The sequence below is a fragment of the Vescimonas sanitatis genome, assembly GCF_049060325.1.
Lineage (GTDB): Bacteria > Bacillota > Clostridia > Oscillospirales > Oscillospiraceae > Vescimonas > Vescimonas sanitatis.
The window spans coordinates 1-56961 of the sequence record NZ_JBMGPW010000008.1 but is presented as its reverse complement, the minus strand read 5'-3'; the positions used below and the strand labels follow the sequence as shown (position 1 = coordinate 56961).

Here is a 56961-nt window from a genome sequence, read left to right as displayed (position 1 = left end):
ATCGCCGCAAGGGCGGACGCGGGACAGCTGATCCTGCTGACCGGCAACGCGCCGGACGTGTTTTCCGCCGCCATAGAAAGCGACAGCGCCGACACCATACAGGGGCTGGGCATTCTGCCCGGGCGGGTGCGGTACACCATGATGAAGCGGCACAACAGCTTCTTCCTGGGCACCTTTGACGGTATGGAGGTCGTCGGCTTCAAGAGCCTGTTCGGCTTCCACTACGACGCAGCGGAGGCGGAGGGCTGGTTTGACACCGTGCGGGGCGTGGGCCGCACGCCGGAGTCGAAGCCGGAGGGCTTCCGCCGGGGCGGGCTGTACGCTACGGCGCTGATCGGTCCGCTGCTGATCCTAAATCCTCCGCTGTGCAAGTGGCTGCTGCGGCAGATGGGCGCCGAGGACACGCTGGCCTTCGAGGACGCGGCCTTCGCCAGCTTCAACAAGCGTGTGGCGGAGTTCAAGGAGCCGGGCAGAGGTTTCCAATACTCGTAAGCAAAAAAACATCCCCCGGTTGGGGGATGTTTTTTGTATCAGAGCTTTTCGGACAGTGTCTCGTCCAGGCCCACGCCGTAGAGGTTCTTGGCCGAGCAGCCGGCGCGGCCGCCGCCGGCACAGGCACAGGCGCACGCACAGGCGCAGCTGCTGGCACAGGCACAGTGGCTGCCGCCGCCGAAACCGCCGCCGCCAAAGCCGCCGCCACGGCTTCCGCCGCCGAAGCCGCCGCCACCTCTTCTGGGCGGTCTGGGCTTTGTTTTGGTGCCCACGCTGCCGGGACGGGGCCTGCCGTCCGGCCCGGCGGGGTACCACAGGTGGTTGACGAACACGTACCGGGTGCCGAAGCCGCCGGCGTAGCCGTCGCCCCGGCGGGCGGCGGAGATCAGCACGATCAGGAATATCACCACGAATACCATGATGACCATGCCCACGATCTCCGCACCGGTGTCGTCCTCAAAATGCTCGCACGGCACATACACATAGGGGTCGTAGTCGGAGGGGAGATTGTCGGCGCTGTATTCCTCCGCCAGCTGGGTGGGCCAGTCGGTGTAGCGCACCTGTACGTTCATTTTGTAGCCGTAGTCCAGATCGGAGGCGGTGCAGATCAGCTTGTCCTCGCTCCGGACGAACTCCGCCGACGCGGTGCCGGTGCTCTCCAGCTGGCCGGTAAGCCCGGCCGGGTCGTTCCACACCAGCACCATCTGCCCGATCCTCGCCTCGTCGAACCACCCGGCGGTGTAGTCGTAGTTCACATAGTCGTAGTGAACATTGTCATAGTCCTCGATAACGCCGTTGGTGCTGAGCTGATACATATACTCCTGCACCCACGAGTAGGCGAAGGAAAACGTCTCGTTCGCCTCGTAGGCGCGGTCAAGATAGACATACATATAGCTGTTGTCGAAGTCCAGCCGCTCGATGTTGTCCGTCAGTGCCGCCACGTCCCGGATGGAGCCGTTGGGCACGCCTATTTTCAGCTCCTGCCCGTAGGGCAGCTCCTCCAGCGGCGTCCACTCCAGCTTCACGGTGATGAGCAAGCTCCCGTCCGCCGTGTTGGGCGTCACCATAACGCCGTACTGCTCGATGTAGTCGTAATCTGCCCATGCGGTGGCGGTAAAGCAAACCGCCGCCAGTAAGACAAGCAGCAGAACGTGCAGTTTCTTCAGCATAGGGTGCCCTCCTCCCGGTTGCTTTCACGCAGTTGGCACAGCTGCTCCATTTTGGCGCTCTTGGCCCGGATGGCCGCGCAGCGCTCACTCTGCCAGATCTTGTCCCAGTCGTCGGCGAGGATATTACCCAAGGGTTGGCTGCTGAGCCAGCTCTGGCAGGGGATCACGCCGCCGTCCGGGGCGATGGCCATGTTGCTGAGGCAGGCGCCGCAGCTGGGCACCAGGGTCAGGCCCAGGGCGCGCAGCGTCTCCTCCTTCAGCCAGCCGGGGCTGGTGAAGTCCAGTTCCATTTCCAGCTCCTCCGTCACCGCCACGGCCTTTGTCAGTACGTCGGTGAGCTGCTGCTCGGTCAGCGCCGTGGCCCGGCTCTCATCGCCCACCGCGCCGCCGGAGGGGATCAGCCCGGAGCAGGTCACATAGCGGACGCCCAGACCGTGGACGAAGCGCAGCGTCTCGTCATAGGCGGTATTCAGGCTGCACAGGGGCGTGTTCACGGACACGGACAGCCCCGCCGCCACAGCGGCACGGATGCCCGCCACGGTGTCATCAAAGCCGTCGGCACCCACCAGGGCGTTGTGAATGTCCTTATCATGGCTGTAGAGCGTCACCTGCACACTGTCCAGGCTGGCGTCATACAGCTTTTGGCACAGCATGGGCGTCAGCAGGCGGCCGTTGGTGTTCAGCCGGGTGACGAACCACTGGGCGGCGTCCACCAGCTCCACCAGATCGGCGCGCAGGGTGGGCTCGCCGCCGGTGAACGTCACCTGGGGGATATTGGCCGCGCGCAGTTTCGTCAAAATCTCTTTCCACTGGGCGGTGGTCAGCTCCGGCATATCGGACAGGGGCTGTCCCGCCGCATAGCAGTGCAGACATTTCTGGTTGCAGTGCCACGCGCCGTCACGGGTCATGGCGCTGACCATCAGGTCCATACGGTGGGGCGCGGTCATCTCGGGGGCGTACTCGCCCAGCGTCAGCGGCGCGACCTCCGCCTCCGGCTCCTGCCCCCGGGCGATGGCCACCAGGGACTCTATCATGATTTGCAGGTCCTCCGCCAGACGCTCCTTGGGCGTGAAGGGGTAGACCTTATGGGTCCGGGCCACCGCACCGGCGGCCATGGCGTTCCAGTCGCTCTCGGTGATCTCCAGCCCGGCGAAGGGCTCCAGCCGGTCCATGAAGCAGGAGAGCAGGATGGCCCAGCTCAGGTTCAGGGGCACCAGCTTGCTGCCGTTGAGCAGCAGCAGAAAGGGCGCGTTCTCCGCGTCCTCACGGGGTGGGATCATGTGGATACGCACCACGCCCCGGCCCTTGGGGTCCAGGGTGATGTGCCGCACACAGTTCAGGTGCTGCCGCCGGTAGCGGCGCTCCAACATTGTAGACACAGGCAGTCCTCCTTTATGAAGGCGATGTGGGGATAGATATGTGCAGTATACCACAGCGCGGGGCAAAGCGCAACAGGACGCACAGTGAGGCAGTAGCGGTAATGCTCGGTTTCCACGATGTAGCCGTAGTTCTGTGTCCAGCCGCCGCTGATTTTCCCGCCGTGTTCATAGCAGAAACGCTCCATGGCGAAGCGGTTTTTCAGCACACTCTCCCGCAGCGTGTCCACGACCTCCTGCAGCTCTGCCTTGAACGCGGGGCTGTTCAGCTCCTCCGGGCCGCGGGGCCACCAGGTATGCCAGAACTCGTTTCCGCTGCGCCCGAAGTCCATCCGGACATGGCCAACGGTACCCAGCCGTTTATCTTCTTCGGGGTGCGGGGTATAAAATAAGCCCGCCTCCTCCGGGCGGGCAGGTCGGATATGAAGTTGTGTTGCATCTTTCAAGGTTAAGACTCCTTTCGGTGTGGAATTTGGCTTTACACATTACTGGGGGATATGCTATGATGTGGCTGACAAATCGGAATTTATAAAGGAGAATATTGATGAAATTATTTTTATGTTCGCACTTTTCAAGTGTAGGAAGTCTGATAAAGGAAGAAATTGAAAATAAGAAAGTCGCATTTATTCCAACAGCTTCACTGCGTGAAGGCTACACCGGTTATGTCGGCTCGGCTCGAAAATTATTCAAAAAGTTGGGAGCGATCGTAACTGAAATTGATATTTCAACGGAGGCTTATTCAACGATACAGTCTGTTTTTGAAGAAGCAGATGTGATATATTTTACCGGCGGAAATTCTTTCTTTCTTATGGACCAGCTCCGTAAAACGGGAACTGATGGACTGCTGAAAAAGGAATTGGCAAATGGAAAATTGATGATCGGCGAGTCGGCAGGCGCAATTATATGCGCTCCAAGCATCCAATATATCGAGCAAATGGATGAAAAGCCGGAGGACTACTCACAAGAAGATGATGCAGGGATTGATTTGATTGATTTCTATGTTCTTCCGCATTATCTTACAGCACCATTTAAGAAAGTTACCGAGAAAATAATGACTGAGTTTTCGGATTTGAATCTATGCCCAATTAACAACCGTCAGGGAATTGTAATTGATGGTGAAGATTCAAAGGTTATTTGCAAAGACTAATTTGAAAATTCCAGTTTATCTGCTTATTAAGCGGCTCGTTCCAAATGGATTGAGCCGCTTTTGCTTACATCATCCTCTGCCCCTGCGTCTGCTCCGGGAAGGGCGGGTCCAAGCGACGCAGCAGGCCGAACTCTGTTTTTGTCACACAGTCGTTTTCCATGCAATCCTGACCGTATTTCTCAAAATCCATGTAGCCCTCCATCTCGTAGATGGCTTCATCATCCAGCCCCAGCGTCTCCTGCAATCGCTGCTGACCGTAACCGTAGGCTCCTTCCACGATGCGCTGGTAGTTGTCCAGATTTCGCAGGAGTTCACAGGCTCCGCGCAGCGTATCCGGCCGCTCCGCCTCCAGCACGGCGGCGTAGGTCAGGAGCGCACCGTCCTGCTGCCAGATACCTTCTACGGCCTTCGCAAAATCGTTGTAGTCCTCCACGGCGGGGCAATTAGTATATCGCATAAGACAGGAAATATACCAAACCAAGAAAAATAGAAAAAGCGCCGCCTTGGGATTTCTCCCAAGACGGCGCTTTTCTGTTTTGGATCAGAGCGAACACTTCACGGCGAAGCCGCCGCTGAAGAAATAAGTGTTCGTCCAATACCTATTTGGTGGACCTGAAGGGATTTCCCCCGCAAGGGGGGATAAACTTCGACTCCCGCAGGCCCACGGCAAAATGAAAACCGCCCTTTCGGACGGTTTTCATTTTGGTGGACCTGAAGGGATTCGAACCCTCGACCTCTCGGATGCGAACCGAACGCTCTCCCAAGGCTGACATATTGCATCCACGCGCATTTGATTCGTTGAATTTTTGCGCAATTTTATTAAATTCAGTGTCAGTTTAGCCAGAAAATGTTGCATTCTAATTTCGACACATACCGCTTACTTTATTCAAGAAAATACAAGTGTCAATTATCTTGACTCGTCATAGATGCAATGGACAACCGCACATTATTTGTATTTTTTAGTAACCGATATTTCTACGGTAATCTTTAGTTAACAGAGAAAAACCGGCGGAGGGGATAATGAATTACGCATTCTGCCGTAGGATCAAAGTCTGGATCGCCTTTAAAGTAAAAACGCTTCCATTTTGAATTTGTGCCAATCACCCCTATTCGGTATAAATCTTGCAATATAGTTGCCGGAACATGTTTTTCCGATAGGGCCTTGACTTCAGGGAAAAACTTGGCCTTTTCTTCTATTCTCTCGCAAAACTGAATCAACGAGAATTCAGCAGAACTCCCGACCAGTACTTGCCTAATTGCCTCGACTTCTGTCTGCGAATACTTTGCCGTCAATTCATTGCTAAATTCTTCCCAAGATTCAGTTGAGTATTGTTTTCTCACACTTTCAAATAATGCTTTTTTGATTTGTGTCCGTTCCCCGTATCTACTTTTAATCAAATTAAATAGGCGCACAATATCACGGGGTTTCCCCCAGGTTTGATCTATGATATAGTTTAATGCCGTCTGCCTAGGATAGTCAATATCAACATTATCAGGGAAATAGGCTCGCAAAATTGAGCCGGTTTGTTGTACATCGTCTTGAATATCTTGAGATTGGCTAGATACCAAGCGATTTTCTAGCATTTGGATCAGTGGATGATCTTGAATATTTCCCCCATTTTGATGCCAAGAAATTTCCACGCCAAAATCCTGCATTAACTTGTTCAATTCAAATCCATTTGCTGCGGCACTTCTATAAACTTCATTCCGAATGCATGCAATAATATGTATCGGAAAGCCAAGAGTACGGGTGGACTCATTCAAATAGGCAATAGCTTGAATCAAATCTCTGATTAGCGCGACATCGCGTTCGTACGTTTTCTTTTTTAAATAAATCAGTTCCAACTCATCAAAAAGGATGTAACACTTTTTTGAACACCCCTGTACAACCTTTAGTCCCTCAAATAGTTCTTGTACTTTTTTTGCAAATGCGCGGAAAGACACCATATCCCCATCTTTTCCGCTCCATTCGAACTCTGCATTTAACTCGGCAACACCTACATCAAGTTTAATATTACCTCGTTTCATCGCAGGGACTATTCTCTTTATGGTAGACCTTTGTACACCGTATGCCGTGTCCAAAAGTAGCCGCAACTTTTTAAGTGTGGGTGTATTTTCAAAAATTGCGGTATCTTCACGTAGCAAATCCAACACACTACGAATCATAAATACCTGCCAAGCGGCTACACAATTGATTGTAAAGTCAGACGGAATCTCGCTTTCCACTATAGTTTCAAATGGCTCCGCTGGAATGCCAGCCCGTTTTATTGCATTACGCTCATCTTCATCTATATCCTTTTTGAATCTGATATAATCAACGCGATGTTGATTTTCTTCTGCGATTATTTCGATATACTTCAAAAGGGCTGTTTTCCCGCTCCCCTTTTCGCCGTGAATATAGTAGCAATCACCGTTGAGAAACCCGTCAATATTAAACCCAGGGCAAGCATAAAAAAAGGCTTTGTAAGCGTCTTTGCCAAGCAAAAGATATTCAGAATTCGCATCGAGTTTTCCAAACTGTACCCGGCTTAATGTACAATACTGGCTCATTATTATTGCCCCTTTCAATTTGAAATACGGGTAATATTATACAGTATATGGTCGCATTTTGCAAATTCTTTTTGCGTTTTTGTTATGAGAAACACTTGTATAAAATACTTACTAGCACAGATGTAAACTTATCTATAGTTCCATCCCATTCAGATCCTGTGTCTCGGGGATGTTGAAGTCGATTTAGATGCCGTAGCCGCGAGTCAGTGTAACGGTCTTGATGAGATGGGAGGCTATGAGCTTACGCTCTGCGGAGATGCGGTATCGAACATCTCGGCCCAAGACAGGAGCTGCTGGTGCTGATCCTTCAGTTCCTGTATAAGCCTGTCGCTGTCAGCCAACCGAGCTTCCAATGATTCGATGTTACAGAGGGATTCGTGCGTTTTTGTTGCGTTAAACACACGCACGTGTTATAATGGCTGCATTGGAGGTGAGTTTGTGTCCAATATTGGTTTTAAAGAAAACCTCGTGAATGAGTTTAAAAGTGACAGAACTTGTTTGCCGGATAGTGACATCATTGATGCGGTTGTTGCCTTTGCCAACACCGATGGCGGCGATTTGTATTTAGGCGTTGAAAACGATGGACAAATTACCGGATTGCACAACAGGCATAAGGACATCACGCAGCTTGCGGCGTTTATCGCCAACCGAACAGTTCCTCCAGTTTCTGTTCGATCGGAAATTTTAGAATTCGATCTCCCAGTGTTGAGGATTTCTGTTCCCAAGCGACCCAGTGTGGTAGCTACCTCTGATGGTAAGATTCAACGCCGCAGGCTTAAGCCGAACGGCGAACCCGAAAATGTACCCATGTATCCGTACGAAATAACTGCCCGGCTTTCATCTTTGAGTTTGCTTGATTATTCCGCACAGCCTGTTCCTGATGCTACCTATCAGGACCTTGATCCTGTGGAACGTGAACGGTTGCGGAATATCATTCGTTCCTATCGCGGAGAAGTAGCGCTGCTGGAACTGAATGATGAGGAGTTGGACAAGGCATTGCAGTTGGTTACAATTCAAGACGGGGCGATTGTTCCCACATTTTGTGGTATGTTACTAATTGGCAGAAAAGAAGCACTAAAACGCCATATGCCAACAGCAGAAGCATCCATACAAGTTCTTGTGGGCACAGATATTAAAGCGAACGAGTCCTTCTATCTTCCCATTCTTGCGGCTTTTGAAAAGATATCGGATGCTTTTTCTGCATGGAATCACAGCGAGGAAATGGAACAGGGACTGTTCCGCATCACGATTCCTGACTACGATCCTAGAGCCTTCCGTGAAGCGCTAGTTAACGCATTCTGTCACAGAGACTATTCTGTTCTTGGTCGCGTTCTAGTTCAAATAAATGATGAAGGGATGACCATCAGTAACCCTGGGGGATTTATTGAAGGCATCCGAGTCGATAATTTACTGGATGCGGACCCTCATGGAAGAAATCCGGCTTTGGCTGATGCAATGAAGCATATCGGCCTGGCCGAACGTACAGGAAGAGGAATTGACCGCATTTTTGAAGGTTCCTTGTTGTATGGTCGATTGCTTCCGGACTACTCGAATTCCACACAATCTAATGTGAAACTGTTCATCCCAAAGGGGCCGACCGATAAAGCATTCATTTGTATGGTTTCCGAAGAACAGCAACGCTTGGGACGGTCGCTGCCGATCCATCTACTGCTTGTACTGGATGCGATAAAACAATTGCATCGTGCCTCGGTACAGGATGTGTCAGAAAGAACCCACACCGATGAGAGCCGGGTGCGTGTCGTTCTTGAAAACCTTGTGGAGTCAGGATTAGTAGAGCGCTTGGGCAATGGCCGCGGACGATACTATATTATGAGCTCGAGGTACTCCAAAGAAACAAACAGTACCGTTGGATATGTGCGAAATCGAGATATAGATGCGCTCCGGCATCAGGAATTGGTGATGCAGCTGGCTCAAGCTAAGGAGGAAGTTACTCGTGCAGATGTGGTTGAACTTCTGCATGTGACACCTCCCCAAGCATATAGGATTCTGCAAAAGCTTAAAGACGCAGGAAGACTGTCGCTGGAAGGAAAAGGCGCAGGAGCTAGGTATCACATGAAATAGCGGCAGAAAAACACACGCGTGCGTTTTTAACACACGCGTGTGTTTTTCCTGCCAGCCTTTTGCTTGGTATTCCTCGCGCCATCCTATTCGTTATTCGGACAGTTTGGGGTGTGGGTGTTTAACAAATAATGCTGACATGATTTTTTGTGTCGAGGGAACAATCCGGCGTCTCCATTATGGCAAAGCCGGATTGTGACTTGTGAACCCCATGCGTTGTGCCATTAAAAACATGCTCTTATAGGAAATGTTATAAAATCTGCTATTGCATCTGCCTTTCCTTGCGAAATTTAGCATTAAAATTGCCTCGCCATTTTATCTCTTACAGCTCCATCCCATTCAAATACTGCGCCTCGGAGATGTTGAAGTCGATCTGAATGCCGTAGCCGCGGGTCAGGGTCACGGCTTTGATGAGATGGGAGGCGATGAGCTTGCGCTCTGCGGGGGGAGGCGGTATCGAACATCTCAGCCCAGGACAGAAGCTGCTGGTGCTGATCCTTCAGCTCCTGGGTGAGCCTGTCGCTGTCGGCCAATCGGGCTTCCAACGATTCAATATTGGCGGATAGCGATGTCATGGCCTCCTTTACGGAGTCCAGTCGGCTTTTGACCTGCTCGGGGGTGAACGGGCACTTGCCATCCAGCGAGTCCAGCATCAGGCCTTCCCAGCGGCCCTGCTCGATGTGCTTCTTGGAAAGCTCCAGCTTGGCTTGCCGAATCTGCTGCTGCAGATCAGATGCCGTTGCGCCGATCTGATTATGAACGATGTCGTACTCGCTGACAGTGCCGGCCTTCTGAAAAATATCCCGGATAATCTTGCTGACCACGGCATCCACCTTTTCGGCACGGTAGGTAGTAGGGCCATCGCAGTTTCCTTTGTGCTGGGTACGGTTATAACACTTGTAGATGGCCACACGCCCATTACTGCCATCGGTGGGGTGATGGGTTTTTCGCGCTGTTGACGCAAAAATGCGGCCACCACAGTGACCGCAATACACATTGCCGGACAGCAGAGCACTGCCGGTATTTTTTCGGGGATAACTGCGAAACGGGCGGGAAACCTCTGCTTCGCTGCCATCCTTCAGCGTGATGGTTTCCGTTCCATAGGCCGCAGCGCATTTTGCAAGGTAGTCCGCAGACCGCTGCTTCCGGCCCTTCTGCACACGCTGGAATTGCTCCGGCGTGATAATCTGCAAGTCCGGAAATATCTCAGAGATACTCTCACCGCTTCGGAGTACACCGGTGTAAGCAATATTGATGAGAATGTTCTGGATGGTGGAGTAATGGAATGGCTCACCCGTGCGGAGGTTGAGAAAGCCCTCCTCTTTGAGCGTAGTGGAGGTTTTTCGGCCACCGTAGCCGTACTGGTCGGCCAAATCGAAAATGCGGCGCACAGCCGCGGCTTCCATGGGGTTGACCTCAATATCAAACAGCTCACGGTTCTTCTTGCCTATGCGCCCCTTCTTTACCAACTGATAGCCATAGGGCGCGTAACCGCCACGAAATCTGCCCTCCATAACGATCTGCCCCAAACGGGTCTTGGTACGAATGGAGGTCTTGATGCTTTCGCCGGACGCCTGCCAGTAACGGATGTAGTTCAGCAGCTTGTCCACATGGTTATCAAACCGCTGCTGGCCTTCCTCGGCGCTCCAAACCTCGATGCCGTTGTTGACGAACCATTCCACAATGAAGGGTGTTTCGTCATCGCGCCGGCCAAGGCGGTCAAACATGAAAACAAGAAGGATGTCAAAGGTGTTCAGTGCCGCCTCGCGCTGGATTTCCTGTATGGCGTCGCGCTGCTTGGCGGAGACCTTGAAGCCGGACACGCCTTTCTCGGAAAACTCTCGAACAATGTCCCAACCCATTTGTGCGGCGAACTCATGGCATCGCTGCTTTTGCATGGGGATGTCATCCTTTTCGACCTGCTTCAGCGTGGAAACGCGATACAGGCAGCAAACTCTTTTAGCCAAGGTCACGCCTCCTTACGTCTGGAGCGTCCGAACGTAGCTGTTCTTCAAAATTGCTCGGACGGCGGCCACGGTATCATCCGCAGGAAATGGTGTAAAGGTAAGATGCACATGGAGTCCATTTATCTCCAGCGCTATCATGTTTTTAGAAGCTGCCATAGCTTGTCCCCCTTTCTTCAGTATCCGATTCATTTGCGAAATGTTCGGCGAGGTCATTGACCGCCCGCAGACGGCCAACGACCTCGCTCAATTCATCTTCGGTCAGGGGTGTATCCCCCGTAATGATGATAGCTCCGTCAATGCAGGCGATCTGCACCTCCGCGTTCGAGTCGATGCCTGCTTGCCCCAATAGTTGCTGCGGTATGGCGATCTGCTGGGTGGTATCCAATTCAGAAAGAGATACCGATGAAACTGTGAACTCATGGTATCGGTTTGCGAGGTCATCGTCGGTGATATAAGCCACAAACACGTCCTGCCCCGCAGTCAACCCCATTTCAGTCAAGTCATCCGCCGGGATCACAAGGCGTCCGTCATCGCCAATGGTATAAGAGCTTTCAGAAATTTTAATGAGTACCCCTCCTCTTGCAGTTGCATTGATTCCTGATGGCACAAACACGGGTGCTGCGGAAAGGAGTAATTGGGGGGGTAGGTAGTAAATATGTGAGGGGGAGGGAAAGTGCAGCACCCGCATTTCTGCCATCAGGCAAAGGTCATGGCGGGGCCGCCCCGGTTTCCCGGAACGGCCCACGCCGTTTCTGTCGTTTGTCCAGTCCTATTCGACACTACTTCCCGGACTGATGGGCGGTCAACTGGTCTGCGGTGGGCGCCGCACATGGGAATTGCACCCCTCCGAGGATCTCTCCGAGCTGCACCGATTGCTTGTATCTGTCGCTATGCAGAAGTACCATTGTAGGCAGATGAGGTCATGGCGAGACAGCCTGCCGCGGCTGCTTTTGGATGAACGGGTATCGCTGGGCACCTTCCGATCTGGGACCTGCATTGACACGGGAGACTCCCGTGCAGGTGGTCATGGCGCGTTCTCCGCATCGCTGTCCTCTTTCTTACGGAGGCTCATCTGCTGATGTGATCCAGTTGCCGAATATGGCCGAATGGCGTTTTTCAAGGTACAATAGGCCCTTTGTTTGGCTTGAGTAAATTGTACCTTGAAGGAAAGCCACGGAACAGAAACAGTTTGGAACATTGCATACCCAAAATGGAACATTTTACAGTTCCGCTTGCAATTCAGAGAGGATATCGATTGCCATTCTCAAACACTGCTTTCTGTCCACGCGATAGTTTTCTTTTCCAAGCAAGAGAAAATCCATGGAGACATCGAAGAACATTGCCAGTTCAATGGCAATTTCAATCGGGCCTATCTGTAAGCCGTTCTCAATTTTAACTATGTAGGTTCTACTAACATTTATCTTTTCAGCAAGCTGTTCTTGAGTGAGCTCTCTGCCGGTGCGTAACCGTTTGATTCGCTCCCCGTATGCCATTCGGTCAAAATGCATTTTATTCCCTCCGTTTCGTCATTTGTGAAGAACTCGCAAACGGCAGAAACGGTGGGGCACGGCAATGAAATTGGCATCCGCATAATGAAAAGCGGAGAAAAAGCCAAGGATGGCCGCAAAGGGCCATCCTTGGCTTTTCCTCCGTTTTGTTGTGTTGTCTGGTCGCATGGTTAGGCGGCCTCTCGAATATCTCCAGAGGCCAATGTGTTCCGGGAACTCCGCTTCCTATATCAGCGTTCTCTATATTCTGGCGCCTCCATTATCCTCCCATACCACTGCCGAGATCATAGCCAAGGTCACAGGTATAGCGCCACTCCACGACGTCGCCGTCCTTCACCTGGTAGCGGGAGCAGCCGTAGTTGGGATACCAGCCGTTGACGTTGTACATCCAGCCGGACAAACTGCCCACGTCGAACTCATAGAGGTTATTGATCCCCTCTACATAGGCGCTGTTATATACCGGAGTCCAGTTGGATTCCATGTGGATGGCGTTGTCCCGACATACCCGCTGGAGAACATCGAATACGCTCTCGCCCTCGCTGAACTCCACCTCCGTGGCGGGAAAAACAATGCCGTCCTCCGGCACGAGGAACTTCTTGTTCTCCACGCACTTGTCCATGTTGTCCAGAATGGTCTCGCAAGAGATGGAGAAAGTACAGGTGTGGGTCGTAGTGGTATCCACCGTCGTATCTTGCGGCTCTACCGGCGTAGGTTTGCCCTCCGGCACAGGGTCGGTCATGTACTGATCCTTGTTTTCTGTATCCTCCGGCTGCACAGGAGCAGCGCCGCAGGCGGTACAGAAGAGCAGGAATACCGCCAGCAGCAATGCCGCTGCGCATCTGTGCTTCGTACCCATGTCACTGCTCCCTCTTGATGCGGCGGTAGCGGCGCACCATGGCAAACGCCAGTATGGCCACTACGATAACCGCCAGCAAGATCGCGCCCAGCGGCGTTTCCGTCAGGGCGGCGCCCACCACCTCGAACACGCTGCTGCCCTTGCCGTCGGGGCCGAATGTGCCGTCCTCGGCGGCTTGGAGGTAGGTCAGGGCGGAAACGGCAGCAGAAGCATCCATGACCGGATCGGCGTAGACCGGCAGGCTGCCCAAATCATCCAGCGGCGCTTCCACCTCGAAGCTGGAAAGAAAGCCCACTCCGTCTACATAAAAGGTCTTCATGGCGTCCGCCGCGGTATTTCCGTTTTTCACGAAGCGAGGGTCGTCCAGAGATATTCCCAGCGCTTCCATCATTTCCAGCACGGCGAGCGTTGCCTCGCCGTTTGAAGTACCGGTCATACCCGGAAAGCTGCCATCCGAAAGCTGTACGGAGGACAGGTATTCAATGGCACGGTCTATCGCCTTGGAAATGTACTCCTTGTCCGCGTGGGGAGCAAGGGCGGTGACATTCTCGGCAGTGTACTGCACATAATCCCGGAGTATCGGGGTAACTATCCCGCTATAGCTTGCGTAAGGGTCAAATTGCCCGTCTGCCGTCTGATATTGCAGTATACCGGCGGCGTACTTGTCCACGACCGTATCCGCGTCCACGCCGCGCTTACGCCACATAGACGCATCTACCGAGTCAAAATCCATCAGCGCCTCTCTGTATTCCGCAGTGTCCATGGCAGAGAGATTTGTCAACGGTGCCAAAAAGTCCATGCCGTTTACGTCTGCAGGATCCATATCCAGCGCTTTCATGGCCTGCACCAGAACCGGCGAGTAGGTGTTCGCCTTGCGTCCCATCAGATATTCGCCGCTGGCTCCCGACAGCATCTCAACAAGGCTTTCCAGCTGTGCACGTTGCTCCTCCGGCAGCTTACCGCCGCCGACTTCGGACATGGATAAGATCTCCTTGGCCAAATGGCTTAGAGCACCCTCGGAAACGATCGTGCTGTTTCCATCCCCGTAATACCCCTCTGCCAGCTTCTGTGCATAATCCGCAGACTGCGCCTGTAAAAGTTCACTGTAATCTATGGCATTGTCTTGACGGTTTCCCTTTTCCGGCGTGCTTGCGGACGGTGTTCCCGCCACAGCCACTGCCGGTCTGACACTACAAAGCCCTATAAGTCCCGCTTCGTTTATGTAGGTTCGCCGTTCCACAGCCTTGCCGCGGTCATCCGGGGCATCCGGATCGGACATCAACGATGAGCTGGAGGCGTACCAAGCATCCCCTGATCCGCGGTACCCCCAAAGAATATCATGTCGGTAGAACCCCTGTCCCGGCGCGGGGGCACCGTCAAAATAGCTTTCCTGATACCACCCCATCATGCCGTCCAGCACGGTGTGGCCGTCCTTGGTAAAGCGCTCGTCCGTGAGGGAGATGCCCAGCGCGGCCAGCATTTCCAGCACGGCGGCATCCTCCTCCACGTCCTCCTCGCCAAATCTGAGGAAGCCGCCGCTGTCCAGCTGCTGCATCGAGAGATAGCTTACCGCCTTTTCTATGGCGGCTTTGACCTCCGGACGGCTCTGGTAAGGCGCCAGCGCCTGCGCGGACTTTGCCGTCAGCAGGATGTAGTCGAACCGATCCGGCTCAGCAGCCACGCCCTTTTGCTTCAGCTCGGCAGGCCATTGGGAGGTATAGCGAAATTCACCACTGTCCTGCTGCCGGGCCAGCGCCTCGGTCAGAAGCTGCTCCCGCAGCACGCTGAACTCGTCCGTCTTACCCGCATCACCTGCGGCGTCCAGGTCCAGCAGCATATCCAGCCTGTCCTCGTCCGCCTCCACCATCTCCGGCCGCCGCAGCGGCTCCAGCAGGTCGTGACCGGCGAGATCCGTCACGTCCAGCCCCATGGCCGCCACCGTGCGGAGCGCGCCGGGGATATAGGCGTACCTGCCCCGCTGCTCCGCCAGCGCCAACCAGTCTGCCAGCGCCTGCAAATACTCGTTGTAGAAGCCCTCCGGCACGTCGGCGCCGGAGACCCACAGCGCGTACACCGCCTTGGTGTTGGTTTCCTGCCGTGCGGCGGATAGGTAGTCCCTGCTCTCGCTGACGGAGTCCGCCACCAGTCCGGACACCGTTTGGTACGCCGCCTCCAGCTCCGCTGTCCAGCCGTCCCATGCAGGCACGGCCTGCGCCGTCACCGGCAGCAGCAGGATCACAGCCAGCAACGCGGTCAGCAGCCGCGTCAGTTGTCGTTTCATTTGCTCTCCCTCCTGCGGCGGACGAGGATGCTGCCGCCGATCATCACCACTGCCGCGCCGCCGATGCACAGCAGCAGCGTCCGCTGCGCCGCGTCCGTCTGCGCCTTTACCGCCAGCACCGCATCCCAGCTCTCCACCAGCTCCCTGTCGTGTTCAGACAGCGCGCGGTACCGCTTCACGATACCGTCCACGATGGGCTTTTCCTTCAAGCCGGCGTCGGTCATAGGCAATATCTCTGCGGCGATATCCGCGTTCAGGCTCTCGATCTCCGCGCACAGCGCGTCAATCTTCTCCTGCGCCGCCGTCAGCTTCTCCATGTACCTGTCATAGCCGTCAAATTCACGGCTCATCTTCAACCGCTCCAGCAGGAAGGCCACCTCCTCCGCGTCCTCCGTGGACAACGCGTCGGGCAGCGCGTCCACGCAGCTTTGCAGCTCCTGCGTAAACTCATAGCTGCCGGCGAAGGACACCTCGCTCTCCTCCGGCGTCAGTATCTTGGAGGATACGCCGCCGGGGCGGAAGTCGTACAGCGGGCTCATGCCCTGCGCCTGCCGCCACACGGACACCAGCGCCAGTAGCGCCTGATCCGTGGCCATGCTGTCGCTCTCCCCGGGTACGGCGGAGGGATTACCCTCATCCAGCTCGTAGGAGTGGGCAAAGCCGCCGTCCTCCTGTTGGTAATAGAACAGCGCGTCCAGCAGGTTCAGTCCGTTCTTCACAAAGCGGGGGTCGTTCTGCGGGTCGATGCCCACGCTGCATAGGGAGATGATGACCTGCGAGGTGGACTCGGAGTTCCGCGTGCCCCAGCTGCGGAAATCCGCCGTGTCCAGCTGGAGCTGCGACAGGCGCTCCAGCGCTCTGTCCACAGGGTCCTTCACATTCAGGGTGGAGGTGCGGTAGTACGGCCCCATGGACTGTATGGCCATGGCCGTGATGTCCGGATCGGCGGTGCTGCCCTGCGCCACCCGCAGGTTAAAGCCGTCGTCGCTGAGCTGATAGGACAGGATGGTCTTTACCAGCTCCGTGCGGGTATAGCTGGCGCCTGCGGGGATGGTGTACTTCATGCTGTCCAGCGTAATCAATCCCCAGAGCCAGCCGTTCAGCCCCTGCCGTCCCAGATCCGCCGTTTTGCCCCGGTCATACACGCCGTCGGCGATCAGGTTGATATCCGCGCCGTTTTCATCCCTGCCGAAGTGGGTGGGGTCGCCGCCGCACGCCAGCACCGCCAGCGCGATGCGGTGCCATTCCGTCGCCTTTGTTCTGTCCAGCTTGTCCGGCTCGCGGTATTTCTGCTCCACATACGTTCTCAGCGCAGCCAGATAGCTGTCGTAGTCGTCCTCCGCGCCGTAGCGGGACAGCCCGATGGGCAGCCAGTCGGCGGCGGTGCTGCCGGCATAGGTCAGCAGCTCGCCGCTCAGTAGCGGCTGACCCTCCGCCACGCCCTGCTGCGCCCGCTTCCACGCCAATATGCCGTCGATGGCCTCGGTGATGTCCGACACGCTGTATTTCCCCTTGGGCACCACCTGACGCTGGTTGGTCTTTGCCGCCGCGTCCGCCTGCTGCTGCGTCATGGGCGTGACGCTGATGGTCACGTCACCGGTGAAGGTGCCGTCCTTGAACTGCACGCGGCCGAGGATGTTGGAATCCTCCACAGGCGTGATATTACCCCATGTCTCCTCGCTCCATTGGGCATCCCTGCCGATTTGGATCTCCACCGTGCCGGTGAAGAAGTCGGGATGCTCCAATGTGACCGACTGCACATAGTACATTCCGTTGACAGAGATGCCGCAGGAGGCCTCTCCGTCCTTGCCTTTGCCCACAGCCAGCGACACACGGGCGACCTTATTTGTGGGCAGGGTATGCCCTTCGTTGGCCGTCAGGTTCAGCACATCTGCGCTGTCTACGCCCACTTTCTCAAACACCCAATAGGGCAGGTTATTCCCTGTTGGGGCGTTGACGGTGATGCTGTATCCCGCCGCGTAAGCTGCGGGTATCATGCCCAATACCAGCGCCAGCGCCAGCAGAAACGCCGCCCAATTCCGCACTTTTCTTCTCACAGAGGCATCCCTCCCATTTCCGTTTATATAGCCGTATTCGCGTGGACGGAAATTCCGCCCACGCGAATCGGCAGACCGCCCTCTAAGAGCCGTCTATTTCACTTATTTCTTGCTGGCCACATCGTCACGCTCATCGCGCTTGACCTTGTGGTAGCGGCGCACCGCGCCCACGATGACCAAGGCTGTAACCACGGCCACGATGCTCCAGACGATGATGGGATTCTCGCGCACCACCGTGCCGATGACCTCCCACACGGAGTTGCCGCCGCCGCTGGCGCCGCCCTCGGCCTCCTGACCGTCCGGCACATCCTCCGGGGCTTCGGAGGTCTGGGTGTCATCAGGCTCAGCCTCAGGTTCTTCCGCGTTCTCGGACAGGCTCTCCATCGTCACCTGCTGGGCATCCAGCCACACGGGGAAGGTCAGGGACGTGCCGCTGCTTTCCCAGTTGGTATACAGGCGCTCCGTCAAGTTCAGCAGGCTGTCGGTGTACTGTGCAAGGATCTCCTCCACTGTGCCGCTGGCCATACCGCTGCCGGTGGTCAGCCACGTACTGAAGGTCGCCTCGCTGCCGGTATCCATGTAGCGCTGGAGCGCCTTGCCGATGATGTCGCCGTTCTTGCTGTTCAGGCCACTGTGTTCGTTCAAGCTGGCCAGCAGCAGCGCTGCCAGGCTCTTGGCCTCGTCGGTATCCTTGGACTTAGCCGCTGCGGCCATGTTGTCCAGGCTGTTGGTGATAAACGCACGCAGCACGCTGGGGGAAGCCTTCAGCCACTGGGCGAAGGTCTTACCGCCGCCGTTAGCGCCCCACTCGGCGTAAGCGGCCAGCACCAGGCCCTTGATGTTGTACTCCACATCCATATTCAGGCCGTCTTGCAGGCCCTCATCGTCCTCATCGCCTGCGCCGTCGCCGGTATCTGTGCCGCTGCCGTCGCCGTTACCGCCGCTGCCGCCATTACCACCGCCGTTACCGCCGCTGCCGGTGCTGGCGAAGGCGGCCACCACCAGCGCGTTGGCTTCGCCCAGTGTGAAGCTGTCGCCACTTTCCAGCGCCGTGGTGCTGCCCGTGCTCATCAGATCCAGCGTCAGGCTCTTGAGCGCATAGCTGCTGTCCTTGGGCGTGGCCGTGACGGTCACGCTCATACCTTTAGGCCCATAGACCGCATTGTCCGCATCGCCAGTGAAGTTGCGGCTGCTCTTGATGCTCACTGCACCGCCTGTGCCGCACTCGGCCTTGGCACGGTAGTAGCTGGTGGACGTTCCCTCACCGATGGGGACAGGATAGTTGTTTGCGCCCTGCGTCCAGTAGTTAGCGTGTGCACCAGTGCTGCCGTCCACGCCCCAGGCTACCTTGCCGCTGGCGAAGTCGTCTGCGCTGGCCCACTCACCGGCGCTGGAAACGGAGTCCTTCTTGTCCGCCAGATAGTAGCTGTCGGACACATTTTCCTCTTTCAGCTCGGTGGGCGCAAGGCCGATATTGGCACCCGGGACATAGCTGAAGGAATTTCTGACCCTATTATACGAACCCCAGCCGTAGAGGATACCAAAGGCCTTGACGGGCGTGCTCGCCTCGACCTTTCCGGTGTTCCAGCAGAATTCTACTGTGCCGCCGTAGCCGCCGTTGGTAAGGATACCCGCCGCATAGTCCGTGCCGGTAATCGCGCCTGTATTGCTGCAGTACATTGCCTTGATGCCATTGACGCAGATACCCGCAGCCTGCTTGCCGGTCACAGCGCCGCTGTTGCTGCACCGCTCATAGCTTCCGCCCGCCGCAATGCCGGAGGCGTACCCCTGTGTCGCAGATATGCTTCCACTGTTGGCGCAGCTCGTGTAGGAGCCGTTGCTATATGTTTCATTCCCAGTCATTCCGCCTGCGGTTCTTTCGCCGACTACCTTAGCGCTGTTGGTACAACCCGCTAAAACGTGATCCTGACGGTTGCTGTATCCCTTACCGGCCAGTCCGCCTGCATATCTGCCGGTCACGGAACCGTCCCTGTTGTGGCAGTTTGTCATTGCGACGCGTCCTCTGCCCAGAAGGCCGCCCGAGCCAAATATGCCGCCGCTGACCGTCAGGTTTTCAGCAACGACATTACGCAGCTCCAGCACAGTTTCGCCCTCTACAGCCGCCACAAGGCCACCGCAGCATGACGTCCCGCTGCTTGTGAACTTCACGCTGCCGTCCTTCAGCGTCAGATCCCGCATCGTCATGGGCACACCGTAAGTACCTCGCACGTTGCCGAAAAGTCCTGCCCAGTTCCCGTTTGTTTCCACCTTCAGCCCGCTGATGGTCTTGCCGCCGCCGTCCAGACTGCCGCCGAAGAAATGGTAGGCATCGACGCCGATGGGCGTCCACGGCTCGTTGTTCAGATCGATGTTATTGGTCAGCCTGAACCACTTGCCGGTGTAGCTGAAGCCGTTTTTGTTGACCTGCGTTTGCAGGGCAGTCAGGTCGGCGGCGTTGGAGATCTGATAGGCATCAGCTTCCGTGCCGCTGCCTGCCCAGATCGGCGACCACACGGCATAGAGCGTCACGGTTTCGCCTTTTTTCACCGATACCGTTTTACCGGCAGCATAGTTGCTGTCAGCCGTCGTCGCTTTGGGCTTTGTGCTCCAGCCGAGGAACGTGCCGTTCTCGTGCTTGAAGCCCAATTCCGTATCGGACTTAATGGTGAAGCTTCCGGTATCGCCTTCGACCCGCTGCTGCTCCGTTACAGCCGCTCCTTCGCCGCCGTTGGGGTCATAGATAAGGGTGATCACGCCCTCCACGCCGGGTTCAAAGCTGCCGTCCCAGCGCGTGATATGCACAGGGTTATAGGGCGCGACCTGCTTGTTGATCCACTCGGTGTAAGTGCTTCTGTTCTTGTTCAGCAACTCCACCAGCTCGGTGCCATCCACCTTGTACACGGTCTTGTTGTCCTCGGTGGTAGCGGTGATATTCTGCGCTTCACTGCTGCTATCCTTGATATATTTCTGCTCAACTGCACCGTTCAGCTTGCAGAGATAGTAGCTGTTGGTGGCAGCTCGGCTGCTGATGCCGTAGGTACCACTTTCCGCACCGGTCACGTCACCCAGGTTGTAGCTGTTGGTCACGTTGCCATTGCCCGAAATGCCGCCCGTCACATATCTATTCTTATCGGTTGCACCAGTGACACTCCCGTTGTTATAGCAGTTTGTTGCAGCTCCGTATCCGACAATACCGCCGGTATATATTTTTTTATTTGCCGTGCTGGAAGCGGTTACACTGCCGGTATTCCAGCAGAGATCCGCTGCACTGCCGACCTGTCCGGCTACGCCACCAATGTAACACTTATTCTTAATGTTATCTACGGTTATCGTTCCTTCATTTAAGCAGTTGGAAATCGCACCTTGAACTTTACCCGTCACACCGCCGTATGCCATGCCGTTGGTGGTGCTGTTTGCCGCATCGACTTTAACAGCAATATTACTGCGGCAAAAACGGATTTCGCTTCCACTTTCAGTCGTACCGACAATTCCGCCCACATAATTTATCTTGCCGTCTGCCTGCACTGATCCCGATACGGCAAGGTTCAATATTTGGCCAGGCGAAACCAGTTTTTCAAACATTCCCGCAGTCTTTGAATTGAAGTCACCACCTGTGTAGTTTACATTTAAGCCCGTGATCTCATAGCCCTTGCCATCAAAAGCACCTGCAAAACGTGGAATGGGCTTCCATCCGCTATTTTCCAGATCAATGTTATTACCCAACGACAGAGTCCATCCATTAAAATTCTTGGATACGCCATCAATACTTCCATTGGCCAGCAGGCAGAAACCCATCAATTCGTCAGCACTCTTGAGAACGTAGTTTTTTTCCGCCCCAGCGCTTTCATACCAGCGAATGTCGGCCTTGACCAGTGAATAGGTATACTCCACATTACTGCCGGTTATACGAAGATAGTCTTTTCCTCCCACTTGTGTTGCCGCAGGAGCAAACACGATTTGATACCCCTTCGGAGCGGTGAATGTGACCGGCACATCAGACACGCCACCAATATAGCCGCTTGCAGCATAGTAGTATTGGTTTCCAGCGACATCGGTCAGCACCTTTTTGTCGCTGCTACCAAGTGTGACCACTACATCTTCGGGCTGATTATCCGGCTTAGTCAGCTTCAGCTCACTCGCTGCCGCCATTGTCAAGGACGTGGACGCGTTTCCCAACTGCGGCATCTTTTCTGCCTTAGTCGTATCATACACCCAAACGTAAGAAGATCCCCCCAGTTCATACGCCACACGGCCCAGCTGGAACTCCTCCGCTGTACGTGCGCCGGTGTCGATATCTGCGCCGAAGGTGGAAGTATCTGCCAAATAGAAGCACTTCGTCACCGTGCCGCTGCCGACCACGGCAGGGGTGTTTTTGCTCTTGGCATTGTAGTAGTAGCAGCTATTCACCGTGCCGCTGTTCTGTCCCACCAAACCGCCGCCTGCGCCGGTGACATCTGCGGTGGACATACAATTCTCCACCGTGCCGGACTTCAGCGTAGTCACCAGCCGTCCTTTGCCGCCGCTGATGGTCACATACTGGATGATGCCATTTACCATGCCAAACAGGTCACCATTCAGGCCGGAAATCGTGTAGTAAGTACTACCATTTCTGCCGTTGAATGTTCCCTTGAACGAATGATCTGTCTTACCGATGGGCGTCCACAGTTCGCTGTTGAGGCCAATATCTGCATCGAGTGAGATGGTCTTGCCCGTCATCTCATCCTTGCCGCTGTTGACCATGCGGGCCAGCGCCTTCAGCTGGTCAGCCGTGGCGACCGTCGCAGTATTTCCGCTACGTCCAAGCGCGCTGTTCCACGCGGCAATGGTATCAAAATCGTCCTTCGTACCGTAATACAGCGTAGTCTTCGTGCCGGAGATAGTGAAATCTTCACTGGGACTTACAGGACTCGCTTCCGTTCCGTCTTCCTTTGTGGTCACCCAAAGCTCAGTCTTGCCATCAGAGCGCATCAGTTTTACCACTGACGTATCTGCACCGATGGTGTAGATATTGTTCTCCGCATCATAAGTGACATCTTCTCCTTCAACAGATGCGACAAACTCGCAGTCGGGGAAAAGCGGAATCAAACTTATAGTTTTATCTTTCTGCTCCGTGCCGCCGGTAGCAAGCACAGGATAGTCCGTACCTTGTGCCCAGTTCATGCAGTCAGTCGGCAATGCGTCGTTCAGCAACTCCACCACCGTCTTGCCAGTCTCGCCGACTACCGCAGCGCCTTTGAACTGCTCCGTTGTTACCACTGTGACGCCAGTCTGCTCTGCGTTCACGTTCGTGTAGCAGTCTGTGGCCGTACCGCCGCACACGCTCCGGCTATACCCCTCGTCCATGCCGGTATAGTAATACCAGCAGTTAACGGCATTGCCGCTGCCGACCACACCGCCAACACTTCTCCAACCCTCGACTACACCGTAAAAGCCACAGTTCTGAACTGTACCGCCACTGTTGTTTGCCACGATACCGCCAATTGTGGATCCATTCGGCATATTAACATTGCCTTCTACGATGAGATTTTTGACGATCGCTTTAGATATCGGCCCAAACAACCCCACATTTTCGGCGTTGCCACTGCTGATCTGCAGGCCGGTTACAATGTGGCCATTGCCATCAAATGTACCCTGAAAACTCTTGCCATTCTTCCTGAAGTTCTTGCCGATCGGCGTCCACTCCTGCTCACCAAGATCGATGTCTGCCGTCAACATTACAGTCTTTCCAGAAAAGACATTCTTGTTGTTTACCTGTGCTGCCAGCCATGCCAACTCCGCACCGGTGCTGATCTCATAGATTCCCTCAGCGTTGGGTTCAACCGCCGCTATGGACGCACCGTCCCACGAATTTGCAGCAGCATACAGAGATATGCCCAGCAGAGTATCCTCCTGGACATCATAGATGTCGCCGTCGTCTGCATCTTCTTCGTCTGCAATTATCTCGTCATCTTCGCTGGGTTCTTTATCCTCGTCACCGGGGTTGGTGGGCTGTTCGTCCTTGCCGTCCTCGGTGTTCTTGTCCTCATTGTTCTCGCTGTCCTCGCCGGGGGCGGGATCAGCCGGGTTCGCGTTGCCCTCGATGATGGCCGTACCGCTGCCGCCCACCACCTCCGTGGCAAAGGCCGCGGGGGTCACCAGCGTCAGCGTGAGCACCAGGCTCATCAGCAGGCTCACGATGCGCCGAGACACATTGCTTGTCCGTTTCTTCATGTGATTTGCTCCTCTCTCTGTTGAACGTATCTATGTAAAAACTATTTAGTTACTGCCCTTCGGCATCACCACATACAGCTTGCCGGTCTCCGGGTCCTCGTACACCGTACCCTTCTGCTCGAAGCTGCTGGAGGACTGGATATCCTGCTCCAGCTCTTCGGCGTTGTCCAGCTCCTTCATCTGCTCCCGCTGCAGGATCTCCACCCGCGTCTTGCTGAGATCCACGTTCCAGTTCAGTATGACCGCCGCCATCAGCCCGCAGGCGAACACCAGCATCACGTCCGACAGGTTCGCCAGCCCGGACATGGCGTCCACCTCCTCCGTCACCCGGCGGCGGGAGGAAAACTTACCCTTCAACATCGCTCGTGACCTCCTCCAAAACTGCCTCCATCAGCGTTTCCAGCGACACCATGTCGTCGTTGTACCACCGCTTGCGGATGTGGGAGATGACGCTGGCCACCGCCGCCGCGATCACACCGGCGATGGTGGTGTCGAATGCCACGTTCATGGACTCCGACAGCGTCACCGTGTCGCCCTGTCCCAGCGCCACGATGCCGGGGCCCAGGGGTATCAGCGTGCCCAGCAGGCCGAACATGGGGCCCAGCTTGGCGATCATGTCCGTGATGGAGGTGGTGCGGGCGTTCCGCGCCTCCTCCGTGGCGAGCAGACGTTCCGCCAGCGCCGTCAGGGTGTCCTTGGGCAGCCCCCGGCTCTCCGCCAGCTCCAGCAGGGCCTTCTTCTGCCGCCGCAGCAGGCCGCTGTTTTCAATCAGCTCCGCAAGGCCGTCCGCGCCCGCCGCGTGTACGTCGCGCAGCAGCTGGGGGACGTTACACTTATGCTTGCGGCGTTCCGCGATGTACTCAACCACGATGTCGCCGATCTGCCAGACCGCCCCGGCCATCAGAATTATCAGTATAATGAGGCAGGGGATCATCAGCGCCTGGGCGATGGTATGCAGTATTTCACTCAAAGAGATCATGTGTGTTTGCTCCTATTCCTGTTTCTCGCCCCGCAGATGGGGCGTATTTTTCCCGTTACCTGCCCCGCAGGGGCGGGTAACATATTTGCTTTTGTATGTGGTTTTGGTCTTGCCGTTCAACAAAGAGAGGAGGTGGGAGGGGCGGCTTTTCCCCTCCCACCCTTATGGAAAGCTGACAGTCTCCGTTCAGACCGTCATGGCTTGACAAGGGTAACTCAGCAGGACACCTCCTGCTCGGCGGCTTCTGCCGCTTTCTCAATTTCGCGCTGGCGGGCAGCGGCATCACGAGCCTCTTTCTTTTCCTGCTCCAGCCGCTTTTTCTCTTTCAGCCGTGATTGCTGCGCCGCATGACTGGCTGCGGCCTTGGCGCGTTTCGCCTTCTTCTTGCGCTCGGATTCCTCGTAGAACAGCGGCTCCTGCACGGCTTTTTCCCGCTTGTAGCGTGCGGTGTCTTTCAACTTGGGCTCTTTCGCCGGTGGCCGCAGACGTGCCATCTCCAATACTGCGGCCCAACCGCCGAAGCGCTCCTCGATAAACGTGCCGCCGTCTATCTCGCAGGGACTGGGCGTGTGCCGCAGCAGTTCAGCACGATTGCCGACGTATTGCGCCAAATGCGCCAGCGGCGTATCCGCGTGCTTTTCGGCAAACTCCGCGTCCCGCGCTTCCAACGCCGCCACGGTACGCTTGGCCACATTACGCTCAAACCAACTCTTGTAGTCAAATCTCTCGCGGGGATTCCTGTTGGACATAGACGTGATCCTCCCTTACAAAAAAACGCCGGTTTTCCAAAGAAAACCAGCGGTGATCTGGCAGAAATGAAAATGCGCTGACGAATCTCGCCAGCGCGCACTCCCGCCTATGCCGTCAGGGAGAGATCGCCCGCTGTCCAACACTGATCCTCCATCGTGCAATTCTTCTGCCCTAACGTCACGAAGGGCTTTTGCCCTTCTCGTACCTGAACCTACCTTCTCAGAGCGTTCGCTCCAATGGCTGCTATTCGCCACACGGCATTTCTGCCGCTTTGGTCCATTCCTTACGTCAACAGCGCCGTCCGCAGGGGGTATCACCCCGTTCCTTCAAAACTGCCGCCTGACGGTAATGATATACCGTCTTTACAGTGACAGCCACACGACTTCGCAAGACCTTTTATTCAGTTTTTGGCCTCGATTTTTTCGCAAAGTAACATACTTTGCGAAAATTTTCCAATTTCAACCGAATAACAGTATATACCAGCCGTTTTTCCGTGTCAACAACGAGTTCTAATTTTCGACTTTTTTCTGGCGTAAATCTGGAATGCCTTGCAGCGCAAGGCGTTCCGCGCTTTTTCGCAAAGTATGTTACTTTGCGAAAATTTTTGTGCCATTTTTTGGATAAAGGACGCCTTTCGGCGTCCTTTTTTACGTTATTCCCTTGAGAAAACCAATCCCCTCCACGGCTCTGCGCTTGTAGTCCATGGACGAGTGGACGTATAGCCGAAGCGTGGTGCGGACATCGGCGTGGCCCAGCAGTTCGCTGACGCTTTTCACGTCCACCCCGCGCTCCACACACCGCGTGGCGTAGCTGTGCCGCAGGCAATGGAAATTCCGATACCGCACACCGCAGCGCTCCAACAACACCTTATAGCGGTATTGCATCGCCCGCGGGTCAGGGACGATCTCCCCGCCGGTCAGCAGGTAGCTGTCCGGCTGCTTTGTCTCTGGCTTCAGCATCCGCAGCATCTCTTTCGGAATGGGTATCCAGCGTTCGGAGTTCTCCGTTTTCGGTGGCTGCACTGTCAGGCACGTCCCGCCGCCTATCTGCGCGATGCGCTCCACCGTCCGCTGGATGTGCAGCAGTCCCGCGCCGACGTCCACGTCCTGCCATTGCAGGCCGCACAGCTCTCCCAGCCGCAACCCGGTGTAGGCTGTCAGCAGCACGCCAAGTCCCGTCCTGTCTGGGCGGCGCAGAATGACCTGTCCCATCTGCTTCAGTTCCGGCTCGGTGAACACCTCCACGGCCTTCTGCCGCACCTTCGGCAGCGTCACATCCTCGCCGTAGCCCACACCGGCCATACCTACGATCCGCAGCAGAAGGCCACCGATTTCTCGCACCAGCTTGGGCGAATAGTCCTCCTGTAACTGCTGGATGTAGTCGTTGATCTCCGCCGCCGTCAGTTCCGCCGCCACGCGCTCGCCCAGCGCCGGCAGGATGTGGCATTGGATGTTGCGGCGGTAGCACGCCAGCGTGGATGGCTTTACGCTCCCAACCATATCCTCTAAAAAGATAGCGGACAACCGTTCCACCGTGGCGTCCCTGCGGACGTATTTCCTGCGTTCTCCCATTTTTTCAAGCACCTTTCCGTCCCCCATAGGTGCCCTGACTTCATGCAAAAAGCGCCGGCAAATGCCGACGCTTCTCTCGTGTAAACGGGCGCGAAGCCCCCGTTCATGCAGCTCGGTTTCAGGCGTGTGCATTGTGACGCTTACCGGCGCGACCTGACTTATCTCCTGCCTCAGAGGAGCCTCACAGTGACCTGTTCGCGGGGACTTTGACCCACATTCCAACTTTCACCGAAACGCCGCAGCGTTTCAGACCGGTAAGCCTATTCACTTTTCGGGGGCTACGGGTGCTATTATGATGAAGACCCCGTCGTTTTGCAAGAGGGGATTTGTTTCGCGGAAGGATACATTTTTGCGGCGTCGTTTGTTCGTTCCCGCGAAGCCGTATGGGAACTGCGTTCTTGTCTGTATTACATGACGTGTTCTCATGCTTTTTTAGCGAAAGTTGAACGTTTATGTATTCCCGTTTTCCGCCACCCACGTCCGTACATAGTCCACGAACAGACGGGTGGAGTTGGAAAGTGCCTTCTTGTCCTTGACACCGATGCCGATGGTGCGGTAGAAGTGCAGGGGCGCATGACAGACCTTGATGGGCGTGGGGCTGTGGCGCACCATGAGCTCCGGCAGCAGGCTGATGCCCAACCCCTCCGACACCATGGCGAGGATGGTCCGATCCTCCCGGGCGATGTACTTCACGTTGGGGCGGATGCCCATCTCGTCAAACGCCGCCATGATCTCGTAGTCGTCGCCCTCCTCCAGCTGGATGAAGGGTTCCTCTGCCAGCGCAGACACGGGGAACGGGTCACGGTCGGCGTAGGGATGGTCACAGGGGACGATGACCTGCAATTCGTCCCGATGCAGGGCGTAGGTCTGCAAGCGCTTCACCGACGGCAGGCGTAGAAAGCCGCAGTCCACCGCGCCGCTGACGATCCAGCCCTCGATCTGGTCGTAGAAGTCGCCGGTGACGACTTCAAATTCGATATTAGGGTATACCTTGCCGAAGCTCTTGAGGATGCGGGGCAGCCACTGGGCAGATACGCTGGAGAAGGTGGCGATCTTCACCAAGCCGCTGTCCATGTCCTTCAGCCCCTCCACCGTCTGCATCAGGGAGTGGTGGGCGGCGCACAGCTTTTCGATCTTGGGCAGCACTGCCCGTCCGTCCGCCGTCAGCACCACGCCGCCGCGGTTGCGGCTCAACAGCTTCACGCCCAGCTCGTTTTCCAGCGAGTTGATGGCGTGGCTGATGCCGGACTGGGTGAAGTTCATGGCCTCCGCCGCCTTGGAGAAGCTGCCGCAAGAAACAGTTTTCAGAAAGACCTGATATTTGGAAATACTCATGACGCACCTCGTTTCGAGGTGCATTATACTATACAAGTCCTCATGTTTTCAAGAACAAAGATGCGCTTCACAAATCTTTTTCGACCTGCTATGATAAGGCCATGGTTCAGCCAACCATACTTTTTCTTTTCCATGAGGATTTACCTCAAAATAGCACCGGCAGCGTGTGGGTAACGCCGCCGGTGTTGTTTTTATTCGTTCAGCTTCTGTTCCTCGTCGTGGACGAACATGATGAGAAAACTGACGGTCAGCAGCCCGCAGGACAGCCAGATCGTCCCCGCGCCCCAATGGAGCGTGGCTATGCTGCCGATACCCGCGCCCAGCGCGAACAGCAGCACCACGCCGAAATACGTCAGTGCCTTGCGGAGTATTTCCTTATCCCCCGTATGGAAGTAGGCGCACAGCGCCTCCGTACCGCTGCGCATATTGCCGATACACATGGTGCTGGCGTAGGCGTGACCCCGCACCTTGCGGAAGGTCTGCACCTGCATGGCGCACACGAAGGACACCACGGCGTTGGCGGTGGTGTTCAGCGTCTCCGGCAGGAAGCCCACCGCCGCCAGCAGCACGATCTCCGCCAGAATGATAAGCTGCCGCCAGTGTACCTTCTCCATCCGCTTGAAGTGCCGGTGAACGCACTCCGCGATGTAGATACCCAGCAGGAACGCCAGCACGGGGACTAAGTATCGCAGCGCCTGTCCCCAGTCTCCCTCGAATAGATGCGTACTCAGCAGCACGATATTGCCGGTCTGGGCGTTGGCGAACACCTTGCCCCGGCAGCAATAGGTATAGGCGTCCTGCAATCCTCCGGATAGGATGATGAAAAAGGCTGTCAGCATGGAATCGGACATCTGCCCGTGATGCTTTTGCAGGAAAGTCATGCGCGATGCCGCCTCACTTTGCCACCGGTGCGTCCGGCCAGTAGATGACGTAGCACTCCTGCATCTCACCCATATAGAAGAAGATGTTTTCGCCCATCTCGATGTGCTCCCCAAAGGTCAGGTCGGGCACAAACAGCCGCCCGCTGGTGCGCTTGGGCCCCTTGATGGTAAAGCCCTCCGCTGTGGGGTGCTGCCGCAGCTCGTTGGCCGCTTCCTCCAGTCCGGGGAAGTGCAGCGTCCGTTCCAGCTCTGCCAGCTGTGTCGCGCCGTTGATATAGACCAGGTGATTTTCGTCCTTGAACCAGTTGATACGCATGGTACGTCCTCCTTGGTGGTGATGTGGGTAGTATAGCACAGCGTATGAAATTTGTCACGCGATCGAAAAGCGGCAGGTGCGCGGATTGCACATCTGCCGTTTTTTGGGTATTCTGTTGCGCGGACGGCGTAACTTTTTCGTAAATCAGCATCATTTAGGAAACCTGCGCCGCCGCGCCATGTCGTGCGGCGGCTTTTGCTGCGCCTGACGGGATTTCTGACGGCGCAAGGTCTGCGTTTCCGCAGATGGGCAGGAAGCAGATGCTCTGCACCGCCTGCTGCTTATGCCGCAGGGAGACATGGACATAGGTTTGCAGCGTGATCCGCACGTCGCTGTGGCCCAGCATTTCGCTGACGCTCTTGACATCCACGTACTGCTCGATGCAGCGTGTGGCGTAGGTGTGCCGCAGGGCATGAAAATTTCGATACGGGACGCCCGCCCGTTTCAACAGCGACCTATATCGGTTCTGCATAGTACGCGGTTCCAACGCATCGCTGAAGCCTGTCAGCAGACAGACGCTGCCCGCGTTCTCGGGTCTGTGCGCTGCCAGCAGGGACAGGATATCAGTTGGCAGCGGTATTCTCCGCAGCGACGATTCGCTCTTGGGCGGCTGCACAATGAGTCTTGTGCAGCCTTTCACATAGATCCGCTGTACCTCCCGCTCCACCCGCAGAAAGCCCGCATGGAGGTCGATGTCCGACCAACGCAGCGCACACAGCTCTCCCAGACGAAGGCCGCTGTTCAGCGTCAACAGAACACCAAGGCCGGTCAGATTCGGCTCGTCCATGATATGATGTGCCAGCTGTACGATCTCCGGCTCGGTGAATATCTCCACCTGCCGCTTCTTGTATACCGGCAGTTCTGCGTTCAGGCCCGTGCAGAAGCATCCGTGCTTGGACGCCTTCCGCAGAATGGCCCGCAGCAATACGCCAACGTCCCGTGTGCTTTTGGCCGATAGACCCTGTTCCTGGAGCTTCCGGTAAAAATCCGCTACCCGCTGCTCCGTCAGTGTGTATAGCGGCGCTGCTCCCAACTGCGGCTGGATATACTGCCGCACCACATACCGATACCGGCTGACAGTGGACTCCTTCAGTTTTCGCTCTCGCTCCGCGAAAAACAGACCCACGGCTTCCGGCAGTGTCATGTTATTGCTGGGCGTGATCTCGCGGGGCAGCTCCCGCAGGCACTGTCGCCGCTTTTCCCGGCAAGCGCTGTAAGTGGCGGCATAGACGTAGCCGTACTGCGCCCGTCCCTCCGGCGTCCGACCTCGGATATAGCGGCCCTCCCAGCGGCCATCTCCGCGCTTATAGATGTTCTCCCCTCTGCGTGCCATTTCGTACTCCTCCTGACGCGATTTTTGACGGCGAACACCCTTTTTATCATCCATCATCGCGGAAAGGCTCGGCGGATATACCTCCCGTTTCGGTCTCCAGCGACTGTTTTCGCCCTGACACCGATGCCATACTTGACTTCCCGCCCCGCAAATGCTATCGTTTTACCATAGCCGGTGGCGAAAAATGCTTTCCTGAATGATGCTGATTTACGAAGGATGTCGCTCCATCTGGCTGAGTTTATTATGCCCAGGAGGGACATAAAAATGCCACAGGTCAACGGGGATAACCTACTGCACCAGCAGATCGTCAAACGCACCATCGAGGCCCTGCAAGCGCAGGACGAGGCTTTTGCGATAGAATATGAAACCGCCAGCGACGCCGACCTCATCGCCTATGTGCGGCAATGTGTCGATGCATCCTATACGCCAGCGCCCTGTGAGATCGTGGGTGGTGCGTACATTGCCCAGCGCTTCGGCAACTGGTCTGCGGCGCTGAAGGCCGCAGAGCTGCCTTCGCAGTACAAGCCGCCGCGGGAGCATCACTATCCCCGCTACGAGCAGGAGTACCAGCGGCAGGAGGTGCAGCTCTTGCAGGAACGAAAAGCGAAACGGCAGGCCAAGGCCGATCTCGTCGCTCAACGTAAGAACCGCGACAAGGCCCGCGCCGCCGCCAACGCCGCGAAGAAGAACAATGAAAAATGAAGGGTGTATCGAGCGATACACCCTTCATCAATTTTTATTACGTTCTCCGCGCCAGTGTCTGCGTATGCAGGAGGGCATCCATCAGCATCCGTCCATCCTCGCGGTCGCTCCACCAATATGGGCGGAGAAACAACAGCGCATTCTCCAGCCAAACGTAATCGTCCCTCGTCAGCGCATGGCTTTTAAGTCCTTCGCTGATCCGTGTATACGATTCCCTGACCTTTTCACTGGCGTGTTCCCGCACCAAATAGGCGTTGAGCAGGCCTGTGATCACAGATACTTCTTCCTCGGTGTAGAACATAGCTACCCTCCTCGTAGACAAACACACAGGTCAGAGTATAGCACATTTACTCTGCGTCTACAAGAAGTCTTGTCTCATTCTTTCCTCTGTCTTAGTACCTCCGATAGAGTGAGTCCTTCCGGGTGCGCCATGGTGACGCTACCCTTATGACAGTTCAAGAGCGCACCTCTCCCTTGGCGGGAGGTGCGCTCTTTTCCTGCTCACTTGACGCGGTACAGGTTGCTGGTCAGACTGCCGTTGGGACGGCGGCGATGGGTGCGCTCCAGGAAACCGTGACGTTCCAAATCTGTCAACGCCCGCTGCACGGTGCGGCGGGACAGCTTCAAGTCCTCCGCGATCCTGCGGACGCTGGGCCAGCAGGTATTCCCTGCGTCAGACCGATCCTTGAGGTACATATAGACTGTCCTTGCTCGGTGAGACAAGTCCTGGTCTGCATAGATGCTTCCAAAGTAGCTCATGGCCTTGTGTCCTCGCTGTAGAGCCCCATGGCCGAGCGAGGTGCTCTTCTCTGTGTGGTCGATGCCTGCTGCGCCTGTGCGGGCTGGTCACTGCTGCTATATCTTTTGCTGATACTGAGGAACAATTCCTGACGGCTGGCGTAGGCCACAGGCCGCGCCGCGTGTTCCGGTGTGGCATAGGTCGCATCGAAGGTAATGCCCCAGTCGAGAAACAGCCGCAGCTTCGTCTGCATAGGATGCGTCCCCGTTTTCATCACCACAAAGCTGCCCTTGGGAATGGATTTCAGCTCGTCCGGCGTCATCAGTGGACGCTCTATCATCTGCAAGCTCTGGCTGGGATCGTTCTTCCCCTTACTGACAGAGCCGCTGAGCACCGTGCGGCTGCCCAGCGATTTGGAGAGCTGCTCCGCCGTCTGACTGTTGGGCGCAAAGCCGCCGAAGATGGTATCCTGACAGTTGTCAGTCAATATTTCTGCGCCTTCTCTGCCGTAATTCTTCTCCAACTGCGCCAGCGATTGGATGATGGGTACCAGTGTGATACCACGGGAGCGACCCGCGCTGAACAGTGCCTCCACATCAAAGGCGGGCATAGTTCCGAACTCATCACAATAGAACACCACGCGGCTGGGCAGATGCCCACCGTTCTCGTCCGCCACGGCGAACAACTCCCGTGCCAGCGTCTGTATCATCAGCCCTGCCATGAAGTTCTTGGTGGTGTCCTCCTCCGGCAGGATGAGGAAGATAGCGGACTTCTCCGCCGCAAACTGCTCGGCGTTGGTGGCACTGTCGAAGCACAGCACCTGCTCCAGCTCCGAGTCCAGGAAGGCGTTGAGCCGGGACAGCACCGTGGACATGACGGAGGCCATGGCCTGTTCGGAGGCATCCAGCGCTGCACCGGCAAACCACCGGGCCTTGTGTATGTCTGGCAGTCTGTCCATCAGAAGCGCAAACCAGTTTTTGCCGCGAACGCCGGAGGGCGCTAATAGTTCCTGCACCAGCTTGAATACGGACACGATGTGTCGGCGCTCTGCGGGGCATTTGCTGTCCGGCGGCAGGAACTCCGCCAGCAGAAGCACCACGGATGTCAGCAAGCCCTCCGCCGCATCGTAGAAGTAGGCGTTCTGTCCGTAGTCTGTGTCGCCGTTCGGTGATACGATGGTCTTGGCCAGTATCTTGGTGTACTTCTCCGCTTTGGCGCGTGCAGCGAGATTGCCTGTCTTTCGTGCCATGTCCATATAATGATTGATGAGCGTCAGCAGGTTGTAGCCATCCGAGCGCGTGGGGTTACGAAGATCCACCACGGAAACATGATAGCCATAATACCGTGCCGCCACTGCGCCATAGTTGCGGGCGAGGTCACCCTTGGTATCCAGTGCCAGGAAGCTCATACCGCTGGCGCAGGCATATTCCAAGTTTGGGTACAAAAAGTACGCTGTCTTACCCACGCCGGATGCGCCGATCATAAGACAATGCACATCGTCCTTGTCTACCAGCGCGGTGATACCGTGCTTGCCGCTGATACTGCCCAGCACAAGTCCCTGCGCTTCAGGCAGATTTTTGCCTGCCCGCCAGTCCGGCACTTGGAAGGGGACGAGGGCGTAGGTCTTGCGGAGCTCCGCATCGGTTGCCCACCGCGCCGTGCCATGCTGCCCGTCGCCCACGGTCTTGGACTTGATGTTGTTCAGTGTGTAGTGGTCGCCCAACAGCGACAGCGTAACGATGACCGCCACCATGACGCCTGCCGCCGCAAAGAGTATCCAGAGGTTATCTGTCACAGGATTTCTCCTTTCTTTTTTTATCGATTTATGTTACTATTACCCTGTAAAAATAGGGGAGGGACACTACATGAGCCATCTCGTTGCCACCGAATATAAATGCTTTGAGGACATTCGCAGAACGCGCTCTGACGGTTCCGAGTATTGGTATGCCAGAGAACTGGCTCCGGTCCTGGATTATGCAAAATGGGAAAACTTTGCCAAGGTCATCAAGCGCGCTATGATCGCCTGTGAAAACAGTGGGCATAACGTTGCCGAATGTTTTCCTGATGTCAGGAAAACATCGCCTATGCCTCACGGCGGTGTGAAGGAGCTTGTTGACTATGAGTTGTCCCGCTACGCCTGCTATCTGATTGTGCAGAACGGTGATCCGCGCAAAGAGGTCATCGCGCTGGGACAAACCTATTTCGCCATCCAAACCTATCGGCAGGAAGTGGCAGCCCGTTTTAACCAGCTGGACGAAGACAGCCGCCGGCTGGTCGTGCGCGGCGACATCAAGCAGTGGAATCAGCTGCTTGCCGAAGCAGCCAGAAACGCCGGTGTGATCACGGCAGATGAATTTGCCGTATTCCAAAATGCCGGGTACATGGGATTATACGGCGGCATGACCGTGGATGACATTCACCGCAAAAAGAACTTGGAAGTCGGTCAAAAGATCCTCGACTACATGGGCAGCACAGAGCTGATTGCAAACCTGTTCCGTATTTCTCAGACCGAGGAGAAGCTGCGGAAAGATAGTGTGAACAGTGCCGATGCCGCCACCGCCGTTCATTACAAGGTCGGCAGTGAAGTACGAGAAGCCATCGAAAAAATCGGCGGCACAATGCCGGAAGATCTGCCCACTCCCGAAAAGAGCATTGCCCAGCTGGAAAAGGAACAGCTTCAGCGGTTAAAGCAGCAGGCGTTGGATGGACAGTTGATGTTGGATGAATGAAGGTTTCAGCAGCCTTGTGCTGGTAGCCATTTTACGTCTATTGCCGCCAAATACTGTTGAACATAGCGCCTTTCCTTTTTAGCTGTTTTGTGTTACTATGTGAAAAAGTGGTATGATAAGTATGTGAAGCGACATATCTTGATGGAGGACGCATGGACGAGCTATACACAAAACTTGCAAATCTTGCCGCACGGTATGGTGCACAGCGGTTAGTCCTCTACGGCTCCCGCGCCAGAGGAGACTTCCACGCACGCAGCGATGTTGACCTCGCTGTATACGGTATGCCCGAGAAGCAGCGCGGCGGCTTTTCCCTTGAGGCAGAGGATCTTCCCACGCTCTTGAAGCTGGATATCGTGCATATCTCCGAGAATATGGAACCCGCGTTTCTGCAAAACATCGAGAAGGATGGTGTAACACTGTATGCTGCAGAAGATTGAAAACTATAAACGTGCCTTTGCACAGTTGGAAGATGCCGTCAAAAGCTATCTTGCAGCGCCGCAGGATACGTTGTACCGTGATGGACTGATCCAACGTTTTGAGTTCACAGTGGAGCTGGCGTGGAAATCGCTCCGCGAATACTTGGAGGATCAGGGCGTTGTGCTCGCCGTCGTTTCGCCTCGCGCTGTGCTGAAGGACGCCTATGCCGCCGGCATAATCGACGATGCCGATATGTGGAACGCGATCATTTCCGCACGAAATATTACCTCCCATGTCTACGATGAGGCTACCGCCACCGAAATCGCACGGCAGATCTGTGAGGATTTCACGCCCGTACTCCGTTCTTTGCTATTGCGCTACCAACAGTGACATGAATTTACCCCGACAGCCTTATGCTGTCGGGGTTTTCGCTTTGCCTCGCTTCGCGCACAGGTCATCGTTCCAGTCTTTTCCCTGCGGACGCAGACGCTCCACGTCCACATCCATCTCCTCCAGCACTTCCATCATGCTTTCACAGGCATCCTCACCAGCCTCGTCATTGTCGAGGCAGAGATAGACCGTATCCAGCTTTGGATTCTGCCGCAGACGCTCCAACACCGGCTGGATGGATGTGCCGCAGCAGGCCACATAGCTATGCTCCAGCCATCCCGCCGGATAGAGCGTGATGTGAGACAGCAGGTCGATGGGTGCTTCAAAGACATATAGGGATCGATCTGTACCGTTCCTGTGGAAGCTGTGCTTTGCCTCACTGCCCTCCACATTGATACGGAACACCTTTCCGCTGCTGCTTGTGCTGCGAAGATGTGCGTGCTTGGCCTCGCCGTGCTCGTCCATGCCCACGAACACGCAGTTGTGATGCGCGGCATCCTCATAGAGTAGCTTCTCCCGCACGAACGCCGTGACCACGTCGCGGTCGATGCGCCGGTGAGTAGTCAGGTAGGCATAGAGCCGCCGCATATTGAGATAGGCCTCCGGCAGCGCGAAAGGCTTCGGCTCACGCGGCTCAGGCTCTTTCTTGACGATGGGGATGATGCCCTGACCGTCCCGCCCCAGCAGCATAGTCACCGCTTCGGGATAGGTCTTGTCGTAGAATTGCTGCACGGAGCTGATGGCGCGTCCGCCCTTCCGTGCGGCATGGTCATACCACATCGGCCCGCGCACGGTGATGCTGTGATCGCTGACCAGCCGGTAATCCCGTCCGGCCATAATGAGTTTCTCGCCTCGATCCAACAGAAAAGACGGCAGGTCAACCTCGTTGGCCTGCCGTTTCTCCGCGGATGTGAAATATACAAATTTGCCCATAATCCTCCTCATGTAAAAAGCGAGCCGCATAGCGACCCGCTTCTTTCTATTCTTCTCGTTGATAATGAGGTTCCGGCGTGTATTTCTCTTTTTGATATTTCCGATATTTCTCCTGTGATGTGCTTCTGTATTCATTTGCAGACGGGACTTCATCATACTTAACAGGTTCATCGCAAATGGCATCCAGCAAAATCTTCTCCAAATGCTCATACTCAGAAATATGAAATCCTTGCTCATACAACAACATCATGTTGGCACGGGACTGTTCGGCTTCGATCAGTTCTAAGGTCTTTTCGTCCTTAATCTGCAGCTTGTTGCGCAGCACCGGCACGCCATCATAGAGATAAATGTCAGGTATGGCTCTGCACCTGTACCGCCATTTTCCTATGAGAAGCCAGCAGTGCCGCCTTCATCTGTTCTCCTGTGATCTCACCTCTCGCCCAGCTATTGGACAGCGTTTTCGCATAATGAGATACGGGAGCACCCTCTATGGCATTGATGGCATCTGCCGTTTTGACAGCGGCGATCCGACGGTTTATCTGTTTTTTGGCCATAGTGGCTCACCTCACTTTTAGAACTAGAATACCACACAGAACGAAAAAGCGGAAGAGAAATTTCATAGTCACAGTATCTGCTCATTCCGCAAGCGCTCCTGCTCCTCATGGTCGTCCCGCTTGTGCCCCATGGCCATACGTTTCTCCTGTAACCGTCTGCGGCGCTTGGAGTCGATACGCAGCGCAGGCGGGATGACCGGCATATTGCCGCAGAACATACGACTCATGTGGAGGAGCAGCTGCATGACCGCATCGGCTGGTAGAGCGGTTCTCGGCATCTCTGGCAGCGGCTGCTGCACTGCGGTCGGTGTTTCATCAGAAGACTCCCGCGACTCCCTCGGTTCTGCATCTGTACTCGTCTGCACCGGCGTGGGTTCACAGATCGTTTCCGCCTCACGGATGATGAAGTTCTTGATGGCACGGAACTCTTTTTGCTGTACCAGTGGCTGATGGGGCGGCGTGTTCCGTCCGTAGTAACCGGCGATCTCATCCTTCAGCCGCCACCATTGGTCATAGCAAGCCGCCACCTCTGGGAGCTGCGCCAGCCGGTCAACGATCTCGTCCACCTGTGCCTTGACCTCCTTGGGCAGATAGCCATAGACGTGTTTGCCATCGACCTGCTCCAATGCGTGGGACAGGTTACACAGCTTTTGCTCTATCACGGGGTCAGCTGACTCGCTGTTCTCCAGCATCCTGATATATAGCAGCAGTGACTCTTTCGCGGTCTGGATGCTCTCTTTGTAGGCAGCGTCCTTCTTGATATAGAGTTCTTTCATCTCCTCATGGAAGATAGCGTTCGTCATCCTGGAACGCATGACTGCGATACCCTCCCGCGTGAGATACCCTTTCTTCGGTTCCGCCGACCACGCCATCATATGCACATGGGGATGATGCCCCTCGTCGTGGTACGCCGCGTACCAGCGGAAATCATCCGTCTGAATCCGCATAGCCTCCGCAATAGCGGCGCTCTCATGCTTCAACAGATTCCGCCACGCGGCAGCTTTGTTGTACCCAAGTCGCTCCGCGTCCTCACGCCGCAGGGAGAAAATAAACGTCCACACTTTTCCGTCGTGAGCGTCCAGCTCGGCCTTCGCCGCCTTGAGGTCGGTGGTGTCCACCTCGCTGAACAGGCCATGGCCGCCGTGCTTTTCGGCACGGGGACGCTGGGCGATATAGGACATATAGCCGCTCTCGGACTCCACTTCGTGCAGATGTGTATCCAGCGCCACGGCGATAAATGCGGATGCTGTACCGCGATTGGGCGTCTGTAGGTAGTCACTGTACTCGAATAGCTCCTTTGCGTCCGGGAAGTCCTTCAGCAGTTTTTGGATGAATTGCTCCTGCTTCTTGGTCACAGGCTCGGTGCTCTGGATGATCTCTACACCGTCCCGCGTAGCAACGTATTCCATGTAGCCGGTTGCCTTGCCGTTCTTGATGTAGCCACTTTTTTGTATCAGCCGCGCCATGCGTTACTCCTCCTGATGGAACAGCAGCACGTCCTTGAAAGAGATGTTGCCGTGAGTTGTCGCCACCTCACGGACGCTGCTGCCGCGCATCTTGCTGTACTCATCGCGTGTCATGTCCACGTCGCCGCCCAGCAGATGGTTGGTCATGTTGTGCTCTACCACCAGCTTGAACAGCAGCCTGCCCAGCCGGTCACCGAACACGCCCAGCGTACCCTCCAGCACCTCTTGCAGTGCGCGAGGCAGATATGTGCCCGTCCTCTCGGCGTGTAAGCGACCGCAATACTGCCGCAGAGCCTTCTCCACGAACTCGTTGCGGGTGGGGCAATTATCCAGCTTATAGAGCGCATCCACCTCCCGCCACACGTCGTCTGACAGCCAAACAGAGTGCCGGCTTTTCCCATTTTTATCCATCGAGTCACACCTCCTTCCTGCGCGTCCCGAAAGCCTTGTAAACACGGGGCTGACGGGCATTTTTACAAAGAATAGCGCCAAAGCACATTTGGAATTCGATAATCAGCGCCAATCGCAAAATGCCGCAAACCCTCGTGGCAGTCCGCACTGCGGGCTGCCGTGACCGGCATTGGCGCAGAAAAGCGCCAATGCTTTTCTCCTGCTCCGCTTTCGGCGCACCGAAAAGCGGGCAAAAACGCTCCAAATCTCCGGGGCCGCTATCCTTACCCTCCCGCGTCCCCGCGAGGCCACAAACCGGCCCACAAGGGCAAACACGGGGCTACATCTGTATCTGCGGAGACGGCCTCGGCTCCTCTTGAAGCTGCCGGGCGAAATCGTGCAGGCTCATGCCGTTTTGCTGCTGGCAAAACGCCTCCATCTTCCGCGCCAGCACCTCCTGCTCGGCAGCGTTCAGATGATAGCTCCAGTACTCCTCTGTACCGTCGCCCTTGCAGAGATTCAGCTCCAGCGTATCGCACGGCCTATCCCGCACGATGTCGTAGTTGGCGTAGATGTTCAGCCAGTCATCGTTCTCATCTGTACACACGAAGGTGCCGAAGGCGGCATCCACATCGAAGTCCGCCTGCACATAAAAATTCAGCTTCCCGTTTTCTATTAGGATCTCATCACTGAACGAAAAATTCTGCGCGGTGAGATGCCCCGCCGATGTGAGCTCCATGCCGTCCAACAGATTCAGCAGTTTGCGGAGCTGTTCCTCCGCCGTTGCGAAGCGCGGCCTTGTGGCCTGATGGATAGACGGGATCACATCCCGCATCGCCCACGTTGTCCAGCCGTTCATGATGTGGACTGCGGAAAACTCCCGCTTGTCAAAATCCAAATCAAACACGCCGGCGACCTCTCCTGTGTTCTCCATACGGAGCTGCATCAGTTGCTGGTACTCCTCCGATGTGATAGGCCGCGCATGCAAATACAGAGAGATGAATTTGCCGGTGCTGTGTTCTGTACTCGTGCAGTACCTGCGGAGCATCTGCGCAGTATCCAGCAGTTCCTCACCGGGCAAGGTCGTGAAGTACCACGTCTGTCCGTTTTCTGTTACACGGTACGCAGCACAGGTAACAGCCGCATCGTCCTGTATTCCCATATCAGTTGTCCTCCTTCGGTCTCACTTCGCTGATCTGCGCCTTGGGTGCGACCGATTTTGCCGGTCGCTTGGGCCTTGCGGCAGGCACCGCCTTACTGTCCACATACTCTCGCACCGCTTCCGGGACTTCCGACTCGTAGAGTTGTTGGAGCATTTCTGCCATACGCCGCTGTACAGACGACCGCTGCTTGCGGAGCGCGAATTCCAACGCATCCAGCTTGGCCGCATCAAAATTGATGGTGATATTGGTTTCTCCCATGCTGTGCCTCCTCACATTTTCATGTCCATATCGTGCTGCCGCTCTGCATACAGGCCGGTGAGCAGGCTCTGGAATGTCTCACCTACATCCACATTCCGATGCGCCATCCATGCCTTGCTCATCTGCTCCAACGGTCTGTCCTGCTCCAACAGGAAGACCAGCTCCTCGCGTGGCAGGCCCTCTCTCAGCAGCCTCAGCTCGCAGTCACAGGTCATCATGGCGTCGATCTCGTCTGCCGTCTGTATCAGTTCGTCGCGGGTACGCATATCCAGCCGACGCATATAATCGGCCATCTCATCCTCGATGCGCTGGGAGAGAATGTCCCACAGCTCTGTGTTGGTCTGCACCGGCTCGCCCTGTGTGACCCCCTCCACAAGAAACTGTGGCACATCGATGACCTCTGCATTGTGAAATGCGAGGTCACCGCGGTAGCCGATCTTCAGCGCGGAGAATTCACGCGCTGCCCTGACCAGCGCCGCAGGGCTTCCCGCAGGTATTTCTTGCTCCCAGCGATACCAGTTGTCCTTCTGTCGGCAGGGTATGAGCTTGAGGAGGACATAGTCCTCCGGCACAAATTTGGGATAACGGCAAAGTTGACCTGTCACATTATAGTAGGGTTTGCCCTCGCACATGACCGTCTGCTCCATGTACGCTCTCATCTTTTGCAGGTCGGCACAGAACCAGCATTCCGTATCACTGAAACGGCGGATCATGCCGTCATCCAGAATGCTGTTCAGGTTTTCTTTCTTCGCCAGGTGGTAGACCTCTGACGGTGCGTGTTCCTTTACATACGCCATGTCGTTTCCTCCTTGCAAGGCACAGAAAAAGCGCAGGCCTTCGCCTGCGCTTTTCATTGTTTCTATTCACTCTGATAGTATGCTCTTAACTTGTTCTACAAAGGGGTTCATGTCATCAAAGATGACGTCTGCGATCAGGGACCAGTTGATGCCGTCATAATCATGCACCAACCGATGCCGCAGCCCGGAGACAACGCTCCACGGAATGTCTGGATGTTCCTTTTTGAACTCTGGCGAAAGCTGATAGACCTGTTCACCGATGTTATAGACCGGCGTGGTTACTGCCCATTGAGAAAACTGCTCAGTCAACAACATCTCTCGTGTGATGCCCCGCCGTTCGATCTCGCTGCTCAGTGCATCCCACAGGGAAACAATCTTCTTCAACCGTTCAGTATCTGTCTTCTTCATGCGATACGGATACCCTCCTTCATTACGGACTCATAAAAAGGCGTTCCCGTATTGACCTCCCGCATCTCAAACACATCGGCATTCCGCCCAGTCATTTCACGCAAGTCCTCGGCCAGTGCGAAAATGTTACGGGGCACAAAGTCTTTTCCGCCCACGATAATGATGTCGATATCAGAATCGGGTGTGGCGTCACCACGGGCATACGATCCGAACAACAGCGCATATTCCGCGTGGTAGCGTTTCAGCAATTCCTTCACGACGGCTTTGACCTCACTGAGCGACAGCGTACTCATAGCGGTGGCACCTCCTTTAACCTGTTCTGCCATTATTATAGCCGATACACCTGAGAATAGCAATCAACTTTTACAGATTACCCTCATTCATACTCGATCCCCGGCACCTCCAGCCAGTGCGTCCAGCCGCGACCTTGGAGCGGTGTCTTGACCCCACCGTTTACATCTGCTGGATATCCATCCGACCGCCCTCGAAAGAACCGCTTGCGGCCATGTCTGATATCGCCTGGACATCCGCCCCCTGCTCCGCCGCCACAGCTGCGGGGAATATCTCGTGACTCAGCAGCGCATTGTTTGGCACGAGGACTACCTGATAGACGGTGTCCACGACATTGGGACTGAAGTTCCCCGCGATTTCGCGGAAGGCAGAGAGCAGTTTATTCGCTTCCAAGACGAAAGAAGTCTCTACTCCCTCTGCCAGCTCACTGGCGAAGGATATCCACGCAGAGGTAGTATGCACATCGGGCTGCGGCAGCAGCCTGTCCATTTGATCTGCGAATTCTCTCCTCAGCGTTCCTTCTTCCCACTCATATTGAAAATACTCCCGCAGGTCATTCAGCCCATACTGCATCAGCTCTTCGTTGCTGATACCCATTTGGCTGTGCAGAAATCTGTACGCCTCCTCACCGGGGATATGCGCGACGATGTAACGCAGCGCCCCATTCAGCAGTTTTTCATTTCGGTTCTCTGTCATGTTTGCCTCCTTATTCATACTCGATCCCCGGCACCTCCAGCCAGTGCGTCCAGCCGCGATCTTCCAGTTGCGTCTTGACTACGCCATACTTGGTGCCCATGGCCTCAACGACTTCACCATTGCCGATATATACGCCGATGTGTCCGGGCTTCCACACCGCCAGCCCCGGCGTATCCGGCATAGTCGCGATCTCACCCTTGCGCGTGGCGCTGTAGTACATCTCGTTGGCTCCGATGTCCGGCATACCATGTGTACCGTAGTCGATGGTCATGGTGTCGGTGGACAGCCAGCCGTAGCCCTTGATGAGCCCCACGCAGTCGGCAGTGTGTCTGCCCAGCCAGTTGGCGCGGATGAAGTCCGCGTACTTTCCTACGCCATCCGGATACTGCGTCAGCTTATATTGCAGCAGTTCCGGCGTCAGAACTTGTCCATAGGTTCCCCACACATAGCCCCACCCGGAGTTCCACGCATTGGCGACGTAGGTCACAAGGTCGGCGGCGTTCTTCGTAGTCGGGTCGGTGAGCATAGATGCATCCAACTCGATCGGCGCACTGCCGCCCGGCTCATACGCACCGTTGAAAGTGTCGCCGCCCATGCTGCCCATGACTATGGCGTAGATGTCCACGGCGTTGCTGCGCTCCGCATCTGTCACCACGCGGCCACGCCATGTGGTGAGTTTTTCGTAAACATCCTCCACCGACAGCGGCACAGCTACCTCGTATGTCTCCTCTACCAGCTCCTCCGTGCCGTCCTCCTGCGTCACCGTTACCATGCGCGTCCGTGTTTCCGTTTTATAAAAGCAGTCCACAAAGCGGTCTGCCGCGGAACGGGTCGGCGCGTTATCCCCAAAGCAGAGGGCAAAGAAAATAGCCTTGACCTGTACGGGGTCAAGGCCGCCTTCCTCGGCTTTCTGATTGACATAGACTGTCGCCGAATCTAAAAGCGAGAATGCCTCCTGCATCTCTGTGATATGCGCTCGGTATTCCGCAGGAATCTGGCTCGACAATTCCGCGCCATAGAACGCTGCGGATACCACGGCGTTGTTGTGCTGTGACGCGCCATCGCCGAAGCAGCACAGGAACGCCGCCAGTATAATAAGCGGCGACAAGAGCAACGCCAATACCCAACCGATGGCCTTTCGGCCATCCTCATTTGTCAGCAAGGCAGCCGCTGCTCGTGCCAATACGGGCGCGGCCATCACTTTCCACCTGCCGTTCCGAACAATACCGCCTTATGGTCCGGTGCTATGACCTTCAGATGATACCTCTCCGCGCCGCACTTAAACAGGCATTCGCCTCGCCGTGCGCGCCGGATGAGCTCGAACTCCGCCTCGTCCAGCTGCAGCATATCCATGTAGAACCGCCTGCCAATGGAGCCGGGATTGAACAGGAACTGGTGGGGCGGGATAGCGAACAGCGGTTTTGTCATTTCCCGCACGCCCTCCTGGTCGAAATCCTCCAAGTTTTGGGACGCCATCATCAGCGCAGAATCCCGTTTCCGCACGCGCTTCAAGCAGTTGCGGATATACTCAATGGCCACCGGATTGGACAGCCACAGGTACAGCTCATCCAATGCCGCCACCGTGTTGCCCGCCGTCAGAAGCCTGTCCGACATATACGCCAGCACATTGAACAGCAGGGCGTTCCGCAGGCTCTTGGCCGCCGTCAGTACGCCGCCTACGCCAAACACCAAAAATCTGTCGTCGGAGATATTGGTATGTCCGTTGAAGAACGGCGCGTCCGCACCCACGCACAGGGAGTGCAGCCCCAGCAGCACCTCCTGCAGCAGTTCCCGCGTGTACAGGCTGCCGTTCCTGTAATTCACCAATTCATTATTGATGAGCGCATACAGGTCAGAGAGAATGGGGTAGTCCTCCGGCATAAGCCGGCGGAAGTCTGTTTCCTCTGAGATACCCCATTTTTTATACAGCGCGGACAGCATGATCTCAATGGTATCCAACTGCGGGTCGGAGAAGTCCTTGTAGGCACGGAAGAAGTCCTTTAAAAAGGAGATGTGTCGCGCCAGCAGTGTGGACTTGCGGAAGGCCTCCGGCGCAGGCTCGTCTGTCTCTGTGTCCTCATTCCAGTACCGCACCTCCAGCACATTGATACGCTTCTCGCCGGCCATCAGGTCGATAAAGCAGCCACCCAGCTTACCACAAAGCTCCTCCAGCTCATGCTCCGCGTCCAGTGAGACCACGGACTTACCCGCCTCCAGCAGGTTGCAGATCAGCAGCTTCATGAGATAGCTCTTGCCCTGTCCGCTGTTGCCGAGGATGAGGATATTGGCAGAGGTCTTGTCGCTGTCGCGGCGGTCGAAATCCACCACGATGTTGCTTCCATATTTATCCTTGCCAATATAAAAGCCGTTCGGGTTTTGTCAATAAGGATAGAGAAAAAAGTAAATTATTTTTATGAGGTTACAACATCGGATTGAATAAGGCGCAGTACCTTGTCGGTAAAGGTTTCCCGGCTGGTCTGGCTGAAATGGAAATAAATATCAAAGGTCGTACCGCCAACGGTCTTTACCATATCGGGTGGCGGTACGTCCGGGGCGGGTGAAGCGTTGCCGCCCGCCATCACGGGCAGGGGGATGGCCTTGCCCTCTCTGCTGGTGCTGTCGCTCCCCTCCGGGGCGGGGATGGTGCTGGTGATCGTCATGCTGGGGTCGTAGGTCATAGGCTCTCCTTTCATCATTCATCAAAGTTAATCCACGTGAGCGCCATTTTGCCGCCCACGTTGGAGTGGGGGAAGGGGAATGTATTAGTCCCCCTTTGAGGACTGTCCACAAGCCCCCTGATTGCAAGGCTTTTCAGCCTCTAAATGTCCACGCCTGCGGCGTTCCCGTTCGCTGGCAGCTTTCTTTCTCCGGCGCACATTGGCGGCGCACTCGTCACAGTATTTGCCCCGATTGGAGCGCGGCACGAACATCGCCCCGCACTCGGCACAGGGCCGCGCCTGTCCTCGGTGGAGCAAGGCGGCACACAACCCCTTGTCTGTTGGCAGGACGGCGGCGCGGAACCATTTACAGACCAGGGAATAGGTGATACTCTGGACGCAGACACAAGGCTCCCAGCCGTCATCAAGAGCAAGACAGTTGCCGCCGTCATAATTGCAGCAGTCATGCACCAGCCGCCGGACGGCTCGGTACTGCTGGTAGGTCAGTCGGGGAATGCCGTTCACCGCTCCACCTCCCGGCGTTTCTGCTGGGTCTGCTCCTGCTGGTGTATGGCAGCATCGGCGTTCCGCTTCACCTGTTGAAGCCGCCGCAAATCGTCTTGGATAGGCTTGTACTGCTCATACTCGGCTGTGTACTCCTGGTGAAGCCTCGCCTGTTCCTGTTCCCACGCATGAACGGGGATTTTACCAGCAGGGGAACGGTGCTTGTCCAGCTTCCGGCGGGCCATGTGGAACGTCCTCAACTCGTTCTCATGCTCCCTCTCGAATTTTTCCCGCTTGCCCTTCCACTTGATACCCTGCAACTCGTCATAGACGGGCTTGGTGTCTCGGTAGAGGTCAACAAGGCGAAGCAGTTCCTTCAATTCGTTCAGACGGTCACGCTTCGCTTTCATGGATGTGTTGATGGCCTCCGTTCGTTCACTCTGGGCGGCGATATGGGTCTCTAAATCTTCCAGCGTAGCGATGCCCCTCTCGGTCAGAAAATTGATGGCCTCGGCAAAACCTTTAAGATTTCCAATCCTGGCGTTGCGGCTCCATGCTCCGGCGTTCCGGCCCTCATAGTAGTCGGTCAGCAGGGCGGCAAGGGTCGGGGCCTGGGGCTTGCTCAATTCTTCTTTTATGGCCTTAATCCAATCCGTCAGGCCGGCGATTTTCTTCCGAATATCCCGCAGAATGTTGTTGGCCTTTTTTATCCAGCGGTTCAGATCGCCCTTGTCGGTGGGGATGCCCTTGGCCTCCATCTGGCGGACGGCCACGCCCTCATGGACGGTGGGCAGCAGGTCAAGGCCCTGACGCTCATAGGAGCGGTGGTCGATGCGGCAGGTCAGCCCCTTTTCCTCAAACTTGGCGTTCACCATAGCGGCCCACGCCTCCCGCCAATGTTCCAGTGTTTCCGGGCTTCCCCAGTCGGTAGTGGGAACAGCGTCAAAGAGGGGCTTGCCGTCCTCTCCCATAATGCGGTTCCCGTCCTCGTCCAGACGGTAGCGGCGGCGCTGCTTGCACCCCCATTTGCCGTCTGGCTCAATGGGCCGGATGGGGCAGAGAACATGAAAGTGCGGGTTAGGAATACCGCCGTCCTCCTTGTCCGGCTGGTGGATGGCAAAGTCGGTAATCATGCCCCGGCCCACAAGCTGCTCCGAAACAAATTGCCTTGCAAGAGCGATGTTTTCCTCCAATGAAAACTCGTTCTGCAAGGCAATGTCAAAGCTATATGCAAGCTGGGCTTTCTTGCCGCGCTCGGCCTTCTCCACGGCGTTCCAGAGGGTGGCGCGGTCTTGGTACTGGTTGGGGGCCTGGGGCGGCAGGAGAATGTCTGTGCAGACCACGCCGCCCTTGTGGGTGTAGTCGCTGACCTCGCCATAGTATTCGCTATACAATTTCTCCCCGGCTCGGTAGGCGGCGGACGTGACAACAGACTGTCCCGCGCTCCGTTTGACCTGGGTAACGTGGAGATGGAACAGGGCCAATTATCCGCTTTCCTGCTGGTCAGTGGCTTGGCTCACCAGGGCGGCAACTTCCGGCAGGGAAAAGACCTTTTCCATCAAAAGAAAAAAGGCCCTTTCGCTCATGCCGCGCACCTCCGGGGCGATACTCTCCACCGCTCCGCCACGGGTGATAAGTCGGTGGTTTCGCTTCTTCCTTTCGCCTTGGGTGTAGTAGCGGATGCGGTTCTCATACCGCTGGCCTCTGTGCTGGTACTGCTCCAACTTAGCGGTGGCCTCAGCATACTCTTTCTCTAATTCTTCGCGTGACTTGTCCATCGTGTTTGACCTCCTTCTTGGCAAAACAAAAGACCGTCTACCTGCTGTGTCGGGTAAACGGTCAAGGGTAACGGTATTCGGTTTTAGCCTCGCTGGAAAGGTGCAGACGCAGAGCGGATGTACCTTTCCAGCGAGGGCGCAGGGATAGCCGCAAAGCGGCGCAAGGGGCGCAGCCCCTTGTACGGAGCGGAGCGACGCAAACGGCCCGGACTTTCGGAAGTCCGGGCCGTAGCCTCGCAGAGCGCACGATACATGGTCGCAGACCATGTATAGAAGTGCGCCCTTTGTTCCAAAGGGATTTTATAAGTCCATCATTGATGGGAGAATTTTGTTGAACATATGGCGCACCTTATCAATCCGGGTGTTTGGGCGGCGTGGCTGAAAAACTGGTTCGCCGCTGGCGATTTGATACCCCTTCAATTCTGTTAAACAAACGCTTCTCCCGTTTGTATAAAAGGTGAGGTCATTGCGGTACTCTTGCACACAGCGGGCAGGGATTTCGCCAGTAAAAATCACCTCGCTGTTTTTAACCTGGGTCGTTTCAATACTCGCGCAATATTTTGGTGCGTCATGATAAGCTCTGGAGAGATATTCCTGCGGCGCATAGAGTGTAAAAGAAAGATATGGTTCCAATAGCTGCGTCCCCGCCTTTTTCAACACCTGCTCCAATACAATAGGTGCCAATGACCGAAAGTCTGCGGGAGTGCTGACCGGACTATAATAAAGCCCATACTCAAAACAGATTTTACAGTCCGTTACCTTCCATCCATACACGCCTTGTTCCAGACCGTAGCGGATACCATCCAATACAGCGTTTTGAAAACTCTGATTCAAGTATCCAACGGAAACTTTGCTCTCATACTGCACTCCGGTGCCAAGGGGGAGAGGGGTGACGGACAGCCCGATGGACGCCCAGAATGGATTGGGCGGCACTTCGATATGAATGGTGTGACTTACCGCTTTCAATGGCCTCTCCATATAGATGACGGTAGGTTCTTTTGCAGTTGTGTTGAGCTGATATTTTTCCACCAGAAGATCAGAGATAATTTCCAATTGTACCCGGCCCAAAAAGGAGAGAATGATCTCATGGGTCACAGCGTCTACTTCATAGCGCAGAAGCGGGTCGGTATCCGCAATTTCTGTCAAGGCGTTTAACAAGCGTTCCCTCTGTTCTGGTTTCTCTGGTGCAATTGTTGTCCGCAGCAAAGGGAGAGGATTGTCGCTCCACGTTTCACGGGGCAGCAGCAGTTTGTTTCCCAGCACATCATTCAGCCGCAAACTGTCGCAGGGTACAATGACGATCTCGCCCGCATGGGCAATCTCTGTTCGGACAATCTCACCCTTTGAGGGGATACGCATTTCCGTAATTTTCAGTTTTTCTTTCCCTGCCAAGGCTACGGAATCCCGCAAATGAAGCGTACCGCTATACAACCGCAGATAGGCAAGGCGTTGGCTCTGGTTTGCGTACTCAACTTTGAACACAGTTCCGCACAATTCAGAGCTGTTCTGCCCGGTGGGTGATTGGAATGTATCTGTGACCGCTTCAATGAGTTGTCGGATTCCCAAGTTTACCTTGGCACTGCCATGATAGACCGGAAACAGAGAGACGCTTTGGATTCTCCTGTTTTCCTCCCGCAGAAGTTCTTCTTTGTCCATTGGTTCTCCGGCAATATATTTCTCCAACAATTCATCACAGTCCGCAATCACGGTATCCCAATTCTCCAGCCCCATGTTTTCCATGATGGATATATCCGGGGAAAGCTGCACGTTCTGCTTAATAATCATATTTGCGGAGAGCTTATCTCGGATAGACTGATACACACCTGGCAGGTCAATCCCGTCCTGGTCGATTTTGTTAATAAAGATAACAGTTGGGATTTTCATTACTTGCAGAGCATGAAACAGAATACGGGTCTGCGCCTGAACGCCGTCTTTTGCAGAAACAACCAAAATCGCTCCGTCAAGAATGGCAAGGGAGCGATAGACCTCCGCTAAGAAATCCATATGCCCAGGAGTATCCACAATGTTGACCTTACAATCGTGCCACTGAAAGGAAGTGACCGCCGTTTGAATGGTGATTCCACGCTGCCGCTCTAAAAACATGGTGTCCGTTCTCGTTGTTCCCTGATCCACACTGCCGGGCGCCTCGATTGCTCCGCTGGTATATAACAGGCTCTCCGTCAAGGTCGTCTTACCTGCGTCTACATGAGCAAGAATGCCAATATTGATGATTTTCATATGATTGTCCTCCATACAAGGCCCAGAAGGGCGCAAAAATCCCCAGCGACAAATACTTTTACCGCTGGGGATGATAGGTAGGACACACATGAAAACTGCGGCCAAGGCTGGCCGTTGTCTATCACGATATGAAATGAAAAGGCAAAAGTATTCTTAAATTGGGTACAAAAACCAAGCCCTCTCCTTGAGGACGTTTGTCTTTGTTCCCATTATCAAATTTTATTTAAGAATACCTTGCCGCATATTGATAAACTCCTTTGCTTGGATTTTTATAGTATAGCATATCAAATTCCCAAAAGCAACCCTGTTAAGATAAATTTTTTCTGTCACTGCACCTCCATATCTCTCTCGTGTATACGCCATACGCAACTCTTTTCAAAAAAGAAGTGGACGCGCTGGCAAAGCTGTGGTAGAATGAAACGAAAGAAGGTGAGGATGGTGGAGCTCAAAACGACAATCGCCCAGGGACTGCACGTCACAGATGACAGCGCGGGTTATGATGCCGCCTGTAAGCGTGTCCTGTCTGAAAAGGCAATCCTGGCGCGGATTATGAAGTCCTGCCTGGAAGAATACAAGGATTGCGATGTCAATGATATTGCCGAGAAGTACATTGAGGGCCAACCCCAGGTGTCCGCCGTCCCGGTGCTGCCGGACGAGGGTGGCACAGTCATCAGCGGCATGGACACCGAGGACAAATCGGTGCGCGAGGGGACAGTCACCTATGACATTCGCTTCCGCGCCATCGTTCCCGACTCCGAGGAACAAATTGCCCTCATCATCAACGTGGAGGCCCAGAACGATTTTTACCCCGGCTATCCGCTGATAAAGCGTGGCATATACTACTGTTGCCGCATGATTTCTTCCCAGTACGGCAGGGAGTTCACTGGCTCCCATTATGAGAAAATCAAGAAGGTCTACTCCATCTGGATTTGCATGAAACCGCCGCAGTATCGAGAGAACACCATTACCCGGTATCGGCTGGTGGAAGAATATCTGGTCGGCGAGGGCAAAGAACCCATCAGGAATTATGATTTGCTGTCCATCATCATGCTGTGCCTTGGCGGGCCGGATGGGTCAAATTATGACGGCGTATTGCGGATGCTGGATGTGCTTCTCTCCAACGAAACCAGCGAGGCGGAAAAGCGGAAAATTTTGCAGGACGATTACGACATTCAAATGACGCAGACAATGGAAAGGGAGGTGTCGGTCATGTGTAATTTGAGCAAGGGCGTTGAGGAAAAAGGCGTTGCTAAAGGTATCTTGTCCTCTATCAAAAACCTCATGGAAACGATGGGGCTGACCATTGAACAGGCTATGGCGGCGCTGAAAGTCCCGGAGGGCGAACGTCAGAAATATATGGATTTGCTGGAACGGCAGTAATGACAAAAACGCCACGGACTATCGTTGTCCCTGGCGTTTTCTGTATCTACGTTAGCTGACTTGAGCAGCTTCGGCTTCTGCCTGTTTCTTCCTGTGGTAGTTCTCCCGCCTCGCGGCAAGCATACGTTCATACCGGGCCTGGGCTTCGGGATCTCCGGCGGCAGCGTCCGCATACATTTTCTGACGGGACTTCTTTACCGCTTCTGACTGTTGCGCTCTCTGCTGCGCCAACTCTGCCGCCGCTACCGGGTCGGTTTCGGCGCGGGCTTTCAAATCCTGCAAAGCCGCCTTTTTCCGATTGCGATGGGCTTCCAGCCGTTCCGCTTCTTCTAGGGTGAGAGGCAAACCTGCCTCGGCACATCTGGCAAGTTCTTTCAACGTCCGCTGTTGGGGCTTCGGGGGCTGTGCGGACTTCTGCCTGTCACGCCACGCTTTGTGCTGCTCGGCTTTCTTCTGGCGGTGCGCCGCAAGCCGCTCCGCTTCCTCCGGGGTGAGATCGGCTCCATCCAGCTTGGCGAGTTCCTTCAGTGAGCGTTTGCGAGGCTTCTCTGGCTGACTGGCCTTTTTCTTGTCGCGTTGCTTCTGCTGATAGGCCCGATTGCGCTCTAACCGCCGTTCTTCCTCCGCCTGTTCCTCCGGGGTCAACAGGCCCGCCCGCTTCCTCGCGGTAAACTCCCGGCGCTCCTGCTTGTACCTCTCATACCGAACCTGGGCAAGCACCTGGGAGCGTTCCTCTTTCTCTGCCTGTTCCTCCTGCTGGCGGCGTTCTTCCTCCTGCTCCATCGGGGTCACAATGTCGGCGGGAACCTCAAACGCGCCAATGAAATTGAAATAGAAATCTAACCGCTGACGGCGCTGCTTTCCCCGTCCGTTGCCCTCATGGACAACGATTTTCTCGATAAACTCATTGAGAATGGGCGTAGTCAGTTCCGAAAAATCGGTGTACCGCTTGGCAAGGTCGATAAACTCCGTCATTCTCACCCGGTCGGCGTTCCAGTTGTCCAGCAAGCCCTGCCACTCCGTCATGGAGGCTTCCAGCGCGGCCTGTTCCTCGTCATACTCGGCAAGGAGACGGCTGAAATGCTTATCCGGCAGCTTGCCCGTGGCGTTGGCCTCGTACAGCTTCTTCACCAGTCCGTCCAGTTCGGCGTGGCGCTTCTTCGCCTGGACAATCTGTTTCCGGCAATCCTTGACTGCTTCCTCCTGGCGCAGACTGGATGCCTTTCGAACCCGCTGAACAAACTCCTGCTCGTTGTTGCGGACATACCAGCTTATCCGCTGGATGGCGGAGAGGATCGCCGCTTCCAGCTTTTGCGTGGCAACATAGTGAATGGTGCAATCCTCCATAGGTGCCCGGTATCTGGAACAGGTGAAAGCATCGTCAATGTACTTGCCTTGGACAAGACTGTTGTGGTGGGTCAGCTTTGCGCCGCAGTCGGCACAGTAGAGCAGTCCGGTTAAACGGTTAGGGGCATTACTCCGCTTGGGTGTCCGGCGCTTGGTTTCCCGCAAACGCTGAACATTGTGCCACGTTTCTTCGTCAATGATGGCGGGGACGGCTCCCTCAAATACAAATTGTTCCTCTGGCATTGTCCTGCGGGTGCTTTTAGTCTTGTAGTTCTCACAGACAGTCTTGCCCAGCACCTTGCGCCCCAGGTACTCCGGCCTTTTAAGAATATAACCCAGGGTGGTGGCAGACCATGCGTAGGGGTCGCGGTAGCTGTTGGCTCGAACAGGACAGCCGATACGCTTCCAGTGTTCGGAAGGGATGGGGATTTGCTCGGCCCGCAGCGTTCGGGCGATGCCGTTGACGCTCTGACCGTCCATGACCATCTGAAAGATGCGGCGCACAACGGCGGCAGCTTCCTCGTCGATCACCCACTCGCCCTTTTCTTCTTTTGAGGCGAGATAGCCATAGGGGACGGCCCCCGAACAGCGCAGGCCCTTTTCCATTCTGGACTTGAAAACGGTCTTGATTTTGCGGCTGGTGTCAGCAACGTACCACTCATTTATCACATCCCGGAAGATGGACATAATATCAAATCCATTGGCGGTGTCCAGGTTGTCATTGGCGGCGATAAAGCGGACGTTGTACTCGTCAAAGGTGCGTTTGAGCAAGCCGACCTCCACCACGTCACGGCCTATTCTGCTCTGGTCTTTGACAATGACGGTAGCCACATTTCCGGCCCGTATCTCGTCCACCATAGCGTCCAGGCCGGGCCGCTTGAAGGTCGTTCCCCGCACCCCGTCATCGGTGAAGTGGCGGACATTAGTGAAGCCATTTTTTCGGGCGTAGTCCTCCAGGATGCGCTTTTGATTTTCTACGGACACGCTCTCGTCAGACCGCCCATCGTCGTGAGATAACCTTTCGTACAATGCTGTGATTTTACCCTTTTGCTCCTGCTTCCTCATGTGTGTAACCTCCTGTTTTGTATTTTCACGACCTTTCTATCCTTATTATAGTGACCCTTTGGGATCTGTTTTACCGGAGTAGTTGAATGGGTACAGGTTGGCCACGCTGCCAGCGGGCAGTACGCGTTCGAACTCCCGGCCAAGGGCGTTATAGCCTACGGGACTGGCGCAGTAAAAGCCCTGCTTCTGCCGCAGGAGCAGCTTGTCCACATTCAACTTACAGCGCACCAGCTCCGACAGCACATCGGTCTGAAGCTGCCGCAGGTACCCCATGCTGTCCGCCGTCATCTCCAGATACACGGCGCAGTGGAGCAGCGGCTCATGCTCACGGTGCATCTTATGCACCAGCTCCGCCACATCCCGCAGGTTGCTCTCGGCCTCCACTGCCTGCCGCAGCTTGTTAGGATCTGAACCGTCCAGCTTGTTCTTCTTGTTGGCATTGTCGATGATCCTGTCCTCCTCACCGGGGGACACCTGCCGGCAATATATCCGCAGCGTCACGCCGCTTTTTTCGCCCAAGTGCCGCAGGATGGCCTGAGATTCAGTGCTGGCGGGGTATTCCCGCAGCGCCCAGACGCAGCGGTAGGTATTGCCGAAGATGTAGTGATCCACCTCGAACTTCACCACGCCCGGTGCGATGCAATCCAGAAAGGAGCGGATAAATGCCTCCTGCGGCGAGATCTCCTTTTTGTGAAACGGGTTTTTCATGCCATCCACCTCACCAGCAGAAAAATTCCATGCGCGGCTCCAGCTCCGGTTCGTGGCCGGTAAACTGCTCCGGCTCCCGAAATCGCTGCGTGTACCGATCCAACTGCTCGTCTGTCAGAGAGCAGAAGCCGCCCTCATGGTCATCCCCCACCAGGAAAAACGGCCCGCAGATAATATCATCCTCGAGCCACCGATTGGGCTTCATGCCATTGAGCTTTCCCTCTTCATTGCAGCAGAGGATCACGCCATCCTCTACATATACCGGCTGAAATAGTCCCTGCACCTCCTGCTGAATCGCCTCCAACCCATCCTTCATATCCTTTACATAGGGCACTTCGCCCGGTTCAACTTTCAAAATCCGCATTTTCTTCCTCCATTTCCGCCGTCAGCCAATGCGCACCGTCTACGAGGTCAAACGCCTCGTGGGTGGCGTCTTGTTCAAAATAAATCGCAAGCAGCTCCAATAGTTCCGCTCCTTCCACTCGGCGAACGGTAAAGCCACTGTCCCGCAGCCGCTGTTCCACTGTCGCGAGGTTGATCGCACCGTCCGTCTTTCTGCGCCGCAGCACAAAGCAGAATTGTCTGGATGATGCCATCATGGTCTGCACATCGTCCAGATGCCGCCGGTCCTGCGCCAGCAGAGCGCGAATAGCGGGATTGCCTTCCTCCTCTGTTCTGCGCCGATAATAGAGACGGTTATCCTGATAGGACTCCTTGGAGTCTAACGCCAGCAGCTCCATCTCTGCCGAGGTCTTCAGCACATTCAGCAGTGCTGTCACCCTCGTGCGGACACCCGACTCCGGCAGCACGTTCAGGTTAGTAGGCTGCACAAGGTAAAAGGTCAACTCACCGCCTGCCGTCAGCACGCTGCTGTCCGTCACGCTCTCAATGCCCACCAGCTGCTGCGTGGACTTTTTCTTTCTCATACTCGTTCCCTCCATTCGTAGTATTGCTGCCCGAAAAAGAAGAACGCTGCGGCGTAGCGCAGAAAGTCCAGCATGCTGACGCCGCCGTGCCGAATACAGAGAAAGGCCAGTGCCGCTGTGACCACCAGCGGAACCACGGTGCCGGCCTGCGTCAGTGCCAGTGCCGACAGCAGCAGGCCGATGCCGATGAACGCCACGTCCCGCAGCGTCCACATCCACAGCATTGGGCGAGCCGTCAGATTTTCAGGGTATAGGTACATAGTTTTCCTCCAAAAGTGAAGCCGCAGGCACACGCCTGCGGCTCTGCATGTTGTTATTCCGCATCCACTGCGTCGTTCAGCTCCCGCTCGATGAGGCCGAGAATGAAGTCCTTCTGCTTCAAGCCGTGTTTGGCAAGGTAATCCTTCAGGCGGTCAAAGAGCTCCTCCGGTACCTGAAAGGCGATGGTGCGATTGGTATTGCCCATGTTTTTTGCTCCTCCTTCAAAATGTTCGTTGAGTATATCCGTGATGTAGTCTGCCAGCGTCTGTCCACGCTGCTCCTGCTCCGCACGCAGCCGCTGGTGCAGCGACAGCGGAATGGGTGCGCAGAGGTTTTTCTTTTCCTCCATGGTGTGCTCCTTTCCGCCTCCCTCCGAGGCAAGCAAAGCATAGCCGAAGCGCAATGGGAAAGCTATTGACAAGTACAACGAAGAAGCAGGCGCAAACGAAGCACAATGGACAAGTTATGTTTAATCACTTCCCCGTATGGCGTCCGCCATACACTTCATCACGAAATCCACGCAGGGGATGGCCATGGCGTTATGTGAAGCTCAACATAACAGTGTTTATTTAATCATGGTCGTTATGAGAAGAACAGATGTGAAAACTGCGCCAGGAGAGGATTCCTGGCGCAGTTGCTTCACATAATGTGCTATGCTTTTTGAGACCCAAAACTTTTCAACCACTCCATNACATAACAGTGTTTATTTAATCATGGTCGTTATGAGAAGAACAGATGTGAAAACTGCGCCAGGAGAGGATTCCTGGCGCAGTTGCTTCACATAATGTGCTATGCTTTTTGAGACCCAAAACTTTTCAACCACTCCATCGTACTCCGGCTTTTCTGCCAGGAAGGCATTGAGGGAACTGGAGAATCCGAAACTCGTTCCAGAGCTTTCTGCTTCATTGTAAGACTTGAACGGGCATATATGTCTGTAGTTTTAATGTCGGAATGTCCGAGGAAATCGCGCACATGAACGAGATCATTATCCGCGTCGTAAATGTGCATTGCTTTAGTATGGCGCATCAAATGCGGAGGAATTTTCTCCGGTATGGAAGGATCAATCACTGAAGCGGCCTTGGCATATTTGTTCAGGATGTACGTAACCCCTGCACGAGTCAGCTTTTGCCCGTTGCGGTTCATAAATAGCGGCAGATGACTTTTTTCCGGTACAAGCATGTGCATTTCAGTAAGATATTTTTTCAAGTTCTGCGCCGTTGCCGGCAAAATGGGAACTACCCTGGTTTTTCTGCCTTTACCAAGGATCTTGACACTTGCAGGATAATCAAGACGGACATCTTCAATAC

55 protein-coding genes and 2 pseudogenes (1 of these 57 only partly in view) are annotated in these 56961 nt (G+C 55.4%); 8 read left to right on the top strand and 49 right to left on the bottom strand.

Features of this window, described 5'->3' with window-relative positions; all coding sequences use genetic code 11:
• Positions 1 to 492, top strand: partial view of a hypothetical protein gene (locus ACOMDU_RS10090; RefSeq protein WP_421130191.1) — the 3' portion only. It extends 222 nt beyond the left edge of the window; 492 of the gene's 714 nt are visible here — the last part of the coding sequence; the start codon falls outside the window, past its left edge; the stop codon is at positions 490 to 492.
• A 38-nt stretch (positions 493 to 530) separates the two neighbouring features.
• Here ACOMDU_RS10090 and ACOMDU_RS10085 read toward each other — a convergent pair whose 3' ends face one another.
• From ACOMDU_RS10085 to ACOMDU_RS10075, 3 genes are read right to left on the bottom strand one after another with little or no spacing between them, the layout of a single operon-like run.
• Positions 531 to 1661, bottom strand: a complete 1131-nt coding sequence (locus ACOMDU_RS10085; RefSeq protein ID WP_421130190.1) for a hypothetical protein — start codon at positions 1659 to 1661, stop codon at positions 531 to 533.
• Positions 1655 to 3031 (bottom strand): radical SAM protein, encoded by a 1377-nt coding sequence (locus ACOMDU_RS10080; protein WP_421130358.1) that lies wholly within the window; start codon positions 3029 to 3031, stop codon positions 1655 to 1657. The genes ACOMDU_RS10085 and ACOMDU_RS10080 overlap by 7 nt, the downstream gene beginning before the upstream one ends.
• Complete coding sequence (locus tag ACOMDU_RS10075; RefSeq protein ID WP_421130189.1) at positions 2998 to 3483, bottom strand: hypothetical protein; 486 nt, start codon at positions 3481 to 3483, stop codon at positions 2998 to 3000. The genes ACOMDU_RS10080 and ACOMDU_RS10075 overlap by 34 nt, the downstream gene beginning before the upstream one ends.
• A 98-nt stretch (positions 3484 to 3581) precedes the next feature.
• Here ACOMDU_RS10075 and ACOMDU_RS10070 point away from each other — a divergent pair, with 98 nt between their 5' ends.
• Positions 3582 to 4184, top strand: a complete 603-nt coding sequence (locus tag ACOMDU_RS10070) for a Type 1 glutamine amidotransferase-like domain-containing protein (protein ID WP_007888235.1) — start codon at positions 3582 to 3584, stop codon at positions 4182 to 4184.
• A gap of 64 nt (positions 4185 to 4248) precedes the next feature.
• Here the strand turns inward: ACOMDU_RS10070 and ACOMDU_RS10065 are convergent, their stop codons facing one another.
• Positions 4249 to 4641 (bottom strand): hypothetical protein, encoded by a 393-nt coding sequence (locus ACOMDU_RS10065; RefSeq protein ID WP_421130188.1) that lies wholly within the window; start codon positions 4639 to 4641, stop codon positions 4249 to 4251.
• Positions 4642 to 5171: 530 nt separating this feature from the next.
• On the bottom strand, positions 5172 to 6734 hold the full coding sequence (locus ACOMDU_RS10060; protein ID WP_421130187.1) for a P-loop ATPase, Sll1717 family: 1563 nt from the start codon (positions 6732 to 6734) through the stop codon (positions 5172 to 5174).
• 438 nt (positions 6735 to 7172) lie between these two features.
• Between ACOMDU_RS10060 and ACOMDU_RS10055 the strand changes: the two genes are divergently transcribed.
• Positions 7173 to 8816 carry an ATP-binding protein gene (locus ACOMDU_RS10055; RefSeq protein ID WP_421130186.1) on the top strand — a complete coding sequence of 548 codons (1644 nt, stop codon included), beginning with the start codon at positions 7173 to 7175 and terminating at the stop codon, positions 8814 to 8816.
• Positions 8817 to 9109: 293 nt separating this feature from the next.
• Here ACOMDU_RS10055 and ACOMDU_RS10050 read toward each other — a convergent pair whose 3' ends face one another.
• The 16 genes from ACOMDU_RS10050 to ACOMDU_RS09975 all read right to left on the bottom strand — a co-directional run bounded on the left by ACOMDU_RS10050 (position 9110) and on the right by ACOMDU_RS09975 (position 30857).
• Positions 9110 to 10780: a recombinase family protein gene (locus ACOMDU_RS10050; RefSeq protein ID WP_476718548.1), complete on the bottom strand. Its 1671-nt coding sequence runs from the start codon at positions 10778 to 10780 to the stop codon at positions 9110 to 9112.
• Between the two features lie 12 nt (positions 10781 to 10792).
• Positions 10793 to 10936, bottom strand: coding sequence for a hypothetical protein (locus tag ACOMDU_RS10045; protein WP_421130184.1), 144 nt, complete (start codon positions 10934 to 10936; stop codon positions 10793 to 10795).
• Positions 10923 to 11477: a hypothetical protein gene (locus ACOMDU_RS10040; protein WP_421130183.1), complete on the bottom strand. Its 555-nt coding sequence runs from the start codon at positions 11475 to 11477 to the stop codon at positions 10923 to 10925. The genes ACOMDU_RS10045 and ACOMDU_RS10040 overlap by 14 nt, the downstream gene beginning before the upstream one ends.
• Positions 11478 to 12000: 523 nt before the next feature.
• The gene (locus tag ACOMDU_RS10035; protein WP_421130182.1) at positions 12001 to 12288 is read right to left on the bottom strand and encodes a helix-turn-helix domain-containing protein; all 288 of its coding nucleotides are present in this window, start codon (positions 12286 to 12288) and stop codon (positions 12001 to 12003) included.
• A gap of 259 nt (positions 12289 to 12547) precedes the next feature.
• A complete protein-coding gene (locus tag ACOMDU_RS10030) occupies positions 12548 to 13144 on the bottom strand; it encodes a DUF4430 domain-containing protein (protein ID WP_421130181.1) in 597 nt (198 codons plus the stop codon).
• A 1-nt stretch (position 13145) separates the two neighbouring features.
• The gene (locus tag ACOMDU_RS10025; RefSeq protein ID WP_421130180.1) at positions 13146 to 15425 is read right to left on the bottom strand and encodes a hypothetical protein; all 2280 of its coding nucleotides are present in this window, start codon (positions 15423 to 15425) and stop codon (positions 13146 to 13148) included.
• Positions 15422 to 17482: a prenyltransferase/squalene oxidase repeat-containing protein gene (locus tag ACOMDU_RS10020; protein ID WP_421130179.1), complete on the bottom strand. Its 2061-nt coding sequence runs from the start codon at positions 17480 to 17482 to the stop codon at positions 15422 to 15424. Before ACOMDU_RS10020 ends, ACOMDU_RS10025 begins: the two co-directional genes overlap by 4 nt.
• Positions 17483 to 17584: 102 nt before the next feature.
• Entirely contained in the window at positions 17585 to 23692 is a 6108-nt protein-coding gene (locus ACOMDU_RS10015; protein ID WP_421130178.1) for a hypothetical protein, read from the bottom strand.
• 45 nt (positions 23693 to 23737) lie between these two features.
• Entirely contained in the window at positions 23738 to 24052 is a 315-nt protein-coding gene (locus ACOMDU_RS10010; protein ID WP_421130177.1) for a DUF2149 domain-containing protein, read from the bottom strand.
• The gene (locus ACOMDU_RS10005) at positions 24039 to 24671 is read right to left on the bottom strand and encodes a MotA/TolQ/ExbB proton channel family protein (protein ID WP_421130176.1); all 633 of its coding nucleotides are present in this window, start codon (positions 24669 to 24671) and stop codon (positions 24039 to 24041) included. Before ACOMDU_RS10005 ends, ACOMDU_RS10010 begins: the two co-directional genes overlap by 14 nt.
• A 215-nt stretch (positions 24672 to 24886) precedes the next feature.
• On the bottom strand, positions 24887 to 25420 hold the full coding sequence (locus ACOMDU_RS10000) for a hypothetical protein (protein ID WP_421130175.1): 534 nt from the start codon (positions 25418 to 25420) through the stop codon (positions 24887 to 24889).
• Between the two features lie 648 nt (positions 25421 to 26068).
• On the bottom strand, positions 26069 to 26992 hold the full coding sequence (locus ACOMDU_RS09995) for a tyrosine-type recombinase/integrase (RefSeq protein ID WP_421130174.1): 924 nt from the start codon (positions 26990 to 26992) through the stop codon (positions 26069 to 26071).
• Between the two features lie 450 nt (positions 26993 to 27442).
• Positions 27443 to 28327 carry a LysR family transcriptional regulator gene (locus ACOMDU_RS09990; RefSeq protein WP_421130173.1) on the bottom strand — a complete coding sequence of 295 codons (885 nt, stop codon included), beginning with the start codon at positions 28325 to 28327 and terminating at the stop codon, positions 27443 to 27445.
• Positions 28328 to 28518: 191 nt separating this feature from the next.
• Entirely contained in the window at positions 28519 to 29208 is a 690-nt protein-coding gene (locus ACOMDU_RS09985; protein ID WP_421130172.1) for a YoaK family protein, read from the bottom strand.
• A 13-nt stretch (positions 29209 to 29221) separates the two neighbouring features.
• Complete coding sequence (locus tag ACOMDU_RS09980) at positions 29222 to 29524, bottom strand: hypothetical protein (protein WP_421130171.1); 303 nt, start codon at positions 29522 to 29524, stop codon at positions 29222 to 29224.
• Between the two features lie 154 nt (positions 29525 to 29678).
• Entirely contained in the window at positions 29679 to 30857 is a 1179-nt protein-coding gene (locus tag ACOMDU_RS09975; protein WP_421130170.1) for a tyrosine-type recombinase/integrase, read from the bottom strand.
• 264 nt (positions 30858 to 31121) lie between these two features.
• Here ACOMDU_RS09975 and ACOMDU_RS09970 point away from each other — a divergent pair, with 264 nt between their 5' ends.
• Entirely contained in the window at positions 31122 to 31559 is a 438-nt protein-coding gene (locus ACOMDU_RS09970; protein WP_421130169.1) for a hypothetical protein, read from the top strand.
• 37 nt (positions 31560 to 31596) lie between these two features.
• Here ACOMDU_RS09970 and ACOMDU_RS09965 read toward each other — a convergent pair whose 3' ends face one another.
• The 3 genes from ACOMDU_RS09965 to ACOMDU_RS09955 all read right to left on the bottom strand — a co-directional run bounded on the left by ACOMDU_RS09965 (position 31597) and on the right by ACOMDU_RS09955 (position 34051).
• Positions 31597 to 31860, bottom strand: a complete 264-nt coding sequence (locus ACOMDU_RS09965) for a hypothetical protein (protein WP_421130168.1) — start codon at positions 31858 to 31860, stop codon at positions 31597 to 31599.
• Between the two features lie 200 nt (positions 31861 to 32060).
• Positions 32061 to 32318 (bottom strand): helix-turn-helix domain-containing protein, encoded by a 258-nt coding sequence (locus ACOMDU_RS09960; protein WP_421130167.1) that lies wholly within the window; start codon positions 32316 to 32318, stop codon positions 32061 to 32063.
• Positions 32315 to 34051 (bottom strand): type IV secretory system conjugative DNA transfer family protein, encoded by a 1737-nt coding sequence (locus ACOMDU_RS09955; protein ID WP_421130357.1) that lies wholly within the window; start codon positions 34049 to 34051, stop codon positions 32315 to 32317. The genes ACOMDU_RS09960 and ACOMDU_RS09955 overlap by 4 nt, the downstream gene beginning before the upstream one ends.
• A gap of 112 nt (positions 34052 to 34163) precedes the next feature.
• On the opposite strand from ACOMDU_RS09955, the gene dinD reads away from it, so the two are divergent.
• From dinD to ACOMDU_RS09940, 3 genes are all read left to right on the top strand, one after another.
• Positions 34164 to 35027 carry a DNA damage-inducible protein D gene (gene dinD, locus ACOMDU_RS09950; protein ID WP_421130166.1) on the top strand — a complete coding sequence of 288 codons (864 nt, stop codon included), beginning with the start codon at positions 34164 to 34166 and terminating at the stop codon, positions 35025 to 35027.
• Positions 35028 to 35179: 152 nt separating this feature from the next.
• Positions 35180 to 35464, top strand: coding sequence for a nucleotidyltransferase family protein (locus ACOMDU_RS09945; RefSeq protein WP_421130165.1), 285 nt, complete (start codon positions 35180 to 35182; stop codon positions 35462 to 35464).
• Positions 35448 to 35834: a nucleotidyltransferase substrate binding protein gene (locus tag ACOMDU_RS09940; protein WP_421130164.1), complete on the top strand. Its 387-nt coding sequence runs from the start codon at positions 35448 to 35450 to the stop codon at positions 35832 to 35834. The genes ACOMDU_RS09945 and ACOMDU_RS09940 overlap by 17 nt, the downstream gene beginning before the upstream one ends.
• Before the next feature lie 21 nt (positions 35835 to 35855).
• On the opposite strand, the gene ACOMDU_RS09935 is transcribed toward ACOMDU_RS09940, so the two are convergent.
• From ACOMDU_RS09935 to tet, 18 genes and pseudogenes are all read right to left on the bottom strand, one after another.
• On the bottom strand, positions 35856 to 36767 hold the full coding sequence (locus ACOMDU_RS09935; protein ID WP_421130163.1) for a DUF3991 and toprim domain-containing protein: 912 nt from the start codon (positions 36765 to 36767) through the stop codon (positions 35856 to 35858).
• Between the two features lie 46 nt (positions 36768 to 36813).
• Entirely contained in the window at positions 36814 to 37092 is a 279-nt protein-coding gene (locus tag ACOMDU_RS09930; protein ID WP_421130162.1) for a hypothetical protein, read from the bottom strand.
• A gap of 25 nt (positions 37093 to 37117) precedes the next feature.
• Positions 37118 to 37321 carry an antitoxin VbhA family protein gene (locus ACOMDU_RS09925; protein ID WP_421130161.1) on the bottom strand — a complete coding sequence of 68 codons (204 nt, stop codon included), beginning with the start codon at positions 37319 to 37321 and terminating at the stop codon, positions 37118 to 37120.
• Between the two features lie 68 nt (positions 37322 to 37389).
• A complete protein-coding gene (gene mobP3 / locus ACOMDU_RS09920) occupies positions 37390 to 38787 on the bottom strand; it encodes a MobP3 family relaxase (RefSeq protein WP_421130160.1) in 1398 nt (465 codons plus the stop codon).
• Between the two features lie 3 nt (positions 38788 to 38790).
• Positions 38791 to 39198, bottom strand: coding sequence for a hypothetical protein (locus tag ACOMDU_RS09915; RefSeq protein WP_421130159.1), 408 nt, complete (start codon positions 39196 to 39198; stop codon positions 38791 to 38793).
• Between the two features lie 319 nt (positions 39199 to 39517).
• On the bottom strand, positions 39518 to 40339 hold the full coding sequence (locus tag ACOMDU_RS09910; RefSeq protein WP_421130158.1) for a hypothetical protein: 822 nt from the start codon (positions 40337 to 40339) through the stop codon (positions 39518 to 39520).
• Position 40340: 1 nt separating this feature from the next.
• A complete protein-coding gene (locus ACOMDU_RS09905) occupies positions 40341 to 40598 on the bottom strand; it encodes a DUF6103 family protein (protein ID WP_421130157.1) in 258 nt (85 codons plus the stop codon).
• A gap of 11 nt (positions 40599 to 40609) precedes the next feature.
• Positions 40610 to 41395: a hypothetical protein gene (locus ACOMDU_RS09900; RefSeq protein WP_421130156.1), complete on the bottom strand. Its 786-nt coding sequence runs from the start codon at positions 41393 to 41395 to the stop codon at positions 40610 to 40612.
• A 66-nt stretch (positions 41396 to 41461) separates the two neighbouring features.
• Entirely contained in the window at positions 41462 to 41803 is a 342-nt protein-coding gene (locus ACOMDU_RS09895) for a HepT-like ribonuclease domain-containing protein (protein ID WP_421130155.1), read from the bottom strand.
• Positions 41800 to 42096 (bottom strand): nucleotidyltransferase family protein, encoded by a 297-nt coding sequence (locus ACOMDU_RS09890; RefSeq protein ID WP_421130154.1) that lies wholly within the window; start codon positions 42094 to 42096, stop codon positions 41800 to 41802. The genes ACOMDU_RS09895 and ACOMDU_RS09890 overlap by 4 nt, the downstream gene beginning before the upstream one ends.
• Positions 42097 to 42256: 160 nt before the next feature.
• Positions 42257 to 42790: a hypothetical protein gene (locus ACOMDU_RS09885; protein ID WP_421130153.1), complete on the bottom strand. Its 534-nt coding sequence runs from the start codon at positions 42788 to 42790 to the stop codon at positions 42257 to 42259.
• 10 nt (positions 42791 to 42800) lie between these two features.
• A complete protein-coding gene (locus tag ACOMDU_RS09880) occupies positions 42801 to 43988 on the bottom strand; it encodes a hypothetical protein (protein WP_421130152.1) in 1188 nt (395 codons plus the stop codon).
• Positions 43988 to 45166: pseudogene (locus ACOMDU_RS09875) on the bottom strand (VirB4 family type IV secretion system protein); the annotation flags it as partial. The gene ACOMDU_RS09880 and the pseudogene ACOMDU_RS09875, both read right to left, overlap by 1 nt.
• A gap of 35 nt (positions 45167 to 45201) precedes the next feature.
• Positions 45202 to 45468, bottom strand: a complete 267-nt coding sequence (locus ACOMDU_RS09870) for a transposon-encoded TnpW family protein (protein ID WP_035300361.1) — start codon at positions 45466 to 45468, stop codon at positions 45202 to 45204.
• 84 nt (positions 45469 to 45552) lie between these two features.
• Positions 45553 to 45972 carry a cysteine-rich VLP domain-containing protein gene (locus tag ACOMDU_RS09865; protein WP_021631987.1) on the bottom strand — a complete coding sequence of 140 codons (420 nt, stop codon included), beginning with the start codon at positions 45970 to 45972 and terminating at the stop codon, positions 45553 to 45555.
• Positions 45969 to 47435 (bottom strand): MobQ family relaxase, encoded by a 1467-nt coding sequence (mobQ, locus tag ACOMDU_RS09860; protein ID WP_421130151.1) that lies wholly within the window; start codon positions 47433 to 47435, stop codon positions 45969 to 45971. The genes ACOMDU_RS09865 and mobQ overlap by 4 nt, the downstream gene beginning before the upstream one ends.
• Entirely contained in the window at positions 47436 to 47729 is a 294-nt protein-coding gene (locus tag ACOMDU_RS09855) for a DUF3847 domain-containing protein (RefSeq protein WP_021631985.1), read from the bottom strand.
• Positions 47730 to 48029: 300 nt separating this feature from the next.
• Positions 48030 to 49967 (bottom strand): TetM/TetW/TetO/TetS family tetracycline resistance ribosomal protection protein, encoded by a 1938-nt coding sequence (tet, locus tag ACOMDU_RS09850; protein WP_035300359.1) that lies wholly within the window; start codon positions 49965 to 49967, stop codon positions 48030 to 48032.
• A gap of 414 nt (positions 49968 to 50381) precedes the next feature.
• On the opposite strand from tet, the gene ACOMDU_RS09845 reads away from it, so the two are divergent.
• Positions 50382 to 51347 (top strand): hypothetical protein, encoded by a 966-nt coding sequence (locus ACOMDU_RS09845; protein WP_021631983.1) that lies wholly within the window; start codon positions 50382 to 50384, stop codon positions 51345 to 51347.
• A 51-nt stretch (positions 51348 to 51398) separates the two neighbouring features.
• On the opposite strand, the gene ACOMDU_RS09840 is transcribed toward ACOMDU_RS09845, so the two are convergent.
• The 7 genes and pseudogenes from ACOMDU_RS09840 to ACOMDU_RS09810 form a co-directional block, all read right to left on the bottom strand.
• Positions 51399 to 53759 carry a recombinase family protein gene (locus tag ACOMDU_RS09840; RefSeq protein WP_021631982.1) on the bottom strand — a complete coding sequence of 787 codons (2361 nt, stop codon included), beginning with the start codon at positions 53757 to 53759 and terminating at the stop codon, positions 51399 to 51401.
• A 54-nt stretch (positions 53760 to 53813) separates the two neighbouring features.
• A pseudogene (locus ACOMDU_RS09835) lies at positions 53814 to 54467 on the bottom strand (type VI secretion protein); the annotation flags it as partial.
• 10 nt (positions 54468 to 54477) lie between these two features.
• Positions 54478 to 54831 carry a DUF3846 domain-containing protein gene (locus tag ACOMDU_RS09830; protein ID WP_421130150.1) on the bottom strand — a complete coding sequence of 118 codons (354 nt, stop codon included), beginning with the start codon at positions 54829 to 54831 and terminating at the stop codon, positions 54478 to 54480.
• Positions 54812 to 55393, bottom strand: coding sequence for a hypothetical protein (locus tag ACOMDU_RS09825; protein WP_421130149.1), 582 nt, complete (start codon positions 55391 to 55393; stop codon positions 54812 to 54814). Before ACOMDU_RS09825 ends, ACOMDU_RS09830 begins: the two co-directional genes overlap by 20 nt.
• On the bottom strand, positions 55390 to 55653 hold the full coding sequence (locus tag ACOMDU_RS09820; protein WP_421130148.1) for a hypothetical protein: 264 nt from the start codon (positions 55651 to 55653) through the stop codon (positions 55390 to 55392). Before ACOMDU_RS09820 ends, ACOMDU_RS09825 begins: the two co-directional genes overlap by 4 nt.
• A 53-nt stretch (positions 55654 to 55706) precedes the next feature.
• Positions 55707 to 56003 (bottom strand): 4-oxalocrotonate tautomerase, encoded by a 297-nt coding sequence (locus ACOMDU_RS09815; RefSeq protein ID WP_421130147.1) that lies wholly within the window; start codon positions 56001 to 56003, stop codon positions 55707 to 55709.
• A gap of 440 nt (positions 56004 to 56443) precedes the next feature.
• Positions 56444 to 56961: tyrosine-type recombinase/integrase (locus ACOMDU_RS09810; protein ID WP_421130146.1), on the bottom strand; the 518-nt coding region annotated here is incomplete at its 5' end.

Coding starts and splice junctions, on each gene's coding strand:
- ACOMDU_RS10085 (WP_421130190.1), bottom strand. CDS start 1,661: ATGCTGAAGAAACTGCACGTTCTGCTGCTTGTCTTACTGGCGGCGGTT.
- ACOMDU_RS10080 (WP_421130358.1), bottom strand. CDS start 3,031: ATGTTGGAGCGCCGCTACCGGCGGCAGCACCTGAACTGTGTGCGGCAC.
- ACOMDU_RS10070 (WP_007888235.1), top strand. CDS start 3,582: ATGAAATTATTTTTATGTTCGCACTTTTCAAGTGTAGGAAGTCTGATA.
- ACOMDU_RS10065 (WP_421130188.1), bottom strand. CDS start 4,641: ATGCGATATACTAATTGCCCCGCCGTGGAGGACTACAACGATTTTGCG.
- ACOMDU_RS10060 (WP_421130187.1), bottom strand. CDS start 6,734: ATGAGCCAGTATTGTACATTAAGCCGGGTACAGTTTGGAAAACTCGAT.
- ACOMDU_RS10045 (WP_421130184.1), bottom strand. CDS start 10,936: ATGGCAGCTTCTAAAAACATGATAGCGCTGGAGATAAATGGACTCCAT.
- ACOMDU_RS10040 (WP_421130183.1), bottom strand. CDS start 11,477: ATGGCAGAAATGCGGGTGCTGCACTTTCCCTCCCCCTCACATATTTAC.
- ACOMDU_RS10035 (WP_421130182.1), bottom strand. CDS start 12,288: ATGCATTTTGACCGAATGGCATACGGGGAGCGAATCAAACGGTTACGC.
- ACOMDU_RS10030 (WP_421130181.1), bottom strand. CDS start 13,144: ATGGGTACGAAGCACAGATGCGCAGCGGCATTGCTGCTGGCGGTATTC.
- ACOMDU_RS10025 (WP_421130180.1), bottom strand. CDS start 15,425: ATGAAACGACAACTGACGCGGCTGCTGACCGCGTTGCTGGCTGTGATC.
- ACOMDU_RS10015 (WP_421130178.1), bottom strand. CDS start 23,692: ATGAAGAAACGGACAAGCAATGTGTCTCGGCGCATCGTGAGCCTGCTG.
- ACOMDU_RS10010 (WP_421130177.1), bottom strand. CDS start 24,052: ATGTTGAAGGGTAAGTTTTCCTCCCGCCGCCGGGTGACGGAGGAGGTG.
- ACOMDU_RS10005 (WP_421130176.1), bottom strand. CDS start 24,671: ATGATCTCTTTGAGTGAAATACTGCATACCATCGCCCAGGCGCTGATG.
- ACOMDU_RS10000 (WP_421130175.1), bottom strand. CDS start 25,420: ATGTCCAACAGGAATCCCCGCGAGAGATTTGACTACAAGAGTTGGTTT.
- ACOMDU_RS09995 (WP_421130174.1), bottom strand. CDS start 26,992: ATGGGAGAACGCAGGAAATACGTCCGCAGGGACGCCACGGTGGAACGG.
- ACOMDU_RS09990 (WP_421130173.1), bottom strand. CDS start 28,327: ATGAGTATTTCCAAATATCAGGTCTTTCTGAAAACTGTTTCTTGCGGC.
- ACOMDU_RS09985 (WP_421130172.1), bottom strand. CDS start 29,208: ATGACTTTCCTGCAAAAGCATCACGGGCAGATGTCCGATTCCATGCTG.
- ACOMDU_RS09980 (WP_421130171.1), bottom strand. CDS start 29,524: ATGCGTATCAACTGGTTCAAGGACGAAAATCACCTGGTCTATATCAAC.
- ACOMDU_RS09975 (WP_421130170.1), bottom strand. CDS start 30,857: ATGGCACGCAGAGGGGAGAACATCTATAAGCGCGGAGATGGCCGCTGG.
- ACOMDU_RS09970 (WP_421130169.1), top strand. CDS start 31,122: ATGCCACAGGTCAACGGGGATAACCTACTGCACCAGCAGATCGTCAAA.
- ACOMDU_RS09965 (WP_421130168.1), bottom strand. CDS start 31,860: ATGTTCTACACCGAGGAAGAAGTATCTGTGATCACAGGCCTGCTCAAC.
- ACOMDU_RS09960 (WP_421130167.1), bottom strand. CDS start 32,318: ATGAGCTACTTTGGAAGCATCTATGCAGACCAGGACTTGTCTCACCGA.
- ACOMDU_RS09955 (WP_421130357.1), bottom strand. CDS start 34,051: ATGGTGGCGGTCATCGTTACGCTGTCGCTGTTGGGCGACCACTACACA.
- dinD (WP_421130166.1), top strand. CDS start 34,164: ATGAGCCATCTCGTTGCCACCGAATATAAATGCTTTGAGGACATTCGC.
- ACOMDU_RS09945 (WP_421130165.1), top strand. CDS start 35,180: ATGGACGAGCTATACACAAAACTTGCAAATCTTGCCGCACGGTATGGT.
- ACOMDU_RS09940 (WP_421130164.1), top strand. CDS start 35,448: ATGCTGCAGAAGATTGAAAACTATAAACGTGCCTTTGCACAGTTGGAA.
- ACOMDU_RS09935 (WP_421130163.1), bottom strand. CDS start 36,767: ATGGGCAAATTTGTATATTTCACATCCGCGGAGAAACGGCAGGCCAAC.
- ACOMDU_RS09925 (WP_421130161.1), bottom strand. CDS start 37,321: ATGGCCAAAAAACAGATAAACCGTCGGATCGCCGCTGTCAAAACGGCA.
- mobP3 (WP_421130160.1), bottom strand. CDS start 38,787: ATGGCGCGGCTGATACAAAAAAGTGGCTACATCAAGAACGGCAAGGCA.
- ACOMDU_RS09915 (WP_421130159.1), bottom strand. CDS start 39,198: ATGGATAAAAATGGGAAAAGCCGGCACTCTGTTTGGCTGTCAGACGAC.
- ACOMDU_RS09910 (WP_421130158.1), bottom strand. CDS start 40,339: ATGGGAATACAGGACGATGCGGCTGTTACCTGTGCTGCGTACCGTGTA.
- ACOMDU_RS09905 (WP_421130157.1), bottom strand. CDS start 40,598: ATGGGAGAAACCAATATCACCATCAATTTTGATGCGGCCAAGCTGGAT.
- ACOMDU_RS09900 (WP_421130156.1), bottom strand. CDS start 41,395: ATGGCGTATGTAAAGGAACACGCACCGTCAGAGGTCTACCACCTGGCG.
- ACOMDU_RS09895 (WP_421130155.1), bottom strand. CDS start 41,803: ATGAAGAAGACAGATACTGAACGGTTGAAGAAGATTGTTTCCCTGTGG.
- ACOMDU_RS09890 (WP_421130154.1), bottom strand. CDS start 42,096: ATGAGTACGCTGTCGCTCAGTGAGGTCAAAGCCGTCGTGAAGGAATTG.
- ACOMDU_RS09885 (WP_421130153.1), bottom strand. CDS start 42,790: ATGACAGAGAACCGAAATGAAAAACTGCTGAATGGGGCGCTGCGTTAC.
- ACOMDU_RS09880 (WP_421130152.1), bottom strand. CDS start 43,988: ATGGCCGCGCCCGTATTGGCACGAGCAGCGGCTGCCTTGCTGACAAAT.
- ACOMDU_RS09870 (WP_035300361.1), bottom strand. CDS start 45,468: ATGACCTACGACCCCAGCATGACGATCACCAGCACCATCCCCGCCCCG.
- ACOMDU_RS09855 (WP_021631985.1), bottom strand. CDS start 47,729: ATGGACAAGTCACGCGAAGAATTAGAGAAAGAGTATGCTGAGGCCACC.
- tet (WP_035300359.1), bottom strand. CDS start 49,967: ATGAAAATCATCAATATTGGCATTCTTGCTCATGTAGACGCAGGTAAG.
- ACOMDU_RS09845 (WP_021631983.1), top strand. CDS start 50,382: ATGAAACGAAAGAAGGTGAGGATGGTGGAGCTCAAAACGACAATCGCC.
- ACOMDU_RS09840 (WP_021631982.1), bottom strand. CDS start 53,759: ATGAGGAAGCAGGAGCAAAAGGGTAAAATCACAGCATTGTACGAAAGG.
- ACOMDU_RS09830 (WP_421130150.1), bottom strand. CDS start 54,831: ATGCGGATTTTGAAAGTTGAACCGGGCGAAGTGCCCTATGTAAAGGAT.
- ACOMDU_RS09825 (WP_421130149.1), bottom strand. CDS start 55,393: ATGAGAAAGAAAAAGTCCACGCAGCAGCTGGTGGGCATTGAGAGCGTG.
- ACOMDU_RS09820 (WP_421130148.1), bottom strand. CDS start 55,653: ATGTACCTATACCCTGAAAATCTGACGGCTCGCCCAATGCTGTGGATG.
- ACOMDU_RS09815 (WP_421130147.1), bottom strand. CDS start 56,003: ATGGAGGAAAAGAAAAACCTCTGCGCACCCATTCCGCTGTCGCTGCAC.